The organism is Streptomyces sp. NPDC058307, assembly GCF_042880295.1.
Lineage (GTDB): Bacteria > Actinomycetota > Actinomycetes > Streptomycetales > Streptomycetaceae > Streptomyces.
This window is the reverse complement of sequence record NZ_JBHVYZ010000021.1, coordinates 1-54,770: the sequence shown is the minus strand read 5'-3', so window position 1 is coordinate 54,770 and position 54,770 is coordinate 1. Positions and strand designations below refer to the sequence as shown.

The window sequence follows — 54,770 nt, the reverse complement described above, 5'->3', positions numbered from 1 at the left end:
GTCCACCACAGCGAGGCCGAGGAGGCGCTGAAGGCCCTGGTCGACGCCACCGGCATCCCGGTCGCCTCGACCCAGGCGGGCAAGGGCTCCCTGCGCCACGACCACCCCGCCGACGTGGGCGGCATCGGCCACACCGGCACGGCGGTCGCCGACGACCTCGCGCGCACCGCGGACCTAGTCATCGGCGTGGGCACGCGCTACTCCGACTTCACCACCGCCTCCGGCACCCTCTTCCAGAACCCGGACGTGCGCTTCCTCAACCTCAACATCACCGCCTTCGACGCCCACAAGCTGGCCGCACGGACGGTCGTATGCGATGCGCGGGCGGGTCTGGAAGCGCTCACGTCGGCACTGGAAGGCCACCGCGTGCACGCGGCCCACGAGGCCGAGTACGGCACGGGCAAGGAGCGCTGGGAGCAGGTGGTGACCCGGGCCTTCGAGGCCGCGGACGAGAACGCCGTACCGACCCAGACCCAGCTGCTGGGCGCGCTGGACGCGGTCGTCGGCGACGAGGACGTGGTGATCAACGCGGCCGGCTCGCTCCCCGGTGACCTGCACAAGCTGTGGCGGGCCCGCAGCCCGCGCCAGTACCACCTGGAGTACGGCTACTCCTGCATGGGCTACGAGATCCCGGCCGCGATCGGCGTCCAGCAGGCGACCCCGGACACCCCGGTGTGGGCGCTGGTCGGCGACGGCACGTATCTGATGATGCCGACGGAGCTGGTCACCGCGGTCCAGGAAGGCCTGCCGATCAACCTGGTCCTCATCCAGAACCACGGCTACGCATCCATCGGCGGCCTGTCGGAGTCGGTGGGCGGCGAACGGTTCGGCACCGCCTACCGTTACCGCGCCGCCGACGGCACCTTCAGCGGGGCCCCGCTCCCGGTCGACCTGGCCGCCAACGCGGCGAGCCTCGGCATGGACGTCCTGCGCGCCAAGACCGTACGCGAGCTGCGGGAGGCTCTCGCCACGGCCCGCACCTCGGACCGCCCGACCTGCGTCTACGTCGAGACGGACACCGCGACCCCGACCGCTCCCCCGGCCGAGGCCTGGTGGGACGTGCCGGTGGCGCAGACGGCCTCGCGCGAGCCCGCCGTGCGGGCGCGGACGGAGTACGACCGTCAGGTGGCCGCCCGCCGCACCCATCTGTGACAGCCCACCCCCGACCCTTTGAGGGAGGTACCCCCATGGCGAAACCCGGCGCCGCCTCACGTGCCGCGACCGCGCCCGCGCTCGACTGCCTGGACTTCGCCCTGGACCGGGGCAGTCCGGTGCCGCTCTACTACCAGCTCTCCCGGCAGCTGGAGGAGGCGATCGAGCACGGGAAGCTCGCTCCGGGGAACCTCCTGGGCAACGAGATCGACCTCTCCATCCGCCTCGGCCTGTCCCGCCCGACCGTCCGCCAGGCCATCCAGACCCTGGTGGAGAAGGGCCTGCTGGTCCGTCGGCGCGGGGTGGGCACGCAGGTGGTGCACAGCCAGGTCAAGCGGCCCCTGGAACTCAGCAGTCTCTACGACGACCTGGAGGCGGCCGGGCAGGGGCCGGCGACGCGTGTCGTGCGCCACGAGACCGTGCCGGCGCCGGCCGACGTGGCGGCCGCGCTGTCGCTTCCGGAGGGCAGCGCGGTCACGGTCCTGGAGCGCCTGCGCCTGACCCACGGCCAACCGGTGGCCCTCCTCTGCAACCACCTGCCGACCGACCTCCTCGACCTGGACGACGCCCGCCTGGAGTCCACCGGCCTCTACCGCATGCTCCGCACCGCCGGTGTCACCCTCCACAGCGCCCGCCAGACCATCGGCGCCCGCTCGGCCACCGCCGAGGAGGCCACCCGCCTCGACGAAGAGGCGGGCGCGGCCGTCCTGACCATGCAGCGCACGGCCTACGACGACACCGGCCGCCCGGTCGAGTACGGCAGCCACATCTACCGGGCGTCGCGGTACACGTTCGACTTCCAGCTGCTGGTCAGGCCCTGAGGGACGGCGGGATCAGTGGGCCGCGTCCAGCCGGGCCCGCTGCTCCCGCGTCAGTTCCAGGTCCACCGCGGCCAGGTTCTCGTCCAGTTGGGCCAGGGACGACATCCCGACCAGGGGGACGATCGGGAGCTCCGCGCCGATCTGCCAGGCCAGCACGACCTGGTTGACGGTCGCGCCGGTCTCCTTCGCCACCTCGCCCAGGACCCTCAGACGAGCCGGGGTGCCCGGGTGATCGAAGTCCGGTGGCAGCCGGTCCGGACGGGTGTAGGCGCCCTTCAGCAGCGGTGAGTAGGCGACGAGGGTCAGGCCGTGCTCGGCCCGCAGATAGCTCAGCAGGTCGGGGCCCGCGTGGCCGAGGCTGCCGTCGGGGAACAGGCCCTCGGGGACGTCGGTGCGGGGCCGCAGATGGCTGTGCGCGTACTGGAGGACCTCGTAACCGGGCAGTCCGGCCGCGGCGGCGAGCGCCCGCGCCCGTTCGACCCGCCAGATCGCGTGGTTGCTCGCGCCGAGGAGGCCCACCGTGCCCTCGGACACCAGCTCGGCGAAACCCTCCACCGTTTCCTGTAGGGGGACCTCGTGGTCCTCGATGTGCGCGTAGAGCAGATCCAGCTTGGACACGCCGAGGCGTTCCCGGCTGCGTTCCGCGGACTCGCGGATCACCTTGGCCGACAGGCCCTCCGCGTTGTCGAGGTAACTCGTGCCGGGGGCCAGGGGGCGGGCGCCGAGCTTCGTGGCGATGACGATCTCGTCGCCGACGCCACGGCTGCGCCGCCAGCGGCCGAGCAGTTCCTCGCTCTGGCCGCCCTGGCCGCCGTCCTCCCAGAAGGCGTAGTTGTCGGACGTGTCGATGAAGGTGCCGCCGGCCTCGACATAGCGGTCGAGGACGGCGAAGGACGTCTTCTCGTCGGTCCGTGAGCCGAACAGCATCGCGCCGAGCGCGAGGACGCTGACCTCGCGGCGGGTCGCCGGGTCGGTGCCGATGGTGCGGTACTTCATGGTGGATCCCTCCCGTGTGTACCCGTCCTCGGGGCACACACGGGAGTCTTCATCTTGAAGCGCGCTTCAAGTCAAGGGCCCTCGCGCTCACTCGGCGAACGGGCTCACTTCGCGAACGGCCCCTCCAGCGCCGCCCATTGGAGCAGCATGATCGTCTTGGCGTCGGCGATCTCCCCGGTACGGATCATCTCCAGGGCCCTGCGGAAGGGCAGTTCGAGGATCTCGATGTCCTCGCCCTCCTCGTGGAGGCCGCCGCCCTCGTGGGTGCGGGTCGACGGGGCGTACTCGGCGGCGTAGAAGCTGACGCGCTCGGTGACCGAGCCGGGGCTCATGTAGACGTCGAAGACGTGGCGGACCTCGCCGATGGTGTGCCCGGTCTCCTCGACGACCTCGCGGCGTACGGCGAGCTCGGGGTGCTCGTCCTCGTCGTCGAGCAGACCTCCGGGGGTCTCGATCAGCAGTCCGTCGGGGTGTCCGTTGACATACACCGGGAAGCGGAACTGACGGGTGAGCAGGACCGTTTCGCGTTCCGTGTCGTACAGCAGCATGGTGGCGCCGTTGCCGCGGTCATGGGTCTCGCGCTGCTGGGTGCTCCAGGTTCCGTCGGCGCGCTGGAGGTCGAAGGTCGTGGCCCGCTCGACGTACCAGTGGCTGGACAGCAGTTTCACCTCCCGGACCTTGACGCGCGGGTTGCGGGTCAGGGCGAGGCCGGTGCGGTCGAGTCCGGTGCGGCCGCGGCGGTCGGGGATGTCGGCGCCCTCGGTCATCGGACACCTGCCGGGCGGGAGGAGAAGCGGGGGAAGTGCGAGTTGGTCATGACCGCTTCTACCATTGCGGGCCGGGCCGCGTCCTGTGCGCCCCCCTTCCCCGGCGGGCCGCACGCTGCATAGCGTGCTGGCATGGATCATCCGCGGCAGCCGTCCCTGCGGCACTTCGACCACTGTCCCTGGCTCTTCGCCGACGAGGCGACCGAGGAACAGCGCGCCGCGCAGCGGGAGGTGCAGCGGGCGATCGGCGGCGACACCGGGATCGGTGAACGGTGTTACGTCGCCGAGTCCGCGGCGGTGTTCCCGGACCGGCTGCGGCTCGGCGACGACTCGTACATCGCCGCGCACGCCTACGTCACCGACGAGCTCACCACCGGCTCGCACTGCACGCTCAACCCGTTCACCACGGTGCGCGGGAACGTCCTTCTCGGCGACGGCGTCCGCATCGGCGCCCACACCTCGCTGCTCGGCTTCAACCACTCCATGGCCCCCGACCGGCCCGTCTTCCGTCAGCCGCTCACCAGCCGCGGCATCCGGGTCGGGGACGACGTCTGGATCGGCTCCCATGTGATCGTCGTGGACGGCGTGACCATCGGCGACCACTGTGTGATCGGAGCGGGAGCGGTGGTCACCCGAGACCTCCCGGCGTGGTCGGTGGCCGCGGGGAACCCGGCACGCGTGCTGCGGGACCGCCGGGAGGCGGCGACGGGACGGGCCGAGCTACGGTCGGCCGGTGGCCCCACGGCTACGACCGCCTCGGAGACCGGCCCCCACCCGGACCAGGGACGCCGACCGAGAGCGATCCGGCGCGGGCACCGCAGGACAGGCGGAAGGCGGAGACGGCGGGGGCGGTTCCGGCACGCGCAGAGCCACGGCCGGACGGCGGTCCCACGGCTACGCCCCGCACGGCGGCGAGGGACGTGGGGGCTGACACGGTCGGGAGCGCAGGGGCAGCGGTGGGTCCGACGGAGGCGCGGCCAGGAGGCGGCCGTACGCCTGTGTCCGGCGCCGGACCCGGACTCGGCCCCGGGCCCGGACTCGACGCTGGTGATCTGGCCGCCTTCGCCGACACCGCTCGGGCCCAGGCCGGCGAGCTCCTCGACCGTTGCTGGGACGGTGGGCGATATGTCGACCGACCCGGTGTCGCGCCCACCGTGCGGGCCCACTGCGATGCCGTGGAGATCGCCGATCTGCTGCTCGGGGCCATGCCGGAGCACCTGTCCGCCGAGGAGCACATCGAGCGGCTGAGCGGGCTCCAGGATCCCAAGAGCGGTCTCGTGCCGGAGTTCGGCGAACCGCTTAGGGTGACGGACTCCGACGGGTTCATCGGGGAGGGAGCGGCGCTCTATCACGTGCTGTGCGTGGGATACGCCCTTGATCTGCTGGGCACCGGTCTCCCTCATCTTCTGCGCGGTGTAAGTGATATGACGGTCCATCAACTTTTTGCGCGGTTGGAGGCGTTGGCCTGGAGGACCGGGGCGTGGGGCGCCGGTGCCTGGGTCGACAGCCTTGCCACCGCGGCCCATTGGAACCTGCGGCACGGCGACGCGGGCAGCGGGACGCCGGAGTCGCTGTTCGGCTGGCTGTTGACGAGGGTCGATCCATGGACCGGGATGTGGGGCAGCCCCTCCGCAGAGGAGGGCCGACTCCAGGTGGTCAACGGCTACTACCGGCTGACGCGGGGATCGTTCGCGCAGTTCGGACTCCCGGTGCCGTATCCCGAGCGGGTCGTGGACACGGTCCTGGACCATGCCCGCGACGCCCGGCATTTCGGTCCCGGGCGGGAGAACGCCTGCAATGTGCTCGACGTCGCCCACCCCCTGTGGCTGTGCACCCGGCAGCTCGGGCTCGCCGGTGGCGGCTACCGCTCCGGCGAGATCCGCGCCTGGGCCGAGCGGCAGCTGTCCACGGTCCTGCGGGCCTGGCAGGACGGCCGGGGCTTCGGCTTCGGCCCCGGCGCCGCGGGGCCCGGCCCCGAACCCGGCCTCCAGGGCACGGAGATGTGGCTGGCCATCACCTGGTACCTCGCCGACCTGCTGGGCCGCTCCGACGAACTCGGCTACCGCCCCCGCGGCATCCACCGCCCCGAACCGGCCCGACAGGGGATCGGAGGTCTTGGCTGAGCTGACCGGGGACCTCCCTCGGCTCAGGAGATCTCGAACGCACCGAGGTCCGGCGCCTGCCCCCGGTACGGCAGTCCGACGTCCACGCCCCTGTCGATCAAGGTGCTGTTGCCCGTGGGGCGGAGGCCGGGCAGCACGGGCAGGCTCCCGTCGGCCTGGCGGGGCGCGTCCCAGCCGGACGTCGCCACGCTCTGGAACTGGCCGTCCGACAGGGTGACGCCCAGGTTCCAGGAGTTGTTCGCGGCGCTCGTGCCGGTCATGTTCGATGTCAACGTGCCGGTGTAGGCGAGGTTGTTGCGCAGGTTGCCCCGGCCGACGGCGGCGCCGGTCGCGTTGACTCCCAGCATGTTGAAGTCGGGGTGGTTCCCGTAACCGGTGTTGTTGAAGTAGTCGTTGGCGACCGGGTGGTGGTTGGAGTAGAAGCCGGACGCCCGGTTGAGGAACGCCACCGACGTGCGGACGGTGTGCTTGACGGCCCCGGCGTCATAAACACCGCCGTAGCCGCCCGCCTTGAAGCCGGTGCCGTTGCCGGCCGCGGTGGTCGTGCCCGGCATGTAGCCGTTGCGCCACGCCCACGAGTTCTCGATGGTCACCGACGAGTAGGCGCTGATGAGGTCGAAGCCGTCGTCGGCGTTCCACCACGCGCGGCAGCCCCGGAACACGTTGCCGGGACGGCCCGCCGGGATGTGCGCGCCGAACCCGTCGGCGTTCTCTCCCGCCCCGTTGGAGGAGTTGGTGTCGTAGTTGTCGTGCGAGTCGGAGTTGAGGACGAGGTTGCCGCCGCCGTTCTGGATGAACAGGCCGGGGCCCATGTGGTGGTGGGTGTCGATCTGCTCGAAGGTGTTGTCGCTGCCCGAGATCCAGATTCCCCAGGACTCGTGGTTCAGCTTGTTGTTCTGTCGTACGCCGGTGACCTCCAGGCCCTTGAGGTGGATCCAACTGCCGGTGATGTCGAAGCCCTTGATGCGGCAGTCGTCCGTCATCCCGGAGAAGTCGAAGACCGGCTTCTCCCCCGGATAGGCCCAGTAGCGGATCGGACTTCCCGAACTGCCGCTCTTGTTCAGGGTGATGGCGTCGACTCTGGCCGTCTGGCTCGCACAGTCGCTGTTGGCGCGGGTGTAGCGGTAGGTGCCGCCCCGGAAGTACACGGTGTCGCCCGGCTGGGCGGCCGTCTGCGCATGGGCGATCGTCGCCCAGGGGGCGGCCTGTGTGCCCGCGGCGCTGTCGCTGCCGTTCGGGGAGACGTAGTAGGTGGTCGCGGCCGCCGCGTTGCTCACGGCCCCCGACCCGGTGGGGATCGCCAGGGGGCTGAGGGCGACCGCCGAGACCAGCAGGGCACGCCCGAGCAGCTTGGCAGAACTCATCGTCGACTCCTGGTGCTGGTTCATCCGTTGAGGAATCCGTCCATGGCCGCCGTGGGCCGCCGCGTGCTCTCGTCCCAGGCCGAGCTGTTGTAGCCGTTGAACGACGGATAGCCCTCGGGCTCCCAGAAGAAGGTGCCGAGGCCTCCGAAGCCCTGGAGCCCGGTGACGAACGCCTTCAGCGAGTCGCGCACCTGGGTGGGCTTGCCGACCGGCCCGCCGTACTCGACCTGCATGACCGGCTTGCCGTAAGTGGACTGGACGGTCCGCATGTTGGCCAGCACAGCGGGCACGTTGCCGCCCTGCGCGTACGAGGACAGGCCGGTGATGTCCCACCGTCCGCCGTTGCCCCGGTAGGCGTCGAGGAAGGTCTGGAGGCTCGCCAGGTTCTGCGGCTGGGCCAGGTGCACCAGCACCGGTGTGCTCGGGAAGACCTGCTTGGACATGTCGTACGCCGCGTTCAGCAGACCCGTCATCTGGGCGGGGCGGCTGATGCTGCCGACCGGCTTGCAGATACCGGAGTTGGTCTCGTTGCCGATCTTCACCCAGGCCGGGGTGACGCCGTGGGATTTGATGACGTTGCACGAGTGGTACACGTAGTCGTACATGGCGTCGAGCATCTGGTTGTAGGTCATGCCCGCCCAGGCCGCCGGCGGGTTCTGCACCCCGACCGAGTTCCAGGTGTCGCCGAAGTGGAAGCCGATGAGGACCTGCATGCCGGCGTCCTTGGCCCGCTTCGCGAGTTGGGCGGTCTCCTCGATGGAGCAGTGTCCGTTCGCCGGATCGCTGGAGGGGTTGACCCAGGTGCGCAGGCTCACCGCGGTGATGCCGTACCCCTTGAGGATCGTGAACAGGTCCTGGCGCACTCCGGCGCTGTTGTTCCAGTAGTAGCCCTGCGCCTCCATCTGCGGCAGCCAGCTGACGTCGGCGCCCTTGACGAAGGTCGCGGCCTGCGCGGGGGTAGCGAGGGGGCCCGCGCCCAGGGCGAGCGCGCCGGCGCCGGCGGCCGCGCCGAGCAGGACACTGCGCCGCCGTAAGCCGAAGGGCTCGGATCGTTCGGTGTCGGTCATGTGGGGGTCCTCGGTTCATCGGATCCGGACCGCGGGGCGGCCCGGGTGGGGGTGAGGCGGTACGGGGGTGAGGCGGTATGGAACGCCTCCCGCCGACGGGCCGAGCCGCTTGCTGACCGGTACCGGGGCGGGAGCCGTGCGGAACTTCGCCTGTAGGTGGCCGCCGGTCCCGGCGAGGTTGCCGCCCGCCGTGAGGGAAAGCCGTCCGGAGTCGCCGGAACACACGAAAGCTCCCGCAGGCACCCGCCTCGCGCCGCCGGCCGATCCTCACGGCGGCCGCCGTGACCGCCCGCCCTGACGCTCATGCGGCCTGTTGGCCCCCGGCGCCCCTCGACGGCGCCCACCGCGCCTTTGCCGTCCGGGACTCCCCGTCACCCTCGAACGCCCTGCTCAGTGCACCGGAATGATGTCGGGGGCGCCGAGCCTGGCCGCGTCGGCGGTCCGGTCGTCCGGCTGCCGCTGGGCCTCTCGTTCGGCGGCCACCCGCTTCAGGTACTGGTCGACCTCACGTTGCCGGTGCGTCTGGTCCCACCCCAGGTGAGGCGCCATCAGTTCCGCGACGGTCCGCGCCGCGTCCACACCACGGTCCCAGGACTCGATGGAGATCCGGGTACGGCGGGCGAGCACGTCCTCCAGGTGACGGGCACCCTCGTGGGTCACCCCGTACACGGCCTCGACCCGCAGGTAGTCGTCGGAGCTCGGCAACGGCTCGCCGAGCGAGGGGTCGGCCGCGACCATGGCGAGCAGCTCGTGCACCAGGGAGCCGTAGCGGTTCAACAGGTGCTCGACGCGGGCGACATGCAGCCCGGAGGACCGGGCGAGGTTGTGGCGGGAGTTCCAGAGGGCCGGATAGCCGTCGGCGCCGAGCAGCGGAACGCGGTGCGTGACGCAGTCGGGCACTTTCTCGTCCAGGCCGCGGGCCGCCTCGTCGACCGCGTCCTTGGCCATCACCCGGTAGGTCGTGTACTTGCCGCCCGCCACCACGACGAGACCGGGTACCGGGTGGGCGACCAGGTGTTCCCGTGACAGCTTGCTGGTCTCCGCGGCCTCGCCGGACAGGAGGGGACGCAGACCGGCGTAGACGCCCTCGACGTCCTCCGGAACCAACGGCGTGGCCAGGACGCTGTTGACGTGGTCGAGCAGGTAGGTGACGTCCTGGGAGCTGAGGGCGGGATGGGCCTTGTCCAGTGTCCAGTCGGTGTCGGTGGTCCCGATGATCCAGTGTCGCCCCCAGGGGATGACGAACAGCACGCTCTTCTCGGTGCGCAGGATCAGCCCGGTCCGGGAGTTGATCCGGTCACGGGGGACCAGCAGGTGTACGCCCTTGGAGGCGCGGACGTGGAACTGGCCGCGCGTGCCGGCGAGGGCCTGGGTGTCGTCGGTCCACACGCCGGTCGCGTTGATGACCTGCTTGGCTCGCACCTCTGTCTCGTCGCCGGTCTCCAGATCCGTGACAGCGGCTCCCACCACCCGCTCGCCCTGCCGCAGGAACCGGCTGACCCTGGTGCGGTTGGCGGCCAGCGCTCCGTAGGCGACGGCCGTGCGGACGAGGAACATGGTGTGCCGGGCGTCGTCGACCTGGGCGTCCCAGTACTGGATCGCGCCGACCAGGGCGTCGGAGCGCAGCGCGGGCGCCTCGTGCAGGGCTCGGCGCTTGAGCAGGTGACGGTGGCGGGGCAGACCTCTGGAGGTACCGGAGGCCGCGGCCATGGTGTCGTACAGCAGCACGCCGGCGCCGACGTACGGACGCTCCCGGATCCGGTGCCGCAGGGGGTAGAGGAACGGCACCGGACGCACCAGATGAGGGGCCAGGACCTGAAGCAGGAGTCCGCGTTCCTTCAGGGCTTCGGCGACGAGCCGGAAGTCCAGCATCTCCAGGTAGCGCAGGCCGCCGTGGATGAGCTTGCTGGAGCGGCTGGACGTGCCCGAGGCCCAGTCCCGGGCTTCGACCAGCCCGACCCTCAGGCCCCGGGTGGCGGCGTCCAGGGCCGCGCCCGCGCCGACCACGCCGCCCCCGACGACGAGGACGTCGAGCTCACCCTCTCCCAGTCGGACGAGGGCCTCCGCGCGGGCCTCGGGCGAGAGAGCCACCGGGTTCGCCATGGCGTCCTCCTCGTGCGGCGGGTGCGGGTGTGGCCGGCTGTGGGCGGCGCACGCGGCTCGGGCGGGCCCGTTCGGTCGCTCCCGGCCGGGGCCTAGTCGACCTTGGCCCAGTCGAGCGTGCGCTCCACCGCCTTCTTCCAGCCCGCGTATCCTTCCTCGCGCTGATCTTCGGACCACTGGGGCTCCCAGCGCTTGGACTCCTGCCAGTGGGTGCGCAGTTCGTCCGTGTCCCGCCAGAATCCGGTGGCCAGACCGGCGGCGTAGGCGGCGCCGAGCGCGGTGGTCTCGGCGACGACCGGGCGGCTGACCGGGACACCGAGGACGTCGGCCTGGATCTGCATGCACAGGTCGTTGGCCGTCACGCCGCCGTCGACCTTGAGCACGTCGAGGTGGACGCCGGAGTCCTGCTCCATGGCTTCCACCACGTCGCGGCTCTGGTAGCAGATGGATTCCAGGGTGGCCCGCGCCAGGTGGCCGTTGTCGTTGTACCGGGCGAGGCCGACGATCGCGCCGCGGGCGTCGGAACGCCAGTACGGGGCGAACAGGCCGGAGAAGGCGGGGACGAAGTAGATCCCGCCGTTGTCCTCGACGGTACGCGCCAGGCGTTCGCTCTCGGCGGCGTCACTGATGATCTTCAGCTGGTCGCGCAGCCATTGCACCGCGGAGCCGGTGACGGCGATGGAGCCTTCGAGTGCGTAGATCGCCGGGCTGTCGCCGAACTGGTACGCCACGGTGGTCAGGAGGCCGTGCTGGGACCGCACCAGTTCCGTGCCGGTGTTGAGCACCAGGAAGTTGCCGGTGCCGTAGGTGTTCTTGGCTTCGCCCGGCGCGTAGCAGACCTGCCCGACGGTGGCTGCCTGCTGGTCGCCGAGCACACCGGTGATGGGGATGGCGGCCCGCAGCGGCCGGGACGTACGGGTCTGTCCGAAGGCCTCCCGGTGGGAGGACGGGCTGATGGTCGGCAACATCGCCCGGGGAATGTTGAAGAAGCCCAGCAGCTCGTCGTCCCAGTCGAGGGTCTCCAAGTCCATCAGCATGGTGCGGCTGGCATTGGTCACGTCGGTGGCGTGGACGCCGCCGTCGGGGCCGCCGGTGAGGTTCCACAGCACCCAGGCGTCGGTGTTTCCGAAGAGGGCATGGCCCTGCTCGGCCGCCTCGCGGACTCCGTCGACGTTCTCCAGGATCCACTGGATCTTGCCGCCGGAGAAGTACGTGGCCGGCGGCAGCCCTGCCTTGCGGCGGATGACGTCGCCCTGGCCCGAGCGGTCCAGCGCCGCCGCGATGGAGTCGGTACGGGTGTCCTGCCAGACGATGGCGTTGTAGTAGGGGCGGCCGTTGCGCGGGTCCCAGACGACGGTCGTCTCCCGCTGGTTGGTGATACCGATGGCCGCCAGGTCCTCCGGTGCGAGGTTTCCGTGCCGGAGCGCGTTCTGGATCACCGAGTTGGTGCGCTCCCAGATCTCCACCGGGTCGTGTTCGACCCACCCCGAGCGCGGGAGGATCTGTGAGTGCTCCAGCTGGTGCCTCGCCACCTCGTTGCCGGCATGGTCGAAGATCATGAAACGGGTGCTGGTGGTCCCTTGGTCCACCGCGCCGACGAAGTCCGCCATGGGATGCCGCCTCTCCTTGGGCCTCTCCTTGGGCTCTCCCGGGGCAGCCGGATGCACGGCGACCCCGGAAGCCGGTCAGCTCTCGGTCAGTTCTCCTCTGGGGCCGGTACCCGTCCGGGGGGCTCCGGCTCGGCGGTCGGCAGGAACCGGCCGATGAAGAGCTTGTACAGGGCCCCTCCCAGCAGACCTCCGATCAGCGGGCCGACGATCGGCACCCAGAAGTACAGGTGCCCGTACTGATCTCGCCACGCTCCGCCGTACCCGGTGAAGAAGCTGGCCAGCCGGGGACCGAAGTCACGGGCCGGGTTGATCGCGTACCCCGCGTTGGTGCCCCAGGCCATACCGATGGCCACGACGATCAGGCCGACGATGAACGGCGCCAGGTTGGCGCCGGGGGGCGTGTTGAGCAGGTCCGTGACCGCGAGGATCAGCAGCAGCAGGATCGCGGTGCCGATGATCTGGTCGCGGAATGCGCCCCAGTCACTGACCGGGAGGTTCGTGTTGCCGTTGGCAGGGAGCGTGGAGAACACGCCCTGCGTCTTGATCGTGTGGGTGGGATCCGCCTTCGCCAGCGCCTCGGTGTAGTTCCACCGGACGAGCAGGGCTGCCACGAAGGCGCCGGCCGTCTGGGCCAGCGCGTAGGGAGCCACTTTGCTCCACGGGAAACCCTTGAACGCCGCCAGCGCGACGGTCACCGCGGGATTGAGGTGAGCACCGCTCAGCCTCGCCGCGACGTACACACCCAGGGTGACGCCGAGGCCCCAGGCCCAGGCGATGCTGTCGTGGTTTCCCAGGCCGCCCGCAGGGGTCGTGAGGGCCCCGCCGGCCACGACTTGAGCCACCACACCACAACCGAAGAGGATGAGGATCATCGTGCCGGCGAATTCCGCTGAAAGCTCGCCGACCAGTCCTGATCTCTTGAGTCGCTCAGCCATGGGTGCCCGCTTCCCGCCGGCCCGAGGACCGGCCGTCGACTGCCCCGAGTACTCCACAAATCAGTGTAAGACGGGCCAGAGTCATGTGCACGAGGCGATACCGGGCTGTCGTTCATGCTCCGCTGCGGCTGCGACCGCCGCCCTCTCCACCGCGCTCACGAGCACCGGCCGACCGATGGTCCGGCCGACCTCGGGCCCGCAGTCCCGCAGCCGACGGCTTCGCACACACGTCGCCGCGCCGTGCGCGGGACGCTGGACGGCACCTGCCTTCGCGGTCCACGAGGCCGGCGTGGCGGTCGTCGTCATCACCGCCGTGCTGGGAGGCGGCGGCAGCGAGCACCCATGGCGGATGTTCGCGGGGAGACGGCACACCGTTCGTGTGGTGTGCGATCGCGGATGTGCCCGCCCGTCACCGGCGATGCCCGAGCGCGGTGAGGACACTAGGCAGAGGCTCCGCCGCCGGTTCCACCCGGACGCACACGAGGCCGCCCTCTCGTGGATGAGAGGACGGCCTCCGACCTGCGTTTCCGCACAGTCGGGACGACAGGATTTGAACCTGCGACCCCTTGACCCCCAGTCAAGTGCGCTACCAAGCTGCGCCACGTCCCGGTGCGCTGCCCCGCGGTGGATCGCGGGAACGCGCCGACAGAACTTTACCCCACGCCGCGGGCCGGACCGAAGCGGGCGCCGGGCGCGGGACAATCGACGTATGGCCAGTACATCCTCAGGACGGCAGACGGACGCGCGGGACCGGGACAGCGACGGGCGGGCGCGCAACGCCCGGCCGCGGGACGGGCTCGGACGGCCACTTCCGTACGGCGCCGACGGCGTCGCCCGCCAGCCGGAGGGCGTGGTGCGCACCCCGCAGCAGACCGTGGCCGAGGCCCAGGAACTGCTGGACGCGGGGCGCCCGTTCCATGCGCACGAGGTCTTCGAGGACGCCTGGAAGTCGGGCCCCGACGAGGAACGGGCCCTGTGGCGGGGGCTGGCCCAGCTCGCGGTGGGACTGACCCACGCGGCCCGGGGGAACGTCACGGGCGGGGCGAGGCTGCTGCGGCGCGGCGCCGGGGCCGTGGAGGAGTGGGCCGCGTCGGTTGCCGGGAGAGGGCGGCCGTACGGAATGGATCTCGCGGGGCTGGCGGACTGGGCCCGGCGGCTCGCGGACCTGGTGGAGGAGACCGGCACGAAGGTCGACGCGGGGGAGCGGGCACCCCGGCTGCGCGGATAACCGGGGTGCTGGGTCGGCTTGTCGGGCGACTGCGGGTCAGTGGGGGCCGGTCGCGCAGTTCCCCGCACCCGAAGCCACGCGGACAGCCCTGGTGGACGCGGTGTACGGGCTGTCAGTGGGGTGGGGCAGACTCGGGGTGTGCGAAAGATTCATGTCATCGGTATCGGCGCGGGCGACCCCGAGCAGCTCACCCTCCAGGCGGTCAGAGTGCTGCGGAGCACGGACGTGTTCTTCGTCCTGGACAAGGGCGAGGTGAAGGGCGACCTCACGCGGTTGCGCCGGGACATGCTGGACGCGCACATACCGGAGGGGTCGTACCGGGTGGTGGAGGCCCGGGACCCGGAGCGGGACCGTGCCGCGGGCGGTTCCGCCTACTCCCCCGCCGTCGGTGACTGGCGCAGCGCCCGTGCCGACATCTGCGAGCGGCTGATCTCCGAGGAGCTGGGCGAGGAGGAGAGCGGCGCGTTCCTCGTGTGGGGGGACCCGGCGCTGTACGACAGCACGCTCGGCATCCTGGAGGAGATCCTGGAGCGGGGCTCGGTGGCGTTCGAGTACGACGTCGTGCCCGGCATCAGCAGTGTGTCGGCGCTGGTGGCACGGCATCGCACCGGGCTGAACCGGGTCGCCCGGCCCGTCCAGATCACCACCGGGCGGCGTCTCGCCGAGGGGTTCCCGGAGGGTGTGGACGACGTGGTCGTGATGCTCGACGCGCACCAGGCCTTCCGCGCCTACGCCGACCAGGACATCGACATCTACTGGGGCGCTTACATCGGCACGCCGGACGAGATCCTCGCCTCCGGTCCGATCGCCGAGGCCGCGCCCCGGATCGAGCGGCTGCGCGCCGAGGCCAGGGAGCGCAAGGGCTGGATCATGGACACCTATCTGCTGCGCCGGAATCCGAAGCAGCGGTAGGCGCCGGAAGCACGGTGGGCACCCGGCGGACCGCCCCGCATGCGGGGCTGATCCTCACGGTGAGCCGAGCTGGTCCAGCCACTTCTGCACGCCCGCCACGTCGGGCACCGTCCTCACCCCGTCCGGGAGGGGCGGCCGGCGTACGACCACCACGGGCAGGGCCAGTTCGCGGGCGGCCGTGAGTTTGGCGGAGGTGGCCGTTCCCCCGCTGTCCTTGGTGACCAGGACGTCGATGCAGTGGTCGTGGAGGAGCTTCGACTCGTCGGCCACCGTGAACGGGCCGCGGGCCAGGAGCACTTCGGTGTGCGGGGGCATCGGCGGCTCGGGCAGCTCCACCGACCGTACGACGAAGTGCAGTTCGGTGAGGCGGGCGAAGGCGGCGAGCTCCGTGCGGCCGGTGGTCAGGAACACCCGTCGCCCGAGGCTCGGCAGCAGCTGTGTGGCCTCGTCGAGGGAGTCGACCGGGTGCCAGCGGTCCTCCGGTCCCGGTCGCCAGCCCGGGCGGCACAGCACCACGGAGGGCACGCCGGTCGTCGCGGCCGCCCGGGCCGCATGGGCGGTGATCGCGCGGGCGAAGGGATGTGTGGCGTCGACCAGTGCGTCGACCTGCTCCATCCGCAGCCAGTCGGCCAGCCCCTCCGCCCCGCCGAATCCCCCGATCCGCAGCTCCCCCGCGACCGTGCCCGGCCGGGTCACCCGACCCGCGAGCGAGGTGGTGACGCGGACTTGCGGCCGCGACGCGAGCGCGGCGGCCAGTTCGCGGGCCTCGGTGGTGCCGCCGAGGATCAGGATGTGCGGGGACATGGCGGGTAGCGTACGAGGTCAGGGTCGGAGCGCGGCAGGCCGGGTGATGAGCGCCGGGGAGCGCTGGGCCAGGAGACCTGCCGGCGCTGCTCGCCGCGTCAGCGGAGCAGCAGCTGTACGCCGCCCACCACCGTCGCCGCGATCACCAGCTGTTCGAAGAGCCGCTGGTTGATCCGGTTCACCGCCCATTTGCCGAGGAACGCGCCGGGCACGACGAACGCCACGAGGGCGAGGTCGAGCAGCAGCGAGTGGCCGTCGATCAGGCCGAGGCCGACGCTGAAGGGCACTTTGGAGACGTTGACGATCAGGAAGAAGAACGCCGAGGTGCCGAGGAAGCCGAGTTTGCGGAAGCCCGCCGACAGCAGGTACATCGACATCACCGGGCCGCCGGCGTTGGCGACCATGGTGGTGAAGCCGCCGAGGACGCCGTAGGAGCGGGCCTTGATGCGGCCTGTCCGGGTGGCGACCGCGTCGGGGTCCTGCGCCGCGTCGGCCGTGCGGCGCCGCCAGACCGTCACGGCGGCCATGAACAGCAGGATCGCGCCGATCGACGTCCGTACCATCCCGTCGTCCGCCCATTGCAGGAAGAGCGTGCCGGCGACCACGCCGACCGCGACCGCCGGGAACAGCCGCCACAGGGTGGGCCAGTGGGCGTGCCGCCGGTAGGTGAGCACCGCGAGCACGTCCCCGGCGATCAGGATCGGCAGCAGCGCGCCGGTGGAGGCGCGGGCGGGGAGCACCGCGGCGAAGATCGCGAGGCTGACCGTGTTGGCCCCGCTCACGGCCGTCTTCGAGAAGCCGACGAGCAGGGCCGCGGCGGCGAGCGCGGCGAACTCCCAGACGGAAATGTTCCAGAGCGTCATCGTGTCCATGCGGAGACCGATGCTAAGTGCAGGTAACCGGTGTTGTAAGTGCCGTCTCGCCGAGTGGTCCTGTTGGTGCCCTCGGCCCGAGGGTGCTGTTGGTGCCCTCGGCCCGAGGGTGCTGTTGGCGCCCTCGGGTCAGTGCCGTTCCACCAGGACCGCGCTGCCCTGTCCGACTCCCACGCACATCGTCGCCAGTCCACGTGCCGCCCCCGTCCGGCGCATCCGGTGCAGCAGGGTCGTGAGGATGCGGGCGCCCGAGCAGCCGAGCGGGTGGCCCAGCGCGATCGCGCCGCCAGTCGGGTTGACCCGCTCGGGGTCGATGCCGAGCTCGTCGACGCAGGCGAGGGCCTGGGCGGCGAAGGCCTCGTTGAACTCGGCCTCCTCGATGTCGCCGATGCTCCAGTCCACGCGGGCGAGCGCCTTGCGGGTGGCGGGGACCGGGCCGATGCCCATCACGTCGGGGTGGACGCCGGCCGAGGCACCGGCGGCGTAGCGGCCCAGGGACTCGAGACCCAGGTCGTTCAAGGCCTCCTCACTGACCAGGAGGAGTCCTGCCGCGCCGTCGTTCATGGGTGAGGCGTTGCCCGCGGTGACCGTGCCGCCGGCCCGGAAGACGGGCTTCAGGCGGGCCAGCTTGTCGTAGGAGGTGTCCTCGCGGATGCACTCGTCGCTGTCGACGAGCACGCCGTCGGGGCGCTCCACCGGGAGGAGTTCGTCGTCGAAGTGGCCGTTCTTGCGGGCCTCGGCGGCGAGGCGGTGGCTGCGCAGCGCGAACTCGTCCTGGCGTTCGCGCGGGATGCCGTAGCGCTGGGCGACCTCCTCGGCGGTCTCGCCCATGGGCAGCAGGCCGTGGAGTTCCTTCATGGCCGGGTTGACCAGGCGCCAGCCGAGGCGGGTGTCGTGGGTCTCGATCCGGTGCGGCAGGGCCTCGTCGGGGCGGGGCAGCACGAAGGGGGCACGGCTCATAGACTCGGAGCCGCCCGCGAGCACGATGTCGGCCTCGCCGGCGGCGATGGTACGGGCCGCGGTCGTCACGGCCTCAAGACCGGAGGCGCACAGCCGGTTGACCGTCGCGCCGGGCACGGTCTCGGGCAGTCCGGCGAGCAGCGCGGCCATGCGGGCCACATTGCGGTTGTCCTCGCCGGCCTGGTTGGCGGCGCCCCAGTAGACGTCGTCGATGCGCGCCGGGTCGAGCGCGGGCACGTCGGCGACCAGGGCGCGGATCACCGTCGCGGCGAGGTCGTCGGGGCGTACGGCGGACAGGGCGCCGCGGAGTCTGCCGATGGGGGTGCGGCGGGCGGCCGCGAAGTGGACGGGGCGCACGACTTGACTCCTGACCGTCAGGATCCCGGGGATCGAGAGGATTTCAATGAGCAGGATTTTAATTAGCACTGCTAGTTTAAGACTATAGCCGGAGGAGACGGGCCGAGCACGGCGCCGCCTGCCAGGGCACAGGTCTTCGCAGATGTGACGGGTTTCCTCGACGGTGTGCTCACACCCTGAGACACCGCTGTTTGCACGATTGCGGCCGGGGCACCCGCGCCCCCATGGAGTGGTTGCGTCGAGCGGCCTGTGTGGGAGAAGACCCCGAGTTGTTCTTCCCCGTGGGCACGCAGGGACCCGCGCTGCGGGACATAGCAGCGGCGAAACGCGTCTGTGCCCGTTGCCCGGTCGCCCCCGAGTGCCTGGATACGGCGCTCAGCAGTGGTCAGACCTCGGGCGTGTGGGGCGGGACCTGCGAGCAGGAGCGCGACGAACTGCTCCGCACCGGCATTGACCATGCCAGAAGGAGGAGCACGGTATGACTGTGGTCAGGAGCACCCTGTCCGACTCGGCCCGCGAGACGGCCGGGGAGGCCCTGCAGAGCACCCTGGTGGATCTGATCGGCCTGTCGCTGATCGGGAAGCAGGCGCACTGGAACATCGTGGGCCCGCGTTTCCGGTCCATCCACCTCCAGTTGGACGAGGTGGTGACGACGGCCCGTTCGTTCTCCGACACGGTGGCGGAGCGCGCCTCGGCCCTGGGTGTGCCGCCCGACGGCCGCCCCGAGACGATCGCCGCCGCCTACACGCTGCCCGGCTCGAAGAGCGGCTGGATCAAGGATGACGAGGTCGTCCGGCTGATCGTGGAGACGCTGGAGGCGGCCATCGGCCGGCTGCGCGAGCGCATCGAGGCCACCGAGAAGGCCGATCCGGTCACCCAGGACCTGCTGATCGGCATCACCGCCGAGCTGGAGAAGCAGCGCTGGATGTTCGAGGCCGAGAACTGGCCCCGGGACTGACCGGCTCGAATCCCCCCACGGAAAGGCGCAGGCGATGACCGACGCTCTCGAACTCGACGCGCTGTGGGAGGACTTCCACCGCGTGGTGAACATGACCTCACAGGAACTGGCCGCCTGGCTGCGGGTCAGCGACGCCGCCGAGTCCACGGAGCCGCTGCCGGAGCACGCGGGTGAGCCGACCGGGCAGCATGTCCTCGCGATCCTCCAGAAGCGGCGCACGGACCTGACCGACGACGACATCGAGGTGATGTACGAGGTCGTGGACACCGTCACCTCGGATGCCGACGTGGAGGACGAACCCCGGGCCGAGGACAGTGTCCGCAGGCAGCGTCTGATGTCCGTCGGCCACGACCCGCTCAGGCGATGACGGGTGACGAGGCGTCGTAGGGAAACCCGTCGGCGCGCACGGACCGACGTACACGTCGTCGGCGGGCGTCACGCCGAAGGACACCCCGCAGCCCCTGTACCGGCGGCTGCGGGGTGTCCTCCTGTTCGGTGTTCAGTGCTCGGTGCTGGGTGCTCGGTGCTGGGTGCTCGGTGCCCGTGTCCGCTGCTCCGTCGCGCGAGCCGCGCAAGCCGCGCAGGACGCGACCGGTGCGGAGGTGGCCGAAGACCGACTCCCCCGAACCGGGTGACATGGCACACTGCTCGCACATCTTGTCGAGCAGAGGAGCCTTGCGTGACCGGGACCGAGTCGGCCGGCCGGCGGATCGACACGAGCAGGCCCCATCCGGCCCGGGTGTACGACTGGTTTCTCGGCGGCAAGGACAACTACCCCGTCGACGAGGAGCTCGGACGGCAGATCACCGCGCAGGGTGACGCTCCCCGGCAGGCCCGCGCCAACCGCCGGTTCATGGAGCGGGCCACGCGGGTCGTCGTACGCGAGGCGGGAATCCGCCAGTTCCTCGACATCGGCTCCGGCATCCCCACCGAGCCCAATCTCCACCAGATCGCCCAGTCCGCCGTACCGGACGCGCGGGTCGTGTACGTCGACAACGACCCGATCGTCCTGGCCCACGCGGCGGCCCTGCTGCACGGCACCCCGGAGGGGGCGACACACTACCTCCAGGCCGACGCCCGAGAGCCGCGGCGGATCCTCCAAGGGGCCTCCGCCGTCCTCGACTTCGACCAGCCCGTCGCGCTGTCGCTGGTCGCGCTGCTGCACTTCATCTCCGACGAGGACGGCGCCCAGGAGCTGGTGCACACGTTGGTCGACGCGTTGCCGCCGGGCAGTTGCCTGGTGCTGTCGGCGATGACCGCGGACTTCGACCCGGAGAAGGTGAACGCGGGCATCGCGGCCTACACGGCGAGCGGAGTGACCCTCGTGGCCCGCTCGCACGACGAAGTGAGCCGTCTCTTCAAGGGACTTGAGGTGCTGGAGCCCGGGATCGTGTCCCTGTCGCGGTGGCGTCCGGACGAACGCGAGGACGGCGAGCTCGTGTCGCTCTACGGGGCGGTCGGCGTCAAGCGCTGAGCCCTGCCAGAGGGTGGTCGGAGTCAGCGCCTAACCCGCGAACCGGACCTCACCCCAGCAGCCATCCCCCGTCCACGCTCAACTCCACCGCGTTGACAGAGCCGTTGCGCAGCAGGAAGTCCACGGCGTCCACCACGTCCGCCATCGTCGCGAGCCGTCCGGTCGGCGTCCTGGCCCGCAGACCCGCCAGGATCTCCTCCGGTTTGGCCCGCCAGTGGGGGCTGTCGCCGACGACCCCGGGATGGATCGCGTTGACCCGGACGGGAGCGAGTTCCACGGCCAGGGTGCGCATCAGCCCGGTCACCCCGGCATTGACGGTCGCCACCGTCGTCGCCCCCGGGTACGGCCGCTCCTTGGCCTGTCCGCCGAACAGCACGACGGCGCTGTCGTCGTGCAGCCGGGACCGCAGTGCGTGCACGACGGCGGTGTAGCCGACGAGTTTGAGGGTGATGAGGTGGACGGCGGCGTCGATGTCGTACTCGGCCACCCGGTTCTCGTCGCGGGAGATGGCGGCGATCACCAGATGATCGACGGCTCCCACCTCGCTCAGCGCGTCGCCGATCTCTTTCGGCCGCGCGAGGTCCAGGGCAAGGCCCCTGGCGCCGATCTCCTTGGCCGCCGTGTCGGTGCGGTGCGGGTCCCGCCCGGTGATCACCACGTCGTCGCCGCGACGCGCCCGCGTCCGGGCGAACTCCCGCCCGATCCCCGAGGTCCCGCCGACCACCACCACTCCGCTCATCGGGAGACCTCCCTCAGGTACTCCCAGTCCCGCGTGAACCGGTACGAGTGCCGCGCCGGCGGCTGTGGCGCCTGGGTCTCCAGCCAACGCAGCGGCCCGTCACCGGCGTTGGAGAAGCCGTGTACACAACCGGCGCCCGCCCAGGCGCAGTCGCCCGGACCGAGCCGGTACGGCGAACCGTCGAACACCGCGTCCGCCTCGCCCTCGAGGAACAGGTACGTCTCCTCGAAGGGGTGATCGTGGGTGCCCGCGACGCCGTCGGGCGCGTACTGCACCATGAACATCGTCGAGGCCACCGCGCCGAGGTCGCTGTCGACCATCGTCTTCACGGTGATCCCGCTGTAGACGAGGAGCGCGGTCCGCATGCTCGCGGACACCGCGAGCAGGTCCTGGGACTGCTTTCCCGGATCCATCTGGGCGGGTTCGAAGTGCCCGAAGGACCGGGTGCGCGGGTCGCGGACGTCGATGCGGACGGGCGGGCGCTCAGGCCACGGAGGGACCGCCTGGGTGTCGTAGCCGTAGCGGGCCCGCGGTACCGGCGCGAGCATGTCGGCCCAGCGGGCGCCCCCGTCCCCGGCGCCGCGCCAGGCGTGCGGGACGCCGGTCGGGAGGAGCCCGTAGTCGCCCTCCTCCAGCAGATACGACCCCTCGGGCACATCGAGGATCACGGTCCCGTCGAGGATGTGGAAGCTCTCCTCGTACGAGTGCACATGGGCCGCGACCGCGCCGCCGGGGCGCAGCTCGCACACCCCGAAACCGGTGTGCGAGCTGCCGTCGACCTCGCCGACCAACTCCCGTCGCCGGTAGCCGCGTTCGTCGTACGACGGCTCCGCGAGGTCGACGGCCCGGCGCACCAGGTGTCGCGTCACGCCCGGGCCTCCTTGGCGGCCAGCAGCCGGTCGCGGGACTCCTCGACCAAGCGGCGGGCCCGTGCCGCGTCGGCCGTGAGCCTGCCCTCGCGCTTGCGGACGACGCCGTCGACGATGACCGTCTCCACGTTGGACACGTCGGCGCTGAGGGCCACCGCGGCGGCCGCGTCGTGAACCGGGGCCACGTTCAGGGCTGTTGCGTCGATCGCGACGACGTCGGCCCGCTTGCCGGGGGTGAGGGAGCCGGTGCGGTCCTCCAGGCCCGCGACGTGGGCGCCGTTGCGGGTGGCGATCTCCAGCATCTGACGTGCCGTCAACATCGTGTCGGGGACTGGGACGTCCGCCTGCCAGCTCTCCGCGTTGACGCGAGCGCGCTCGGCGCCGAAGGCCGCGCGGATCTGGGTGAACATGTCGCCGGGCACGGTGGTGACGACGTCGATGCTGAGCGAGGGGCGCAGACCGTGCTCGATCGCCTTCATCACCGGCGGCCAGCCGTGCCCCATCTGCGTCTCCACCTGCGGCGCGACGGAGACCGTACCGCCGCTGTCGGCGACCAGCCGCCACTCGTCCTCGCTGAGGTAGCAGCAGTGGACGTAGGTGGTGTCGGGGCCGAGCAGTCCGAGGTCGTGGAGCTGCTTGACCATGCCGAAGCGGCCGGCGAGCCGTCCCATGGCCACGTGCACGGTGATCGGGATGTCCAGCTCGCGGGCGAGGGCCCACTCCGAGGTGACGACGTCGTTGACGCAGAAGCCGGGGCCGCGGGTGGCGAGGGCGAGGGTGAGCAGGCCGTCGTCGGACGAGAAGTACTCGCCGCGGATCCGGCGTACGTCGTCTCCGGGGATCGCGATCTTGCTCTCGAACCAGTAGTCGGCGAGGGAGGTGTTGGCGCTGCCGTACGCGTATTGGGCGCGGATGCCGGTCTCCGTGAGGGCCCGGATCGCCGCGTCCGGGTGCTCGGGCGTGTTGTTGATGTGGGACCAGTCGACGAGTGTGGTGATGCCCGCGTTGAGGCACTCCAGGGCGCCCGCGAGGTTGGCCGCGTACACGTCCTCGGGGGTGTAGAGGGGTGCGAAGGTGTCGAGGATGTCGACGAAGTAGTCGTCGAGGGTGGCGTCGGGCGCCACGTTCCGGATCGAGGCCTCCCACGTGTGGCGGTGGGTGTCGACGAAGCCGGGGATCACGATGCGGCCGGTCATGTCGAGGACTTCGGCGTCCGCGCCGATCTCGCGGTCCACGGCCGCGATCCTGCCGTCCTCGATGAGGACGTCCCCCCTCGGCAGGTCCCCGATGTCGGGGTCCATGGAGAGCACGTGTCCGGCTCGAAGGAGTGTCCGATGGGTCATCGCGCTTCCTCCTAGGGGGTGTTCAGTACGCGGCCAGGCTCCTGACGGCCGCCACGACCTTGTCGACGGTGGGGATGACCTGTTCCTCCAGCGCGTCCGCGAACGGCAGGGGCACGCACTCCCCCGCCACCCGGCGCACCGGCGCGTCCAGCAGCCCGAACCCCTCGTCGGCCACGACGGAGACCAGGGTGGCCCCCCAGCCGCCCTGGTACGGGTTCTCCTCGACGGTCACCAGCCGGGAGGTCCGCCCGAGCGACGCGAGGACGGTGGCCATGTCGAGCGGCACGAGGGAGCGCAGGTCGACGACCTCGACGTCGATGTCCTCCCGGGCGAGCCTCTCGGAGGCCGTGAGCGCGACCGGCACCATCGAGGCGAGCGCCACCAGCGTCACGTCGGCGCCCTCGCGCACGACGGCGGCACGCCCCAGCTCCACCACGTGGTCCGGCGGAGCGGGCGGCCCCTTCGTGGCCAGCAGCCCCTTGTGCTCGAAGAACACGACCGGGTCGTCACTGCGGATCGCCGCCGCCATCATCCCGATCACGTCGGCGGGCGTCGAAGGGGCGGCGATCTTCAGCCCGGGGACGGTCAGCGCCCAGTTCTCGGTGGCCTGGGAGTGCTGGGCGCCGAAACCGAGCCCGCCGCCGTTGGCGGTGCGCACGACGAGGGGCACGGTGACCTGACCGCCCGTCATGTAACGCACCTTGGGTATCTCGTTGGCGAGGTAGTCCCAACAACAGGCCAGGAAGTCGGAGAACATGACCTCCGCGACGGGCCGCATCCCGGTCATCGCGGCCCCCATCGCCGCGCCCACGATGGCCTGTTCGGAGATCGGCGTGTCCCACACCCGCTCGGACCCGAACTCCTTGAACAGCCCCGCGGTGGTCTTGAACACCCCTCCGGCCTCGCCGATGTCCTCCCCCAGGCAGACGACGGACGGATCGCGCCGCATCTCCCGCGCGATGCCCTCGGCGACCGCCCCCCGATACGTGATCACGTCCGCCATGCCGCACCCCCGTCCGCCCATACGTCGGTGAACGCCTCGCGCGGATCCGGCGGCGGCGCGTTCTTCGCCGCCTCGACCGCCTCCCGTACGACCGTCCGGGCGCGCTCGTCGGCCGCGGTGACCGTCTCCTCGGGCACCCCGGCCTCGATCAACTGCCCGCGTGCGATGTCGAGCGGGTCGTGCTTGAGCCAGCGTTCGACCTCCTCGGCCGGCCGGTAGGTCGCCGGGTCGGCCCTGCTGTGCCCGAAGTGGCGGTAGGTCTCGGCCTCCAGCACGGCGGGCCCGTCTCCGGCCCGGGCCCGCCGCGCCAGCCGTGCCACCGTCTCCTGGACGGCGACGACGTCGTTGCCGTCGACGACCTCGCCGGGGATGCCGTACGCGGGCGCCCGGTCGGCGGCCGGCCGGGGCACCGCCGTGACGTCGGCGATCGGCGTGTACTCCATGTACAGGTTGTTCTCGCAGACGAACAGCACGGGCAGCTTCCATACGGCGGCCAGGTTCAGCGCCTCGTGGAAGGCGCCGATGTTGGTGGCGCCGTCCCCGAAGAAGGCGACCGCGAGCTGTCCGGTGCCGCGCAGCTTCGCCGACCAGGCGGCGCCGACCGCCATGGGGAGGTGGGCGCCGACGATGGCGTAGGAGCCGAGCATGTTGGTGGCCGCCTTGGTGAGGTGCATGGAGCCGCCCTTGGCCTTGCACAACCCCGTTGCCCTGCTCATGAGTTCGGCCAGGCATTCCTCGGGGGTGGCGCCCCGGGCCATCGCGTGGTGGTGGCCGCGGTAGGTGGCGAAGACGTAGTCGTCGTCGCGCAGGGCGGCGCTCGCGCCGACGGCGATCGCCTCGTGGCCGGCCGCGAGGTGGGTGGTGCCCTTGACGAGGCCCTGGAGGAACAGGTCGTGGGCGGCTTGCTCCGTACGGCGGATGAGGGCCATCTGCTCGTAGAGGAGGAGGAGTTCAGCGGTGTCCATCGCCGGTCCCCGGGTGTCCGTCGCCTGTCCCCTGGTGTCCGTGGGCGGTCCCGGTGCCCGTGTTCAGGTGGGACTGGGCCTCGCGGGCGGTGTTGAGTTCGCCGCCGACCGTCCAGTACTTGCGGCCGGCCACCAGGAGCTCCTCGGCCGGGAACCTGGTGATGACCTCGCAGCCGTCGGCGGTGACGACCAGTTCCTCCTCGATCCGGGCGGCGGACCAGCCGTCGGCGGCGGGCCAGTAGGTCTCCAGGGCGAACACCATGCCCTCTTCGAGGACTTCGGGGTGGTCGAGCGAGACCAGGCGGCTGAAGATGGGCTTCTCCCAGATGGACAGGCCGACGCCGTGGCCGTACTGAAGGGCGAAGGCGGCGGTCTCGTCAGGGAAGCCGAACTCCTCTGCGCGCGGCCACACCTGGACGATGTCGGCGGTGGTGGCGCCCGGCCGCACGAGCGCGATCGCCTGGTCCATGTACGCGCGGCACCTGGTGTACGCGTCGCGCTGCGCTCGGGAGGCGCTGCCGACGGCGAAGGTGCGGTAGTAGCAGGTGCGGTAGCCCAGGTGGCTGTGCAGGATGTCGAAGAAGGCGGGGTCGCCGGGTCGGATCAGCCGGTCGCTGTAGACGTGCGGGTGAGGTGAACAGCGTTCCCCCGAGATGGCGTTGACGCCTTCGACGTACTCGCTGCCCAGGTCGTACAGGACCTTGCTGACCAGTCCGACGCACTCGTTCTCGCGCACCCCTGGGCGCAGGTGGGCGTAGAGCTCCTCGTAGGCCGCGTCGACCATCGCGCAGGCCTGGGCGAGCAGGGAGATCTCGTCGCCGGTCTTGATGCGGCGGGCCTCCAGGAAGACCTGCTGGCCGTCGACGACGTCGATGCCCTCGGCGCGCAACGCGGCGAGGACGGGCATTTCGGCGACGTCGATGCCGAGCGGTTCGGCGGCGAGGCCGTGGGCGCGGAGTTCGGCGGCGATCTTCCCGGCGACGTCCTCGGCGATCCCGGCGTCCGGGTGGAAGGCCCCGCGGAGCGTGGAGATGCCGGCGCGGGCGCCGGTGGGCGGGCCGGTGGGCGGGCCGTCCTTGCCGTCGCTGTAGTCGAGCCACGGGTTGTAGAGCTGGTGGTGGCGGGCGGCGGAGCCGAAGTCCCAGACGACCGGTTCGCCGCCGCGGACCAGCAGGGCGAAGCGGATCAGCTTGTCCATCGCCCAGGTGCCGATGTGCGTGGCAGTCATGTAGCGGATGTTGGCGAAGTCGAAGCTGAGCACGGCGCCCAGTTCGGAGCGGTTCAGCGTGTCGTGGAGTCGGGCCAGGCGCTGTCTGCGCAGCCGGTCCAGGTCGACGCGCTCCTCCCAGTCGACGGCATTGGGGCCGTATGTACGGATCGCCATCGCGACCACCCCCACCATCGAGTCAACGACCGTCCACGAGGGGTGTCAAGTGTTACTGAACGCTTTGGCTCGCCACGAACCAGACGCCCACGGCCGGTACGTCGCCGTCGTTGCGGTAGCGGTGGGGGGTGGTGGACTCGAAGCAGACGGCGTCGCCGGGGCGCAGGACCTGCTCGTCGAAGCCGAGGGTGAGGACGAGTTCGCCGGAGGTCAGATAGCCGTACTCGGTGCCGGTGTGCCGCATCAGGCCGCCCGAGCCGGAGGAGGAGCCGCCGGGCCGGTAGGTGACGAGCAGGAAGTCCACGTCCGTGCCGGGGACGTGCCCGAGCCGCTCCCACACGACGCCGGAGTCCAACTCCAGCGCCTCCCGCTCACCGGGGCCGACCAGCGGGCCGATGCGTCGGCCGGGGTCGGCCGCGAAGGCCGCCAGGGCGTGTACGACCGTGTCCGCACCCACCGCGGCGGCGGTCTCCCGCCCGTCGAAGAGAGCCTCGACGGAGATTCCGAGAGCCGTGGTGATCGCGTACAGGGTGCTGACCGACGGCTGGCTCTTCCCGGTCTCTATCTGGGAGACCAGACTCGCCGAGACGCCGACCTCACGGGCCAGGGCGCGCAACCCCACACCGCGCTCCAGCCGCGCCTGCCGAATGCGCGCCCCGACGGCCGGCACGGGAACAGGGGACACGGGCGGGCTCCTCTCATGTGCAGCACCATTGAACATCCCGGTCCTACGGCCGGGGAAGACCGCCCGCGTCATCGGGGGACGAGCATGGCGCAGGCCAGGGCAGACGGCCTGTACTCCAGGGACGGCCTCCCCCGCCGTCCGGGGAAGACCTGGCACAGGCCAAGGCAGACGGCCCGTACTCCAGGGACGGCCTCCCCCGCCGTCCGGGGAAGACCTGGCACAGGCCAAGGCAGACGGCCCGTACGCCGGGGACGGGCTCCTCCCCTATCTTCCTGGGAAGACCACTCGAGTCTCCACGGACCACATTCCCGCACCCTCGGCAGGAGCCCCCGCGTCATCCGGCAAAGATCACACCACCCCCGACACCATCCCTGCGTCATCCGGGAAGCAGCGCCCGCACCTCCCACCCGTGCTCCGCCCGCGGTCCCGCCTGCAGTTCGCCGCCGAGGGCCGTCACCCGTTCCTTCAGTCCGACGAGGCCGAAGCCGCCCCCGTGTGCCGCCGGCGGCAACAGGCTGCCGCCGCGCCCGTCGTCGGACACGGTCACCTCGAGGCGGGCCCGCTCGTAGCTCAGTCCGACGGTGACCTGCGTGGCGTCGGCCGCGTGTCTTCGTACGTTGGTCAGGGCCTCCTGCACCACCCGGAAGGCGGCCGCCTGGACTTCGTGCGGAAGGTCGTCGGGGACCGCGGGGGCGCGGTGCAGGGTGACCTTCTGGATGGGGCTCGCGAAGCCTTCGACGAGACCCGCGACACCCGCGAGGTCGCCCACCGGGCGCCGGTCGGCCGGGTCCTCCGTGTCGCGCAGCACGCCGACCGTGCGGCGCATCGACGCCAGCGCCTCGGTCGCGGCCCGCTCGATGCCCGCGAGGACGGGGTCGAGTTCGTCGTCCCCGCCGTCCGCCATCATGCGCGCCATCTGGGTCTGGACCAGGATGCCGGTGACATGGTGGGCGACGAAGTCGTGCAGGTCGGAGGCGATGGCCAGGCGCTCCGTCCGCCGGGTCTCGCTGACGGCGACGGTCCGCCGGTAGTCCTGCGAGCGCAGATACGCCGCGAACGTCACAGTGATGCCGATCAGGACGAACCCGATCAGCATGAACCCCAGCATGTCGGCCTCGTCGCCGAGGTACGGACGCGCGGGAAGCACGAGGACGGCCGCGCCGTCGAGCGACGCGCACGCCATCACGTAGGTGCGTGGACAGTGCCGTACCGCGACGAACAACAGGCACAGCAGGATCGCCACCTCGCCCGGCCCGAACAGGGCACCGGAGCGCAGCACGGAGTCGACCGTGCACAGGAGGGAGGCCACGGCCGGTACAACTGCACGCAGTTGGGGGGTGAGCCAGGACGGGCGGCGGTGGGCCGGCCACACTACGGCGACGGTGCCGAGCAGCAGCACGGCCGCCTGTGGCCAGACGACGCCCCAGCCGGTGCCCAAGGCGAAGAGGTCGACAACGGCCGCTGCGACGAGGCCGCCGATGCATGCGGCCCACACGCAACCCCGGGCGGAAACGGACTTCATGCCGCTCACGGTATGCGCAGCCGCCGCACACGGGATCGGCCGAACGGTCGAGACGCGGCCGTGGCGGGCCCGAAGACCTTGGCCGTTCGGCCGAGGCGGGCGCCCGGCCCCGCGGGCGAGAGTGGAGCCACTTCCGAGGAGACGCCTCTTCCCCGGAGCCCCTCCTCCCCCCGCCTGTCCTCAGGAGTACGTGATGCAGAGCAAGTACCTCGTCGGCGCGGTCGGCGCAGTGGCCGGTGCGGCCGCCGTCTTCGGACTCGGCAGCCACTTCCTGGCCGGCACCGAGTCGACCACCTCCCTCGACACGCAGAGCACGGCATCCGTCGGCGGCCACAAGGCACTGGCCGCGAACATCGTCGAGGGCCGCACCCAGAGCAAGTACCACCCGCTGCCCTGGGTCGGCGTGAAGGTCACCGACGTCTCCTGTCCGAGCGGGCTCAAGGCCGTCACCGGCGCCACCCTCACCTGCACCGGCACCAGGAGCGGCGGCGGGACCGTGGACATACCAGTGACCGTGGTCAAGGCCTCGGACACGTCCGTCACCTGGAAATTCGACCGCTGACAAGGGGACCGGCTCACCTCATGAACACCGTCCTGGCCGGTCACGGCCTCGTCAAGAAGTACGGCTCCACCACCGCGCTCGCCGGGGTGGACGTCGACGTCCACGAGCGCGACTCGCTGGCGATCATGGGCCCGTCCGGCTCCGGCAAGTCCACTCTGCTGCACACCCTCGCCGGTATCGTCCGCCCGGACGGCGGCGAGGTGCTGTTGCGCGGCGAGCGCATCGACCGGCTCGGCGAGAACAGACTGAGCGCGCTGCGCCGCAAGCGGTTCGGGTTCGTCTTCCAGTCGGGCCAGCTGCTCCCGGAGCTGCCCGCCGAGGAGAACGTCGCGCTGCCGCTGATGCTGGAGGGCATGCCCCGCAGACAGGCCGTCGAGCGGGCCCGCCGCTGGTTCGCCCCGCTGGGCCTCGACGGCCTCGCGCACCGCAGGCCCGGTCAGCTCTCCGGCGGCCAGGCCCAGCGCGTGGCGATCGCCCGGGCCCTGGCCGTCGAACCGGACGTGGTCTTCGCCGACGAGCCGACCGGCGCCCTGGACCAGGCCACCAGCACGGAGGTGGTCCGGCTGCTGACGTCCGTCACGCGGGAACAGGGCGCCGCCCTGGTGATGGTCACCCACGACGCGGAGGTCGCCGGCCACTGCCTGCGCGTCCTCCAGGTCCGCGACGGCCGCGTCAGCGGCCACAGCCAATACACGGTCGCCTGAGCGGCAGGAGATGTCATGCGTTCCCCCGTCCTGCCCCTGACCTGGCACCTTGTCCGGTCCTCCGGCCGCCGCGGCCTGCAGAGCCGGCTGCTGGCGGCCGGTGCGGCCGCCGTCGGCACCTTCGTCCTGCTGGTCATGGTCGCCGCCGCCCTCGGCTCCGGCGCCCGCGCCGACCGCACCGCCTGGCGCACGCCCGAACCCGCGAAGCACGGCACCGCGGTCCAGGCGCTCGCGACGACGTACATACGCCACGAACCTGTCACCGTCGTCTCCCTCGCCCAACTCCCCGGGCGCCGCGGAACCCCCGCACCGCCCGGTCTGACCACCTTCCCGGGGAAGGGCGAGGTGTACGTCTCCCCCGCCCTGGCCGCACTGCTGCACAAGCTGCCCGCGAACCAACTGGCCGACCGCCTCCCCAAGGTGTCCTCGTACGGCACGATCGGCGCCGCCGGTCTGGCCTCGCCGGACGAGCTGGTGGCCGTCGTCGGGCGTGCCCCGACCGGTCCCGCGGTGTCCGAAGAGGCCGGGGGATCCACGGCGTACGACATCGATCAGGCTGCGCGTGCCGAGATCAACGGTTTCTCGGGCACCCACGCGAGCGTGTTCACCGCCTACGACCAACAGACGGCCCTGGTGGGTGTGGCGCTGCTGGTGATGCCGGTGGTGGTCCTCGCGGCGGCCTCCGGGCGGCTCGGCGCGGCCCGGCGCGAGCAGCAACTGGCCGCGCTGCGACTGGCCGGGGCGACCCCGCGGCAGATCATCGGCATGACCGCGCTGGAGACCGCGACGCTCGGCGCGGCCGGTGCCCTGACCGGTGCGGCGCTGTACGCGGGACTGCTGCCCCTGCTCGCCGACATCCCGTACGGCATCGGCGGCTGGTACGTGAGGCAGCTGTGGGTGGGGCTGCCGTGGCTGGCGACGGTCGTGGTGGCGGTCACCGGGCTCATCACCCTCAGCGCGGTGTCGATGCTGCGTCAGGTCGCGACCTCGCCGCTCGGCGTCGCCCAGCAGGCCGACCCGCGGCGGACCCGGATCATCCGGCTCGTACTGTTCGTCGCGGTCCTGCTCTACCTGTGGAGTTCCACGGGCGGCGGGCAGTTGTCGACCCGGCAGGTGATCGGTCTGCTGCTGCTGTTCTACGGGGCGTTCTGGCTGTTCGGGCCGTGGGTGGTGGACCGGCTCGGCCGACTGGTCGGCCGCTTCGCCCGGAGGCCTGCGACCCTGCTGGCGGGCCGTCGTCTGAGCGACGACCCGCGTGGTGCCTGGCGCACGGTCAGCGGTCTGGTGCTGGCCGGGTTCGCGGCGGGGTTCTTCGCCGTGAGCACGGTCGGCATGGACGGCCCGGACCACCGGGACCAGGTCGCGGTGGCCGGTGGGCACGCTGCCGAGGTCCGCACACTGCTCCGTGACGCCGGTGTCACCGCCACCGTCGACACAGTGGGCGAGGACGACGACTGGGACGGGCTGCTGAACGGCACGCCGGGTGTGATCGCCCACATATCCGGCGGCGGCCCGGCCCGACTCGACACCGCCGTCACCGCGTTGACGGCCGGGAACCCGGCGCGGCCGCCCCTCACCCAGGACTACGCGACGGCGGGCGACCGCACCGCCATCGGCCGCTTCGCCGAGGTCAGCACAGCGACACTGGCCCTGAGCTTCCTCGTCGCCACGGCCTCGGCCGGCCTCACCGCCGCCGCGGGTGTCCTGGACCGACGCCGGATCTACGGCCTTCTCCGCCTCGCCGGCACTCCCCTCAAGGTGCTGGACCGGGCTCGCGTCCGCGAGACGGTCATCCCCCTGGTCGCCCTGGCCGGCGGCACCACCGCCGTCGGCGTCTACCTCTCCTACCGCCTCAACAAGGCCTTCGGCGCCTCGATCAATGTGACGGGCGCCCTGGAACTGGCCATGTGCGTGGCTGTGGGCGCGCTGGCGATGTTCGCGGCGATCGGCGGCAGCAGGCCGTTGCTGCGGAGGGTGACGCAGGACGCGGCGCGGAGCGCGGACTGAGACACCGGCCGGAAGCGGCTCCGCCGGTCGGAACGGTGCCGAGGCCACGAGCCGGCCTTCCGCCCGAGCCGGCCCGTAGCCGGCACTGTCTCCGCCGGGGGTCCACGCCAGGGGCGCCCGCCCGAGAGGTGGAGCGGACTGGCCCACCGACCGATCGTCGGGGCCGGGCTCCACGTGGGCCCGGCGAAGCCCTCGCGCCGGGACGGGAACCGGTGCGAAGGACCGGCCATGACCAGGACACAGCCCGCCCTCAGACCGGCACCGGTCCCGACCGTCACCCTCCGGCCGGGACCGGTGCCCCCGCCCCGCCCCGCCCCGTCCACAGCACCCCCGCGCCCGTCCCTCCCTGAGGCATGATCGACCCATGACGAGCCCCACCCCGCCGACCGCGCCCATCCGTGTGCTGATCGCCGACGACCAGGACATGGTGCGTACCGGCTTCCGTTTCTTCCTGGACGCGCAGCCCGACATCACCGTGGTCGCCGAGGCCGCCGACGGGGAGACGGCGGTGCGGCTGGCACGGGAGGTCCGGCCCGATGTGTGTCTGCTGGACATCCGGATGCCGAAGCTGGACGGGCTGGAGGCGACCCGGCTGCTGGCGGGGCCCGAGGTCGCCGATCCCCTGCGGGTGGTCGTGGTCACCACCTTCGACCTCGACGAGTACGTCTACGGCGCGCTGCGCGGCGGTGCATGCGGGTTCTTGCTGAAGGACTCGGGGCCCACCCTCCTCGCCGAGGCGGTCCGTGCCGCCGCGGCCGGGGACTCGCTGGTCTCCCCGTCGGTCACCGTGCGCCTGCTCCGGCACCTCACGGAGGACCCGACGCCCGCGCCGGTTGTCGTGGCCCGCCCCGCACCGACCACCGACCCCCTGACCGACCGTGAGCTCGACGTGGTCCGCCTGGTCGCCCTCGGCCGTACGAACGCCGAGATCGCCGCCGAGCTGTTCGTCTCCCTCTCCACGGTCAAGACCCACCTCTCCAGCGTCCAGCTGAAACTGGCCGCACGGAACCGCGTGGAGATCGCCGCCTGGGCCTGGCAGCACGGCCACGCGCGACCGGAGAGCTGAGTCACCCGTTCTTCTTCGCCTCCAGGAGTTCTTCCAGCCGGTCGAACCGCTCGTGCAGGGCATGCAGTGTCCCAGCGCCCGCAGGGTGCAGTCGCTTCTGCTCCCGCCCCACGAACCAGGTGGCGAGCGCCGCCGTGACCATGCCGTACGTCGTGATCCCGACGACCATGACCACCGTGCCGACGGCCCGGCCCCACCAGGTGACGGGGTAGAAGTCGCCGTACCCGACGGTCGTCGCCGTCTCGACCGACCACCACAGGGCCTTCGGGTAGGACGTCAGATTGGCGCCGCGCGCCTCCTCCTCGGCGACGACCACCGCCCAGGAACCGGTCAGCATCACCACGAGGAGCACGAGGGCCGCACCGCCCGCCGCCTTCAGATGGAGCGAGCGTCCTTGCCTGCCGAGCATCAACCCGACCACCCTGCCGAGGAATCCGGGCAGCATGCTCACTCCTCGAAGTCCTGGGGCAGGCGCGGGGCGTACGGGGCCCAGTGTCACCGCCGGGAGGGCGTCCGGCACCTCCGGCAGGGCGTTCGAGTCGCGGTTTGCGGGACAAGCTGATCATCGGACGGCACAATGGCGGCAACGGCCGCAGGCGCGAGAAGGAGCACAGTCGTGAGCGAGAGCCACACCTCGTCGGGTGCGTCGTCGAGGCTGAACACAGGTGTGGCGCACAACGCGCGCGTGTGGAACTACTGGATCGGCGGCAAGGACAACTACGAGGTCGACCAGCGGGTCGGCGACCACGTCGCCGGGATGTTCCCGATCATCCGGGAGATCGCCCGCGCGGACCGCTGGTTCCTGGGCCGCTCGGTGCGCTTCCTCGCCGAGGAGCAGGGCATCCGGCAGTTCCTCGACGTCGGCACCGGGCTGCCCACGGTGGACAACACCCACGAGATCGCCCAGCGCATCGCGCCCGACTCACGGATCGTCTACGTCGACAACGACCCGATCGTCCTCGTCCACGCCCGCACCCTGCTGACCAGCACCCACGAGGGCGTGACCGACTACATCGACGCCGACGTCCACGACCCGGCCGCCATCCTCGAACGGGCCGCGGCCACCCTTGACTTCAGCAAGCCCGTCGCGGTGATGATGCTCGGCATCCTCAACTTCGTCCTCGACACCGACGAGGCGCGCAGGATCGCGCGCGAGATCATGGCCGAGATGCCCGCCGGCAGCCATCTGGCCCTGACACACCCCACGTTCGACGCCGACCTCGGCGGCGAGGGCCAGATCCCGGCCATGAAGTTCTGGAACGAGAACGCCACTCCGCCGATCACGGCCCGCAGCGGCGAGGACATCGCCACGTTCTTCGAGGGACTCGACCTCCTCGAACCGGGTCTGGTCTCCTGCTCGCAGTGGCGTGCCGAGTCCGACTCCCCGGCCGTGGTACCGCAGTACGGCGCGGTGGCCGTGAAACCCTGACGCGGGATCCGATCGGCCGAGCCCGTCGTGGAGGACGTATGACCACCCTTGCCGACCCCGTCCCCGGAGGCCGTCCCGGGGACGTGGACCGGGCCACCGCACTGAGCGATGAGCTGTCCTCGAAGGGCGTGCACGGTGTGGTCCTGGCCTATGTCGACACCGCGGGCATCTGCCGGGTGAAGACCATCCCCACGGCGAAGCTGCCCTCCGCCGCGGCCTGGGGCGTGGGCATGTCGCCGGTGTTCGACACCTTCCTGGCCAACGACTCCATCGTCACCACCAAGACCCTGGGCTCCCCCGACGGCGACCTGCGCCTCTACCCCGACCTGGACCGGCTCGTCGCACTGGCCGGGCAGCCCGGCTGGGCGTGGGCGCCGGTCGACCGGATCACACAGGAGGGCGAACGCCACCCGGGCTGCTCCCGCACGGCCCTCAGGCGGATCGTCACCGAGGCGGCCGAGCGGCACGGGATCACCTTCAAGGCGGGCATCGAGATCGAGTGGGCGGTGGGCCGGGGCCCGGCGGCGGACGGTGACTTCGTGCCCGCGGTGTCAGGACCGGCGTACGGCGCCACCCGGCAGGTGGAGCTCGGCGACTACGCGGCCGACCTGCTGGCGGCCTGCGCCGAGCAGGGCATCGAGGTGGAGCAGCTCCACCCCGAGTACGCGGCCGGGCAGTTCGAGATCTCCACGGGCGCGCTGGACCCGGTGGCGGCGGCCGACGTCAGCGTGCTCGTACGGCAGACGATCCGGGCGGTGGCCCAGCGACACGGGCTCGTCGTCTCCTTCGCCCCGGCGGTCTTCGCGGAGGGCGTCGGCAACGGCGGCCACCTCCACCTCTCCGCCTGGCGCGACGGCGAGAACCTGCACTCGGGCGGCAAGGGCCGGTACGGCATGACGCCCGAGGCCGAGTCGTTCGTCGCGGGTGTCCTCGCCCACCTGCACGCGCTCGCGGCGCTGACCGCTCCGAGCCCGGCGAGCTATCTGCGCCTCAAACCGTCGCAGTGGGCCGGGGTGTTCACCGCCTGGGGCCGTGAGGCCCGGGAGGCGGCCGTCCGGATCGTGACCGGCACGGCGGGCCTGACCGACCGGGCCGCGAACCTGGAGCTGAAGCCGGTCGACCTGGCCGCGAACCCGTATCTCGCGTTCACCGGTCTGATCGCCGCCGGGCTGGACGGGCTGACCTCGGCTCTGCCGCTGCCCGGCGAGATCACCGGCGATCCGGCGCTGCTCGCCGCCGACCAGGCTGCCGCCCTGGGCGTACGCCGACTGCCGACCTCCCTCTCCCAGGCGGTGCGGGCCTTCCGCGCCGACGAGCAGCTGCGGGCCGCGCTGGGTCCGGTCCTCGCCGACGCCGTGGTCGCCGTGCGCTTCGGGGAGAGCGATTCCGTGGCCGATCTGGACGACGAGCAGATCGCGGCGGCGTACCGCTGGAAGTACTGACCATGAGCGGAGCTGTCCACGAGGCCCTCGCCGCCGCCCGGCTGGTGGACCACCACTGCCACGGGGTCGTCACCGACGCACTCGACCGGGCGGGCTTCGAGTCACTGCTCACCGAGGGCACGGTGTGGCCCGGGATCTCCCCGTTCGACAGCCCCGTCGGTGTGGCGGTCCGCCGCCACTGCGCACCCCTGCTGGACCTCCCCCGCCACGCGCCGCCGGACGCCTACCTGGCCCGCCGCGCCGAACTCGGCCCGCACGAGGTCAACCGCCGCTTCCTGACCGCCGCGGGCACGGAGGTGTTCTGCGTCGACACCGGGTACGCGCCGGACCGCATCACCTCGCCCGGGGAGCTGGCCCGGATCGCGGGCGGGACGGCCTATGAGGTCGTACGGCTGGAGAGCGTCGCGGAGGCGGTGGCGGCGCGGGGCGTGGAGCCGGGCGCGTACGCCGAGGCGTTCCGGGCGGCCGCTCTGGAGGCCGTGGGCCGGCCGGGTGTGGTGGCCGTGAAGTCGGTCGCCGCCTACCGCACCGGCTTCGACCTGGACCCGGCGCGCCCCTCGGACGGGGAGGTCACCGGTGCCGCCGCCGACTGGCTCGCCCGCGGCGGCCGACTGGCCGATCCGGTTCTCGTACGGCATCTGCTGTGGACCGCGGTGGACCTGGGGCTGCCGCTCCAACTGCACACCGGGTTCGGCGACAGCGACATCCGGATGCACCGGGTGGACCCGACCCACCTCACGGACTGGCTGCACCTGACCGCGGGCACCATCCCGGTCCTGCTGCTGCACTGCTGGCCGTACCAGCGGCAGGCCGCCTATCTGGCCGCGGTGTTCGAGCAGGTGTACCTGGACGTGGGCCTGACCCTGCACTACGTCGGGCCCGCGCGGTCCCGGGCGATCCTGGCCGAAGCGCTGGAGATCACGCCGTTCCGCAAGCTGCTGTACAGCTCCGACGCGTACGGGGTGGCCGAATTCCATCTGCTCGGCGCGCTGTCCTTCCGGCAGGGCCTTGCCGCTCTGCTCCAGGAGCGGGTGGACGCCGACGAGCTGAGCCTGCCGGACGCGCTGCGCGTCGCGGCCTGGACGAGCGGCGACAACGCCCGCCGTCTCTACGGACTTCCCGCCCCGGCCCCCGCCACGTCCCCGTCCCACCAGGCGAGCGCGACTGAGCAGCCGCCGTCACCGGAAAGTATGATCTAGCAATGTCTGACTTGACCGAAACCACGCCCGGCTGGCTGAGCGCCGACGATCTCGAGCACGCGCGCGCCCGGATGCCCATCCTGTACGTCGAGGCCGTGCCCGTGCGCGTCGACGACAGCGGCGAAGTCACCAGCGTCGGCCTGCTGCTGCGCATCGGACCCGACGGAACGGTCAGCCGGACTCTGGTCTCCGGCCGCGTTCTGCACCACGAGCGGGTCCGGGACGCCCTGCTGCGCCATCTGGAGAAGGACCTGGGCCCCGTGGCGCTGCCCCGGATCCCGTCCTCGCTCCAGCCGTTCACGGTGGCCGAGTACTTCCCCACTCAGGGGGTCACGCCGTTCCACGACCCGCGTCAGCACGCGGTGTCCCTCGCCTACGTCGTCCCGGTGACCGGCGACTGCCGGCCCCGGCAGGACGCCCTGGACCTGGTGTGGTTCAGCCCGCAGGAGGCACTGTCACCGGCGGTGGCGAGCGAGATGCCCGGCGGTCACGGCGTGCTGCTCAAGCAGGCGCTGGCCCACGTGGGCTGCTCGATCTGAGGCCCCCGGTCAGTCGGTCTCCTTGCGCTGCGTCGTGCCGGGCTCGCCGCCGTCCCGCGTCCACTCGACGACCAGTTCGTCCTTGCTGCCGAAGCGGACCAAGTGGCTGCCGACGACGTTCTCCAGGAGATCGAGGTGCTCGGACTCCGTCTCCAGCGTCAGCAGCAGCGCGTCCTCGGTGGCGGTGAGGGAGCCCTTGCCCCCGTTCTGGAAGAACAGGCTGCCCTCACCGCTCTCCTCGTCCCACGTGGTCCGGCTGCGTCGCCCGAGGTGTGAGGCGAGCTGCTTGGCGTAGCGGTGCGGCCGGTCGGTGGCGACGCGGGCTTCGGAGCGGGGCATGGGAACTCCCAGGAGTGCGGTGGGCGCGGTACGGGCTCGATGCTGCCGCAACACCGGCCGCCGCACGCCCATTCCGCGCCCCTCGCGCCGCGCAGGGCAGGGGTGGTGCGGCCTATGCGCGGGTCTCGCTCGTCATGGAGAACTCGTCGGCCTCCGCCAGGTCGAAGTCGCCGTGGTCGCTGCCCAGGCCCTGCGCCACCAGTGCCGCCGCGGCACTGCCCAGGATCGCCGCCTCGCGCGGCGTGCGGTCCAGGCTCATCCCGCGCAGGAAGCCCGCCGAGAAGGCGTCGCCGCAGCCGGTGGTGTCGACGACCTCGACCTCGAAGGCCGGGATGGTCTCCGTGCCCTCGGCGGTGACCAGGAGGGCGCCGTCGCCGCCGCGGGTGACCGCGACCAGGCCCACTCCCCCGGCCAGGAACTTCTTCGCGCCGGTGACGACGTCCTGTTCCTCGCTGAATCCGAGGACCTGGTCCTCGTTGGGGAGCAGGAAGTCGATGTACGGGAGCAGCGGTTCGATCTGGTCGAAGGTGCCGAGCGCGCCCGGGGCGAGGAGGTCCACCGAGGTGACCACACCGTGCTCCTTGGCGTGCGCCAGGATGCGGGCGGCGACGTCGGCGCCGATCAGTTCGGGGCCGCCGAGGTGCAGGTGGCTCGCCTCGGCGACCGCGTCCCAGGGCACGTCGTCGAGGCCGTAGGTGATGTTGGCGCCGAGGAGGTGGAGGGTGGGGCGGTCGCCGTTGGGGCGGATGGGCAGGACCGTCGCGGAGGTGGAGGTGTCGATGCGGCGGACGAGCAACCCGGTGTCGATCCCGGCCTTGTCGAGGAGCTGGGTGAGCAGGTCGCCCGTCGGGTCGGTGCCGATCGCCCCGGCGGTGCGCACCGAGGCGCCCAGCTTGGCCAGTGTGAGGGCGGTGCCCGCGGCCGTGCCCGCGGCGGTCATGCGGATGTCCTCGACCAGGGTCGCGCCCTGGCCCTCGGGTATCTCCTCGACCGGCCGGACCAGGACGTCCAGCACGTGCACGCCCATGGTGACGACGTTCATCGGTTCCCCTCCTGCGCGGATGGTGCGGAATCTGCGGAATCTGCGGATTGCGTGGTGCCGTAGTTTCGGGCGAGGGCGGCCTCGATCACCGCGATCTGCTGCTGTTCGTCGAGGACGCGGGGCTGTCCCAGGGCCGCCGCGCGCTGGTAGACACCGCAGGCCCACTCCAGGAGCAGCGCGTGCTCGACCGCCTTGGCGAGGGTCGGGGCGTGGGTGACGGCCCCGTGGTTGGCCATCAGGGCGGCGCTCCGGCCCTCCAGCGCGGTGAGGACCGACTCGGCGAGGTCCGGGGTGCCGAAGGTGGCGTAGGGCGCGACCCGGACGGTGCCGCCGAGGGCCAGCAACTGGTAGTGGATACAAGGGAGTTCGTCGAGGACGAGGGAGAGAGCGGTGGCCATCGGGGCGTGGGTGTGCACGACGGCGGCGGTGCCGTAGCGGCGGTAGACGCCCAGGTGGAGGTCGAGCTCCGAGGTCGGCAGCAGACCTCCGGCGACGATCTCGCCGTCGAGGTCGACGACGGTCACCTGGTCCGGGGTGAGCTCGGCCAGGACCGCGCCGGTCGCGGTGATCGCCACGCGGTCCTCGACACGGACGCTGACGTTCCCCGCCGTACCGATGAGCAGCCCCTCGGCCCCCAGACGGCGGCAGGCGTCCGCCACGGCGGCCCGCTCCTCGCCCAGCACCGGGCTTGAGTCGGTCATGCGCGCGACGCTAACCTAAACCTGAAACAAAGTCACGTTCACGTTCGGAGGTTGTCCCGTGAGGTGGTCACGTGAGTGAGCGGAGGTCGTGCCGTGGCTGAGTCAGCCCCGGACGCCGTCCCGGACGCCGTCCCGGACTCCGACCCGGCCGCATGGATCGCCTCCCTGCGCCGCACTCCCCAACAGGCCCGCAGCCGGGCCCGGTTGGCCAGGGTGCTCGAAGCTGCGGAGCACATCCTGGTCGAGGAGGGCGTCGAGTCGCTCACCACGACCCGGATCGCGTCCGAGGCGCGGGTGTCGGTCGGCTCGCTGTACCAGTACCTGCCCGACCGCGGCGCGATCATCGAGGCGCTCGCGGCGGGGTACTTCGCCAAGCTGGAAGCGGCGATGGACGCGCTCGTGGAGGCCGCGGCCGCCGAGCGCTGGGAGGACCCGGTCGGTGTCCTCGTCGACGCGTACGCCGAGATCTACCGCAGCGAACACGGCTTCCGTGCCCTGTGGTTCGGCAGCGGACTGACCGAGCGGACCCGGGCCGCGGACCGCGAGCACAAGCTCCGGATGGCCGACGGGATCCGCCGCATCCTGCTCGCCCTGAAGCTCGCCGAGGACGACGAGGCCCTCGCCCGGGTCTGCCACGCCGCGATCCTCACCGCCGACGCCCTCGCCCAGGAGGCCTTCCGCCGGGACACGAAGGGGGACACCGCACTGCTGGAGGAGGCGAAGATCCTGCTGCGCGGATATCTCACGGACATCGCGGCGCGGTACAGACTGTCCTGACGTCGTCGGGACAGCGGGGGTCTCATGCAGCTCACCTTCACCGGCCGGGTGATCGAATGGCGGGGCCCGGCCCCCTACTACTTCGTCCCCGTGCCCGACCAGGAGTCCGCCGACATCGGTGAGGTGGCCCGCATGGCCACGTACGGCTGGGGCGTGATCCCGGTCGAGGCCCGGATCGGCGAGGTCACCTTCACGACCTCGCTGTTCCCGAAGGACGGCGGCTATCTGCTGCCCCTGAAGAACGCGGTGCGACTGCCGGAAGGGCTCGCCGCGGGGGACGACGTGAGCGTGGAGATGACGGTCCGCTTGTAGTTCTCGCGGCCGCGTCGGGGCCGTTTGCGGTTCGGCCAGGGCGGACGCCAGGCTCGTGAGGACCGCGAAGGTCACGGCGGTCAGCCGTGTCAAGGCGAGCGGTTCCCAGGCGTACAGCACTCCCGAACCGGGTACCGCGATCGCGAGCGCCGGTCCCTCAAGGCGCGGAAAGCGCGCGTTCCACGCGGGAGTTGCGCAGAATGTACGCGCCCCCATGAACCCCGGTGCCGAGCGCGAAGCCGACACCCGCGACCTTCGGGGCGCCACAGTCACCCCGGCCCAGCCGGACCCGGTGGCGCCGACGCACGACGACCTCGCGGCCGACCGATCACGGCCTCCACGTATCGTGCCCCCGTGACCCGCACCGAGCCCCTGCACCTGCCCGACATGCCGTTGCACGACCCCTTCGTCGTCGCCGACGAGAAGACGCTGACGTACTGGCTCTACACCTCCAACGAGCCGTCCGCGTCCGGGGTGGAGGGCGTCGGGACGATGGTCTACCGCAGTCAGGATCTGCGGGACTGGACGCGGCCCGTCGTGGTGTTCCGGACGGACGAGCAGGAGGGGATCTGGGCGCGGGAGGGCGGTTGGGCGCCGGAGGTGCATGCGTGGGGCGGCAGGTACTACCTGTTCACCACCCTGCACGACGAGAGCCGGCTGCTGCCGGTGCCGCCCGCCGGGCGCTGGGGCACGCCCTTCCAGCTGCCCAACCACGCGCGCGGCACGGTCACCGCCGTGTCCGACTCACTGCTCGGGCCCTTCACCGTCGTCGACCCGTCCCGGCCCACACCGCCCGCGCACCTGATGACCCTCGACGGCACGCTCTACGTCGATCCGGCCGGGCAGCCCTGGATGGTGTACGCGCACGAGTGGCTGCAGACCGTCGACGGGACGATGGAAGCCGTCCGGCTGGCCCCCGATCTGACCGGGACGGTCGGTGAGCCCGTCTTCCTGTTCAAGGGCTCGGACGCGTTCTGGCTCGGTGAGCAGATCCCCGCGGGCGTACCGCACCAGCTCGCGCCCTACGTCACCGACGGCCCGCAGCTCCACCGCACCCCTGACGGTGCCCTCCTCATGCTCTGGTCGACGTACGAGAAGGACACGGCCGGTGCGGACGGCACCGTCAGCGGCGGATACGTACAGACCTACGCCGTCTCCACGTCCGGTGAGCTGACCGGGCCCTGGGAGCAGCGCCGGCCGCTGGTCCGGGACGACAGCGGGCACGGGATGCTGTTCCGGGCCTTCGACGGCCGGCTGATGATGATCCTCCACCGGCCCTTCGAGAACGCGCGCGGAAAGCTGTACGAGATGGCAATCGACGGTGACGAGCTGCGGGTGCTGCGGCAGTGCACCGACCTCGACGGCGACGGGATCGGCGCCTGAGATCCGTATGCGAAGGTGCTCAACCGGGCGGGATGGTTGCCACTCCGTCGGCCCGGGAGGGCGCCGCACGCCGACTCACGACCCGCCGGCCTCAGATCGCCTCGCGGATCGCCTGTTCGAAGCCCTCGACATGGCTGCGGGCGAGCCGCGCCGCCGTGTCCGGGTCGCCGGAGACGATCGCCTCGATCAGCGGTCCGTGCTCCCCGACATGGCCGGCCATGTCGGCGAGCCGGTCCACGAACAGGCACCAGATGCGGGTCGCGAGGTTGTCGTGGCGGACGAGGGTGTCCTCCAGGAACGGGTTGTGCGTGGCCGTGTAGATGGCGCGGTGGACCTGGAGGTCCAGGTGCATCAGCTCGGCGGAGTCCCGCCCGGGAGCCCCGGCGGTGTCGAGTTCCCGCCGTAGGGCCGTCAGGTTCGCCCGGTCGGTGGCCGTGGCGCGGCGGGCGGCCTGCGCCGCGGCCAGGGGTTCCAGTTCCTGGCGCACCTCGGAGATGTGGGCGAGGTCGGTGATGTTGACCTCGGTGGCGAAGGTGCCGCGCCGGGGGTAGGTGGTGATCAGGCGCTCGTACTGGAGCCGCTTGAGCGCCTCGCGCACCGGTGTGCGTCCGACGCCGAGGGACTGCCCCAGCTGCTCCTCGTTGATCGGCGCTCCGGGCCGGATCTCCAGCATGACGAGCCGGTCCCGGATGGCGCGGTACGCGCGCTCGGCGAGCGACAGCTCCTCGATCTCGGTCGCGACCTGCTCCATGGATGCCCCCTTGACCTGTGCGGCGAGCTCCCATACCTTACCGCACAGGCTGATATATCAGTTGCTCATTAGCTGGCTCTCAGGATGGTGCACAGATGGCAACGAGTACGTCGCTCACCACGCCCGCCTCGCCGCTCTCCCTCCCCCTCAGCGAACTCGACCCGGACGTCGCCGACGCGGTGGCCGCCGAGCTGCACCGCCAGCAGTCCACCCTTGAGATGATCGCCTCGGAGAACTTCGCCCCGGCCGCTGTGATGGAGGCCCAGGGCTCGGTCCTGACCAACAAGTACGCCGAGGGCTACCCGGGCCGCCGCTACTACGGCGGCTGCGAACACGTCGACGTCATCGAGCAGTTGGCCATCACCCGGGTGAAGGAGCTCTTCGGCGCCGAGGCCGCGAACGTCCAGCCGCACTCGGGCGCCCAGGCCAACGCGGCCGCGATGTCCGCCCTGCTGAAGCCCGGTGACACGATCCTCGGCCTGGACCTGGCACACGGCGGGCACCTGACCCACGGCATGCGCCTCAACTTCTCGGGCAAGCTGTACAACGTCGTGCCGTACCACGTGCGCGCGTCCGACCTGCGCATCGACATGGACGAGGTCGAGCAGCTCGCCCTCGCGCACCGGCCGAAGATGATCGTCGCGGGCTGGTCGGCCTACCCCCGACAGCTGGACTTCGCCGGGTTCCGCCGGATCGCCGACGCGGTGGGCGCATATCTGCTGGTGGACATGGCGCACTTCGCCGGTCTGGTGGCCGCGGGCCTGCACCCGAACCCGGTGCCGTACGCCGACGTCGTCACGACCACCACCCACAAGACCCTCGGCGGCCCGCGCGGCGGTGTCATCCTCAGCCGCGCCGACCTGGCCAAGAAGATCAACTCGGCGGTCTTCCCCGGCCAGCAGGGCGGCCCGCTGGAGCACGTGATCGCGGCGAAGGCGGTGGCCTTCAAGGTGGCTTCCTCGGACGAGTTCAAGGAGCGCCAGCGGCGCACGCTGCGGGGAGCGAAGATCCTCGCCGGACGGCTGCTGGCCGACGATGTCGCCGAGGCCGGGATCACCGTGCTGACCGGCGGCACCGAAGTCCACCTGGTCCTCGTCGACCTGCGGAACTCCGAGCTCGACGGGAAGCAGGCCGAGGACCTGCTGCACCGCGTCGGCATCACCGTCAACCGCAACGCGGTCCCGTTCGACCCGCGCCCGCCGATGGTCTCGTCGGGCCTGCGGATCGGTACGCCGGCCCTGGCCACCCGCGGCTTCGGCGAGACGGAGTTCCGCGAGGTCGCCGACATCATCGCCGAGACCCTGAAGGGCGAACGCTCCGAGGACGAACTGCGCGCCCGGGTCGAGAAGCTCGCCGCCGCCTTCCCGCTCTACCCCCACCTCGACGGAGGCCCGGCATGACCGCCGAACCGCTGCCGGAACACCCGGACTTCCTCTGGCGCAACCCCGAGCCGCGCTCCTCGTACGACGTCGTCATCGTCGGCGCGGGCGGCCACGGCCTCGCCACCGCGTACTACCTCGCCAAGAACCACGGCGTCACCAATGTGGCCGTCCTGGAGAAGGGCTGGCTCGCGGGCGGCAACATGGCCCGCAACACCACGATCATCCGGTCCAACTACCTGTGGGACGAGAGCGCGGCGATCTACGAACACGCGCTGAAGCTGTGGGAACAGCTCCCGGAGGAGCTGGACTACGACTTCCTGTTCAGCCAGCGCGGTGTCCTCAACCTCGCACACACCTTGCAGGACGTCCGCGAGGGCGTGCGCCGCGTCAACGCCAACCGCCTCAACGGGGTCGACGCCGAATGGCTGGAGCCCAAGGAGGTCGCCAAGGTCTGCCCCATCCTCAACGTCTCGTCCCGCACCCGGTATCCGGTGCTCGGCGCCACCTTCCAGCCCCGGGCCGGCATCGCCAAGCACGACCACGTCGCCTGGGCGCTGGCCCGCCGCGCCGACGAACTGGGCGTGGACCTGATCCAGGGCTGCGAGGTCACCGGCTTCCTGAAGGACGGCGACCGGGTCGTGGGCGTCGACACCAACCGCGGCCGCATCCACGCCGGCCGGGTCGGTCTCGCGGCCGCCGGACACAGCAGCGTGCTGGCCGAGCGGGCGGGCATCCGGCTGCCGGTGCAGTCCCACCCGTTGCAGGCCCTGGTCTCCGAGCTGCACGAGCCGGTGCATCCGACGGTCGTCATGTCGAACCACGTGCACGTCTACGTCTCGCAGGCCCACAAGGGCGAGCTGGTGATGGGCGCGGGCGTCGACTCCTACAACGGCTACGGCCAGCGCGGCTCGTTCCATGTGATCGAGCAGCAGATGGCGGCCGCCGTCGAACTGTTCCCGGTCTTCGCGCGGGCGCATGTGCTGCGCACCTGGGGCGGCATCGTCGACGTCACCCCGGACGCCTCACCGATCATCGGCAGCACACCGGTCGAGAACCTCTACGTCAACTGCGGCTGGGGAACCGGCGGTTTCAAGGCGACCCCGGCGGCCGGCTGGACCTTCGCGCACACCATCGCCACGGGCGAACCGCATCCGCTGAACGCCCCGTTCGCCCTGGACCGTTTCACGAGCGGCGCGTTGATCGACGAGCACGGCGCCGCGGCCGTGGCCCATTAAGGCATTGAGGCATCGAGGCATCGAGGCATTGAGGAGAACACCGTGCTGCTGATCACCTGCCCATGGTGCGGACCGCGGAACGAGACCGAGTACCACTACGGCGGTCAGGCCCACGTCCCCCACCCCGAGTCCCCCGCCGACCTCACCGACGAGCAGTGGGCCGAGTACGTCTTCTACCGCGACAACCCCAAGGGCCCCTTCGCGGAGCGGTGGATGCACGGCATCGGCTGCCGCCGCTGGTTCAACGTCCTGCGGGACACCGCCACCCACGAGGTGCTGACCTCGTACCGGCCCGACGAGCCACGCCCCGGAGGGAACCGATGACCGACCAGAGCTTCCGGCTGCCGCGAGGCGGCCGTGTCGACCGCGGCACCCTGCTGCGATTCACCGTCGACGGACGGGAGCTGACCGGCCACCCCGGCGACACCCTCGCTTCGGCGATGCTGGCGAACGGGCTCGTCGAGGTCGCCCCCTCGCTCTACCGCGACCGCCCGCGCGGCGTCCTCACCGCGGGCGTCGAGGAGCCCAACGCCCTGGTGCAGCTGGGCGGTTCGTGCTCGGAGGGCATGCTCCCGGCCACGACCGTCGAGCTGTACGACGGCCTGTCCGCCACCACGCTCTCCGGGATGGGCCGCCTCGACCCCACTCCGGATCCCGCCGTCTACGACAAGAAGTACGTCCACACCGACGTCCTGGTCGTCGGCGCCGGACCGGCCGGCCTCACGGCGGCTGCCGCTGCCGCCGCCTCCGGCGCCCGCGTGATCCTCGTCGACGAGCAGCCCGCGTCCGGTGTCGGCGAGTGGGCCGACGAGTTGCGCGCGACGCTCGACGCGGCCCCCGAGGCCGTCGTACTGCATCGGACGACGGCTTTCGGGTCGTACGACGACAACTACGTGCTGGCGCTGGAGCGACGCACCGATCACCTCGGCGCGGCCGCTCCCGAGGGCGTCTCACGGCAGCGGCTGTGGCACATCCGGGCCGGGCAAGTGGTCCTGGCGACCGGCGCACACGAGCGTCCGCTGGTCTTCGCCGGCAACGACCGGCCCGGCGTGATGCTCGCCGGGGCCGTGCGCACCTACCTCGACCGGTATGCCGTGGCGCCGGGTTCCCGGGCCGTGGTGAGCACGACCAACGACAGCGCCTACGACACGGTCGCCGACCTGTGCGCGGCCGGGATCCCCGTCGCCGTCGTCGTGGACGCGCGCCCCGAACTGTCCGACCGGGCAGCGGAGGTGGCCGCGGCGACCGGGGTCCGGGTGCTGACGGGCAGTGCGGTGGTCGACACGGCGGGCGAGCACCGGCTCACCGGCGTCACCGTGCAGGCCCTCGACGGCGAGGACCAACTCACCGGTGAGCCCGAGTCATTCACCTGTGATCTGCTCGCCGTGTCGGGCGGCTGGAGTCCGGTGGTGCATCTGCACAGCCAGCGTCAGGGCACACTGCGCTGGGACTCCGGGCTCGCCGCCTTCGTGCCGGACGGGGCCGTACGGAATCAGCAGGTGGTGGGGGCGGCCCGGGGGACGTACGACCTGGAGGGCTGTCTGGCCGAGGGGGCACGGGCCGGAGCACTGGCGGCGACGGCGGCGGGGTTCCCGGTGGCCGTACCGGTCGAGGTCGCGCGGCCCGCGTCCGCCCCGACGCGCGCCCTGTGGTTGGTGCCCGCCCCCGAGGGCGAACCCGGCACCTGGGACAGCCACTTCGTCGATCTCCAGCGCGATGTCACGGTCGCCGACGTCTGGCGCTCCACCGGCGCCGGCATGCGCGGGGTCGAGCACGTCAAGCGGTACACCTCGCTCGGCACGGCGAACGACCAGGGCAAGACGTCCGGCGTCAACGCCATCGGGGTGATCGCCGAGGCCCTGGGCGGTTCGCTCGGCGAGATCGGCACGACGGCCTACCGGGCGCCGTACACGCCGATCGCCTTCGCCGCCCTGGCCGGGCGTGAGCGCGGCGAGCTGTTCGACCCGGAGCGGACCACGTCGATCCACAGCTGGCATGTGGCGCACGGCGCGGAGTTCGAGGACGTCGGGCAGTGGAAGCGCCCCCGGTACTACCCGCGGGCCGGTGAGGACATGGACGCGGCCGTGGCGCGCGAGTGCCGGGCGGCCCGGGAGGGGGTGGCGTTCATGGACGCCTCCACCCTCGGCAAGATCGAGATCTGGGGCGCGGACGCGGGCGAGTTCCTCAACCGGATCTACACGAACGCCTTCAAGAAGCTCAAGCCGGGCACGGGACGCTACGGCGTGATGTGCAAGCCCGACGGCATGATCTTCGACGACGGTGTGACCCTGCGCCTCGACGACAACCGCTACTTCATGACCACCACGACCGGCGGTGCCGCGAACGTCCTGGACTGGCTGGAGGAGTGGCTGCAGACCGAGTGGCCCGAGCTCGACGTGCACTGCACCTCGGTGACCGAGCAGTGGGCGACGATCGCTGTCGTCGGTCCGCAGTCGCGCGAGGTCGTCGCACGTCTGGCCCCCGACGTCGATCTGTCCGTCGAGGCCTTCCCCTTCATGGCCTTCCGCGAGACGACCCTGGCCTCCGGCACTCCGGCCCGGATCTGCCGGATCTCCTTCTCCGGCGAACTCGCCTTCGAGATCAACGTCTCCGCCTGGTACGGCTTGGCGGTCTGGGAGGAGGTCGACGCGGCCGGCCGGCCGTACGGCATCACCCCGTACGGCACCGAGACGATGCACGTCCTGCGGGCCGAGAAGGGCTACATCATCGTCGGCCAGGACACCGACGGGACGGTCACCCCGCAGGACGCGGGCATGGGCTGGGTGGTCTCCAAGCAGAAGGACTTCATCGGCAAGCGGTCCTTCGCCCGCGCCGACACCGCCCGCAGCGACCGCAAGCAACTGGTCGGCCTGCTCCCGGCCGACCGCACGACCCGGCTGCCGGAGGGCACCCAACTCGTCGCGCCGGACGTGGACTTGGCGAACGTGCCCGTGCCGATGCTCGGCCATGTCACCTCCAGCTACCACAGCCCGGCGCTCGGCCGCCCCTTCGCCCTCGCCCTCGTCGCCGACGGACAGGCGAGGAAGGGCCAGATCCTGCTCGCCCCGGTGGGCGAGGCGCTGGTGCCGGTCGAGGTGACCGACTTCGTCCTCTACGACCCCGAAGGGACCCGGCGAGATGGCTGAACCGATCATGACGGGACCGGTGGCCCTGCGCACCAGTCCCCTGTCCCACCTCCAGGAGCGGATGCGCGCCGCCGCCGTCGCCGGTGCCCAGAGCGTCACGCTGACCGAGGTGCCGTTCCTCACGATGGTGAACGTGCGGGTCGACCCCACGTCCGCGGCGGCCCACCGGATCGGCAGGACGCTCGGGGCGCCGCTCCCCCGCCGGTGCGGCGACACCGCCGCCTCGGGCCTCCATACGCTCATGTGGCTCGGCCCCGACGAGTGGCTCGTGCTGTCGTCCCGTGCCGACGCGGGCACCGTCACCGCCCAGGTACGGCAGGCCCTCGACGGCGCCCCCGGCTCGGTCGTGGACGTCTCGGCGAACCGCACCACGCTGGAGCTGAGCGGCCCGTCCGCCCGGCAGGTGCTGGAGAAGGGCTGCCCGCTGGACCTGCACCCCCGCGCCTTCGGCCCCGGCCACGCGGTGTCGACGACGGTCGGCCCGATCCCGGTACTGCTCTGGCAGACCGACGACGCTCCGGCATTCCGCCTGCTGCCGCGGTCGTCGTTCGCCGACTACCTGGCCCGCTGGCTCATCGACGCGATGAGCGAGTACGGCGGGCCCCGGGTCGCCTGACGGGCACCGCACGGAATACGGACACGGAATACGGAAAGGGCCGTTTTCTCATCCCTGAGAAAACGGCCTCCGACCTGCGTGAAGCTGGTCGGGACGACAGGATTTGAACCTGCGACCCCTTGACCCCCAGTCAAGTGCGCTACCAAGCTGCGCCACGTCCCGGTGCCCGTCTGACCTGGGGTTTCCCCCGGCCGAACGTGCAAAGAAACCATACCGCACTCGCGTCGGTGATCGCGCACCCCTTTCGCCCTCGTCCTCGATCGCGGCCAGACGGGCACGCACCCACGCGAACTGCGGCTCGTGGTCGGAGTGTCCGGAACTTCCCCGGCTCGGCCAGCACCGGCTTCTCGCGCTCGTCCTTGGGGCAGCGCACGGCGACGGACGTCTCGTCCTCGGGCAGCGTGGCGAACATCTTCCCCGCGACCCGGAACGTGGGCATGCTCCAGGCGATCCGCCTAAGGCGGGTGACAGCTTGGGGGCTGAAATCTTCTGGCGTGTCCGGGGTCTCGCCGATGCCGTGTACGAACCCCTCGGGGGCCGTTGAGGACCCTGGAGAAGGTCGCGCAGCTCAGGTGAAGGACAGCAGCATGTTCGTCTCGCCGATGGCCAGGGCGGTGCCGACGACGCAGAACAGGCATTGAACGGCGCTGGTGATCGGCATGCGCAGTCGTGTGTGCACGTAGCACGACACGGCGAGCGCACACGGGATGAACCAGACCACGATCAGCTGAAGCGGTGACACCTCCTCGCTCTTGGCGGTACCCCCCGGCGGCCCCGAGTGCGACATCCCGACGATGAACATCAACAGAGCCACTCCCGCCAGGGCCGCGGCATCGGCCACCGCCAGCAGCAGCGCGACCGCGGTATCGGTCAGCCGAGAGGGCCGCGGCCTCCCCGCCCCGGTGCCCTCGTCCTCATCCGTGCCGGACCGCCCGCCGACGCGTCGGCGCAGTCCGCCGATGCCGTTCCGGGTTCTCTCCCACCAGACCACTGCTCGACTGCACCATGGAGGCGGCGATTCCGCCCCGTCCGGTAGATAACGACTCGGCTTCTGGAGAGCGTCGGCGCATGGCGCCCCGCCTCGGACACCGCGGCCTGTCGCTACCGTGCCGTCTCCTCCTCGATGTCGCGGACCAGGTCGATGGCCCGGCCCAGGGTGGCGAGTCGGGCGTCGAGGGTTTCGCCGGCGGGATAGAAGCGGACGGTGTCGACCCCTACGTCGCGCCACACGCGCAACCGCTCGCGCACCATGTCCTCGGTTCCGATGAGCGTGGTCGCCAGCACCATCTCGTCGGTGACCAGGTCGGCCGCGCCGTCCCGGTCTCCGGCCTGCCAGCGGGTCCGGACCTCGGCCGCCACCTCGGCCCATCCCTGGCGGCTGTACGCGTTGTTGTAGAAGTTGGTGGTCGCGGAGCCCATGCCGCCGAGGCTGAAGGCCAGCTCCTTCTTGCGCCCGGCCACCATCGCGCGCAGCGCGTCCTCGTCGTCCGCGAAGGCGACCTCGGCACCCTGGCAGATGTCGAGGTCGGAGCGGGTGCGGCCGGCAGCGGCCAAGCCCTGGTCCAGGTGGTCGTAGTACGCCTCCTTGGCGCCCTCGGGTACGAAGCTGGTGCCCAGCCAGCCGTCGGCGATCTCGCCGGTCAGGTGCAGCATCTTCGGCGAGAGAGTGGCCAGGTAGACGGGGATGTCGTACTCGGCACGCATCGACAGACGCATGGGCTTGGTGTTCCCGCCGGGCAGCGGGATCTGGAATTCCCGCCCGAGGTAGGAGACCTTCTCCCCAGCGGCGGCCTGTCGCACGATGTCGACGGTCTCGGACATCCGTGACAGCGGCCGGTCGAACGGGACGCCGTGCAGACCTTCGATCACCTGTGGTCCGGAGGGGCCGAGCCCCAGGAGAAAACGCCCCTCGGAGATCTGCGACAGCGTGATCGCGGCGCGGGCGATGGCCATCGGAGTCCGGGTGCCGAGCTGGATGATTCCGGAGCCGAGCAGCATGCGCTCGGTCCTTGCGGCGAGGTAGCCCAGGGGCGAGGGCGCCTCGGAGCCCCAGGCCTCCGCGACCCAGCAGATGTCCAAGCCGAGCTTCTCCGATTCGGCGACGTAGTCGACGATCTCGCGCCAGTCGCCTCCGGAGGCTTCGATCGTGGTCGACGTCCGCATCACAGACCCGCCTCTCCTGAGCCCTGGGTACCCTCGGCCAGTTTCTTGACCATTTCGAGGGTGGCGGCCATGTTGGTCTCGAACTCCCGCATACGGACGAAGACGATCTTCTGCTCCTTCTCCGGCATGCGATCAATGGCGATGGAGAGGCCCGAACGGCCCGGCCCCATCTGCATCCACTGCGTGAGGAGAGTGCCGCCGTCCTGCGGTTTCAGGGTGAACCGCCACACAGCCGTGGGGTGTTGTGGGTCCTCGACCGCCCAGGCGAGCACGCTCGGCGGCTTGTGTTCAACGATGTGGGACGTGGTGGCCCACTCCCCAAGCGCTTCGTGCCGGCTTCGCCCGACGAAGCGGGCGCCGAGTGCGGGGCTGCTCCTCCCGTCCAGCCATTCCACCGACTGCAGCTCAGGGCTCATGCGCGGCATCAGCTCGATGTCGGACACCAGCGCCCACACCTGTGCTGGCGCTGCGGCGATCCAGGTGTGTACCTCTGCTGTCGGCTTGTCCGCATAGCGCGCGCCCGTCCACTCCATGATCCCGCAGCCTCCTTGCCACCAGGAACGCCCACTTGAGCGCTTGACCAGTAAAGTTGCGTAGAAAGACTTACTTGTCAAGGGGTGGCACGACTACCACGGGGCCGCCGGTCAGCCCTCGAATCGCTCCCGCACATCCGGCCGTTCGGCCAGATGCGGTGGATAACCCGGACCCATCACGGAACGGGTGTTGTCCGCGGTCATGGGCTCCCCGCAGCCGGCGCACACCACCTCGGCATGGGTTTCCTGCCCGCACACCTCGTGACGTGTGACCACCGGCGGCCCCGCCTCACCGGCGAGCCAGCGATCTCCCCACCGGTTCATCACCAGGAGCACGCCGTAGAAGTCGCGCCCCTTCTCGGTGAGCACGTAGTCGTAGCGGACCGGCTCCGTCTGGTACGGCCGTTTCTCGAGCAGACCTTCCCCCACCAGTCGGCGCAGCCGGTCGGTGAGGGTGTTGCGGGCGATCCCCAGCGACTCCTGGAACGAGTCGAAGCGCCTGATCCCGTAGAACGCCTCACGCAGCACCAACGGGGTCCACCAGTCGCCGAGCAGGTCCATGGTCCGCGCGATCGAGCAGGGCCACTGCGCAAAGGATGTCCGCCTCATGACCGCCAGCATAGGTTAGTCCAGTCGTGAGACCCAGCAGGTGGACGGAGCCAGCGACCGGTGCCCGGCGTCTTGTCGGCGACCCGTCGGTGCTCGAGCCCGCCGTGATCGGCGTACCCGACGAGAAGTGGGGCGAGGTGGGCGTCGCGTACGTCCAGCCCCGACCGGGAGCGACCGTCGAACCGTCGGCGCTGGAAGCCCTCTGCGCGCGCAGCCTTGCCGGCCACAAGCGCCCGACGGCGTTCCTCGTGGTGGACGCCATGCCGCCATGCCGAAGAACGCGGTCGGCAAGATCGACAAAGCCCCGTTGCATGCGCGACATACCGCCCTCTCTGCCTGGTCCTGATCAACGCGCGTGGCTCTGTCGGGTGTCTCGGTGGACAGCCCAATGGGGTCGTCACACCCAAGGGCGTGGACCGCGCGCTCTTGTGAAGCTGCTGATACCTCGACGGCGCAGGGCCGGCGGTCCCGGCTACCGGCCTTGCAGCGGAAGACGCTCGGCCGGCGTCACGGTCGCGGCCTGAAGCCGGATCTGACGGCCGGCCCATCCGGTGACGGCGGGGCCGGCCTTCGAGCTGTCCAGCCGTTCAGGCTCATTCGCCGTGCGGAGGCGTCACAGCGTGGTCGAAACCCCCTCGGGCTGCTGACCCGTCCGACCGACGCTCACCCGGTCGACGCTCACCCGGCCGAGGTGACACCGGCTCAGTCATGGGGCGGAGTCACCGGTTCAGTCCACTGGCCAGGAAAGGCCTCAGATGCGCCAGCAGCGCCTCTGGTCGCTCCTCCGGGATGAAGTGCCCGCACTCCGGGATCTCGGCACCGGTGACGTCGTCCGCGTAGGCACGCCAGATCTCCAGGGTCGGCAGGCGGGAAGGCAGCCCCACGGAACCCCACAGCGCCAGCAGCGGCATGGTGAGGCGGCGGCCCTCGGCGGCGTCGATGTCGTCGAGCGCGGTGTCCTCCTCCATGGCGCGGTAGTCGTCAAGGCTCGCCCGTAGGGCGCCCGGGCGCGAGAACGCACGGACGTAGCCGTCGACCGCGTCGGCCGTGAGTCCGTGGCGGTTGTAGGTCCACCGCTCGAAGAAGTACTCCAGATACCCGCGAATGTCCTGCCCCACCAGGCGCTCGGGCAGATCGGGCTGCATGTGGAACAGCCAGTGCCAGTACCCGCCGGCGAGCGAGGCGTCCAGGCGGCGGAACATCTCCCGGGTGGGAACGATATCGAGTACGGCCAACCGCTCCACCTGGTCCGGGCGGTCCAGCGCCCAGCGATGCCCCACGCGAGCGCCGCGGTCGTGGCCCACGACCATGGCCCGCTCGAAACCGAGCCGCTCGACGAGACCTGCCATGTCGGCAGCCATACGGCGCTTGCCGTAACCAGTGGTGGGCTTGTCGCTCAGGCCGTATCCGCGCAGGTCCGGCGCCACGACCGTGAACTCGGCGGCGAGATCCGCCAGGACCGGCCGCCAGCAGTCGGAGGTCTGCGGCCAGCCGTGGAGCAGGACGAGCAGAGGTCCGGCCCCGGCTCGGAGGTAGTGCAGGCGGACCCCGTCCACCTGCGTCACCCCGTTCGTGACGGTCGGCTGTCCCATGGATGCACCTTCCTGACACGAGCCGGCGTGAGCTAACCGCCTGAGACGGTTAAGCTAGCGTGCAGAATGAAGGCGTGGCAACGGACGACACATGGATCTGGGACGGCGGACGGGTCTGCCTGGACTTCGCCAACACCCTCCGAAGCCGGTGGAGAACGACTCCGGTGGAAACCCTCCGGGAACCGGACGACCTGACGGGCTGGCTCCGGGACGCCCTTCTCCTCGCAC

Annotated in this window: 54 protein-coding genes, 2 tRNA genes and 2 pseudogenes (1 of these 58 running past the window's edge); 27 read left to right on the top strand and 31 right to left on the bottom strand. The window is 71.3% G+C overall.

The features are described from left to right. Together iolD and ACFVYN_RS17570 are read left to right on the top strand one after the other, a co-directional pair. Positions 1-1,152: the 3' portion of a 3D-(3,5/4)-trihydroxycyclohexane-1,2-dione acylhydrolase (decyclizing) gene (gene iolD / locus ACFVYN_RS17575; RefSeq protein WP_389998983.1), read on the top strand. 723 nt of this gene lie to the left of the window's left edge; only the last 1,152 of its 1,875 coding nucleotides appear in the window; its start codon lies off the left edge, out of view; it ends in the stop codon at positions 1,150-1,152. A 35-nt stretch (positions 1,153-1,187) separates the two neighbouring features. Then, positions 1,188-1,973 (top strand): GntR family transcriptional regulator, encoded by a 786-nt coding sequence (locus ACFVYN_RS17570; RefSeq protein ID WP_389998980.1) that lies wholly within the window; start codon positions 1,188-1,190, stop codon positions 1,971-1,973. 12 nt (positions 1,974-1,985) lie between these two features. Here the strand turns inward: ACFVYN_RS17570 and ACFVYN_RS17565 are convergent, their stop codons facing one another. Continuing rightward, positions 1,986-2,969: an aldo/keto reductase gene (locus ACFVYN_RS17565; RefSeq protein WP_389998977.1), complete on the bottom strand. Its 984-nt coding sequence runs from the start codon at positions 2,967-2,969 to the stop codon at positions 1,986-1,988. A 104-nt stretch (positions 2,970-3,073) separates the two neighbouring features. Further along, positions 3,074-3,736 (bottom strand): NUDIX domain-containing protein, encoded by a 663-nt coding sequence (locus ACFVYN_RS17560; RefSeq protein WP_389998975.1) that lies wholly within the window; start codon positions 3,734-3,736, stop codon positions 3,074-3,076. Between the two features lie 132 nt (positions 3,737-3,868). Here ACFVYN_RS17560 and ACFVYN_RS17555 point away from each other — a divergent pair. Further along, positions 3,869-5,859: pseudogene (locus ACFVYN_RS17555) on the top strand (acyltransferase). 23 nt (positions 5,860-5,882) lie between these two features. Here the strand turns inward: ACFVYN_RS17555 and ACFVYN_RS17550 are convergent. The 6 genes from ACFVYN_RS17550 to ACFVYN_RS17525 form a co-directional block, all read right to left on the bottom strand. Beyond that, positions 5,883-7,223, bottom strand: coding sequence for a right-handed parallel beta-helix repeat-containing protein (locus ACFVYN_RS17550; protein WP_389998972.1), 1,341 nt, complete (start codon positions 7,221-7,223; stop codon positions 5,883-5,885). A 20-nt stretch (positions 7,224-7,243) separates the two neighbouring features. Beyond that, entirely contained in the window at positions 7,244-8,290 is a 1,047-nt protein-coding gene (locus ACFVYN_RS17545; protein WP_389998970.1) for a glycosyl hydrolase 53 family protein, read from the bottom strand. Between the two features lie 390 nt (positions 8,291-8,680). Beyond that, positions 8,681-10,393 carry a glycerol-3-phosphate dehydrogenase/oxidase gene (locus ACFVYN_RS17540; RefSeq protein ID WP_389998967.1) on the bottom strand — a complete coding sequence of 571 codons (1,713 nt, stop codon included), beginning with the start codon at positions 10,391-10,393 and terminating at the stop codon, positions 8,681-8,683. Between the two features lie 92 nt (positions 10,394-10,485). Further along, complete coding sequence (glpK, locus tag ACFVYN_RS17535; RefSeq protein ID WP_389998965.1) at positions 10,486-12,003, bottom strand: glycerol kinase GlpK; 1,518 nt, start codon at positions 12,001-12,003, stop codon at positions 10,486-10,488. An 86-nt stretch (positions 12,004-12,089) separates the two neighbouring features. Further along, positions 12,090-12,938: an MIP/aquaporin family protein gene (locus tag ACFVYN_RS17530; RefSeq protein ID WP_389998962.1), complete on the bottom strand. Its 849-nt coding sequence runs from the start codon at positions 12,936-12,938 to the stop codon at positions 12,090-12,092. Positions 12,939-13,473: 535 nt separating this feature from the next. Continuing rightward, positions 13,474-13,547 (bottom strand) — tRNA-Pro (locus ACFVYN_RS17525). 100 nt (positions 13,548-13,647) lie between these two features. Between ACFVYN_RS17525 and ACFVYN_RS17520 the strand changes: the two genes are divergently transcribed. Both ACFVYN_RS17520 and cobF read left to right on the top strand, forming a co-directional pair. Further along, a complete protein-coding gene (locus ACFVYN_RS17520; protein WP_389998960.1) occupies positions 13,648-14,166 on the top strand; it encodes a DUF309 domain-containing protein in 519 nt (172 codons plus the stop codon). Positions 14,167-14,304: 138 nt separating this feature from the next. Then, positions 14,305-15,078, top strand: a complete 774-nt coding sequence (cobF, locus tag ACFVYN_RS17515; RefSeq protein ID WP_389998958.1) for a precorrin-6A synthase (deacetylating) — start codon at positions 14,305-14,307, stop codon at positions 15,076-15,078. A 54-nt stretch (positions 15,079-15,132) separates the two neighbouring features. Here cobF and ACFVYN_RS17510 read toward each other — a convergent pair whose 3' ends face one another. From ACFVYN_RS17510 to ACFVYN_RS17500, 3 genes are all read right to left on the bottom strand, one after another. Further along, positions 15,133-15,882, bottom strand: a complete 750-nt coding sequence (locus ACFVYN_RS17510; protein ID WP_389998955.1) for a cobalt-precorrin-6A reductase — start codon at positions 15,880-15,882, stop codon at positions 15,133-15,135. Positions 15,883-15,980: 98 nt separating this feature from the next. Beyond that, positions 15,981-16,754: a sulfite exporter TauE/SafE family protein gene (locus ACFVYN_RS17505; protein ID WP_389998952.1), complete on the bottom strand. Its 774-nt coding sequence runs from the start codon at positions 16,752-16,754 to the stop codon at positions 15,981-15,983. Between the two features lie 129 nt (positions 16,755-16,883). Further along, entirely contained in the window at positions 16,884-18,071 is a 1,188-nt protein-coding gene (locus tag ACFVYN_RS17500; protein ID WP_389998949.1) for a thiolase family protein, read from the bottom strand. A gap of 224 nt (positions 18,072-18,295) precedes the next feature. Here ACFVYN_RS17500 and ACFVYN_RS17495 point away from each other — a divergent pair, with 224 nt between their 5' ends. From ACFVYN_RS17495 to ACFVYN_RS17480, 4 genes are all read left to right on the top strand, one after another. Beyond that, complete coding sequence (locus tag ACFVYN_RS17495; protein WP_389998946.1) at positions 18,296-18,553, top strand: WhiB family transcriptional regulator; 258 nt, start codon at positions 18,296-18,298, stop codon at positions 18,551-18,553. After that, entirely contained in the window at positions 18,550-19,029 is a 480-nt protein-coding gene (locus ACFVYN_RS17490; RefSeq protein WP_389998943.1) for a Dps family protein, read from the top strand. Before ACFVYN_RS17495 ends, ACFVYN_RS17490 begins: the two co-directional genes overlap by 4 nt. Positions 19,030-19,063: 34 nt before the next feature. Next, positions 19,064-19,396 carry a DUF3140 domain-containing protein gene (locus ACFVYN_RS17485; protein WP_389998941.1) on the top strand — a complete coding sequence of 111 codons (333 nt, stop codon included), beginning with the start codon at positions 19,064-19,066 and terminating at the stop codon, positions 19,394-19,396. A 312-nt stretch (positions 19,397-19,708) separates the two neighbouring features. Next, positions 19,709-20,503 (top strand): SAM-dependent methyltransferase, encoded by a 795-nt coding sequence (locus ACFVYN_RS17480; protein ID WP_389998938.1) that lies wholly within the window; start codon positions 19,709-19,711, stop codon positions 20,501-20,503. Between the two features lie 49 nt (positions 20,504-20,552). Here the strand turns inward: ACFVYN_RS17480 and ACFVYN_RS17475 are convergent, their stop codons facing one another. The 8 genes from ACFVYN_RS17475 to ACFVYN_RS17440 form a co-directional block, all read right to left on the bottom strand. Beyond that, the gene (locus ACFVYN_RS17475) at positions 20,553-21,242 is read right to left on the bottom strand and encodes an SDR family oxidoreductase (RefSeq protein ID WP_389998935.1); all 690 of its coding nucleotides are present in this window, start codon (positions 21,240-21,242) and stop codon (positions 20,553-20,555) included. Further along, a complete protein-coding gene (locus ACFVYN_RS17470) occupies positions 21,239-22,111 on the bottom strand; it encodes a cupin domain-containing protein (protein WP_389998932.1) in 873 nt (290 codons plus the stop codon). Before ACFVYN_RS17470 ends, ACFVYN_RS17475 begins: the two co-directional genes overlap by 4 nt. Next, entirely contained in the window at positions 22,108-23,454 is a 1,347-nt protein-coding gene (locus tag ACFVYN_RS17465; protein WP_389998929.1) for an amidohydrolase family protein, read from the bottom strand. Before ACFVYN_RS17465 ends, ACFVYN_RS17470 begins: the two co-directional genes overlap by 4 nt. A gap of 22 nt (positions 23,455-23,476) precedes the next feature. Then, entirely contained in the window at positions 23,477-24,457 is a 981-nt protein-coding gene (locus ACFVYN_RS17460; protein ID WP_389998927.1) for an alpha-ketoacid dehydrogenase subunit beta, read from the bottom strand. Beyond that, the gene (locus ACFVYN_RS17455; protein WP_389998925.1) at positions 24,445-25,422 is read right to left on the bottom strand and encodes a thiamine pyrophosphate-dependent dehydrogenase E1 component subunit alpha; all 978 of its coding nucleotides are present in this window, start codon (positions 25,420-25,422) and stop codon (positions 24,445-24,447) included. Before ACFVYN_RS17455 ends, ACFVYN_RS17460 begins: the two co-directional genes overlap by 13 nt. Next, on the bottom strand, positions 25,409-26,806 hold the full coding sequence (locus tag ACFVYN_RS17450; protein WP_389998922.1) for a M24 family metallopeptidase: 1,398 nt from the start codon (positions 26,804-26,806) through the stop codon (positions 25,409-25,411). The genes ACFVYN_RS17455 and ACFVYN_RS17450 overlap by 14 nt, the downstream gene beginning before the upstream one ends. Before the next feature lie 52 nt (positions 26,807-26,858). After that, positions 26,859-27,491 carry a helix-turn-helix domain-containing protein gene (locus ACFVYN_RS17445; RefSeq protein ID WP_389998919.1) on the bottom strand — a complete coding sequence of 211 codons (633 nt, stop codon included), beginning with the start codon at positions 27,489-27,491 and terminating at the stop codon, positions 26,859-26,861. Positions 27,492-27,867: 376 nt separating this feature from the next. After that, positions 27,868-29,013, bottom strand: a complete 1,146-nt coding sequence (locus ACFVYN_RS17440; protein WP_389998916.1) for a sensor histidine kinase — start codon at positions 29,011-29,013, stop codon at positions 27,868-27,870. Between the two features lie 193 nt (positions 29,014-29,206). Between ACFVYN_RS17440 and ACFVYN_RS17435 the strand changes: the two genes are divergently transcribed. The 4 genes from ACFVYN_RS17435 to ACFVYN_RS17420 all read left to right on the top strand — a co-directional run bounded on the left by ACFVYN_RS17435 (position 29,207) and on the right by ACFVYN_RS17420 (position 33,352). Further along, entirely contained in the window at positions 29,207-29,575 is a 369-nt protein-coding gene (locus tag ACFVYN_RS17435; protein WP_389998913.1) for a DUF4333 domain-containing protein, read from the top strand. 20 nt (positions 29,576-29,595) lie between these two features. Then, positions 29,596-30,279, top strand: a complete 684-nt coding sequence (locus ACFVYN_RS17430) for an ABC transporter ATP-binding protein (RefSeq protein ID WP_389998910.1) — start codon at positions 29,596-29,598, stop codon at positions 30,277-30,279. Positions 30,280-30,294: 15 nt separating this feature from the next. Further along, positions 30,295-32,286, top strand: coding sequence for an FtsX-like permease family protein (locus tag ACFVYN_RS17425; protein ID WP_389998907.1), 1,992 nt, complete (start codon positions 30,295-30,297; stop codon positions 32,284-32,286). Between the two features lie 364 nt (positions 32,287-32,650). Continuing rightward, positions 32,651-33,352 carry a response regulator gene (locus ACFVYN_RS17420; protein ID WP_389998904.1) on the top strand — a complete coding sequence of 234 codons (702 nt, stop codon included), beginning with the start codon at positions 32,651-32,653 and terminating at the stop codon, positions 33,350-33,352. A 1-nt stretch (position 33,353) separates the two neighbouring features. On the opposite strand, the gene ACFVYN_RS17415 is transcribed toward ACFVYN_RS17420, so the two are convergent. Then, the gene (locus ACFVYN_RS17415; RefSeq protein ID WP_389998901.1) at positions 33,354-33,797 is read right to left on the bottom strand and encodes a potassium channel family protein; all 444 of its coding nucleotides are present in this window, start codon (positions 33,795-33,797) and stop codon (positions 33,354-33,356) included. A gap of 171 nt (positions 33,798-33,968) precedes the next feature. Here ACFVYN_RS17415 and ACFVYN_RS17410 point away from each other — a divergent pair, with 171 nt between their 5' ends. From ACFVYN_RS17410 to ACFVYN_RS17395, 4 genes are read left to right on the top strand one after another with little or no spacing between them, the layout of a single operon-like run. Continuing rightward, positions 33,969-34,781, top strand: coding sequence for an SAM-dependent methyltransferase (locus tag ACFVYN_RS17410; RefSeq protein ID WP_389998898.1), 813 nt, complete (start codon positions 33,969-33,971; stop codon positions 34,779-34,781). Between the two features lie 38 nt (positions 34,782-34,819). Then, positions 34,820-36,223 (top strand): glutamine synthetase, encoded by a 1,404-nt coding sequence (locus ACFVYN_RS17405; RefSeq protein ID WP_389998895.1) that lies wholly within the window; start codon positions 34,820-34,822, stop codon positions 36,221-36,223. A 2-nt stretch (positions 36,224-36,225) separates the two neighbouring features. Next, positions 36,226-37,422 (top strand): amidohydrolase family protein, encoded by a 1,197-nt coding sequence (locus tag ACFVYN_RS17400; protein ID WP_389998892.1) that lies wholly within the window; start codon positions 36,226-36,228, stop codon positions 37,420-37,422. Between the two features lie 2 nt (positions 37,423-37,424). Continuing rightward, complete coding sequence (locus ACFVYN_RS17395) at positions 37,425-37,961, top strand: NUDIX hydrolase family protein (RefSeq protein WP_389998889.1); 537 nt, start codon at positions 37,425-37,427, stop codon at positions 37,959-37,961. Between the two features lie 9 nt (positions 37,962-37,970). On the opposite strand, the gene ACFVYN_RS17390 is transcribed toward ACFVYN_RS17395, so the two are convergent. From ACFVYN_RS17390 to ACFVYN_RS17380, 3 genes are all read right to left on the bottom strand, one after another. Then, complete coding sequence (locus ACFVYN_RS17390) at positions 37,971-38,300, bottom strand: DUF2218 domain-containing protein (RefSeq protein WP_389998887.1); 330 nt, start codon at positions 38,298-38,300, stop codon at positions 37,971-37,973. A gap of 112 nt (positions 38,301-38,412) precedes the next feature. Next, a complete protein-coding gene (locus tag ACFVYN_RS17385; protein WP_389998884.1) occupies positions 38,413-39,342 on the bottom strand; it encodes a carbohydrate kinase family protein in 930 nt (309 codons plus the stop codon). After that, the gene (locus ACFVYN_RS17380) at positions 39,339-40,043 is read right to left on the bottom strand and encodes a class II aldolase/adducin family protein (protein WP_389998881.1); all 705 of its coding nucleotides are present in this window, start codon (positions 40,041-40,043) and stop codon (positions 39,339-39,341) included. The genes ACFVYN_RS17385 and ACFVYN_RS17380 overlap by 4 nt, the downstream gene beginning before the upstream one ends. 93 nt (positions 40,044-40,136) lie before the next feature. On the opposite strand from ACFVYN_RS17380, the gene ACFVYN_RS17375 reads away from it, so the two are divergent. The 3 genes from ACFVYN_RS17375 (at position 40,137) to ACFVYN_RS17365 (ending at position 42,515) form a co-directional block, all read left to right on the top strand. Next, a complete protein-coding gene (locus tag ACFVYN_RS17375) occupies positions 40,137-40,820 on the top strand; it encodes a TetR family transcriptional regulator (protein WP_389998879.1) in 684 nt (227 codons plus the stop codon). A 24-nt stretch (positions 40,821-40,844) separates the two neighbouring features. Then, a complete protein-coding gene (locus ACFVYN_RS17370) occupies positions 40,845-41,132 on the top strand; it encodes a DUF1905 domain-containing protein (protein ID WP_389998876.1) in 288 nt (95 codons plus the stop codon). Between the two features lie 387 nt (positions 41,133-41,519). Then, positions 41,520-42,515 carry a glycoside hydrolase family 43 protein gene (locus ACFVYN_RS17365; protein WP_389999123.1) on the top strand — a complete coding sequence of 332 codons (996 nt, stop codon included), beginning with the start codon at positions 41,520-41,522 and terminating at the stop codon, positions 42,513-42,515. A 91-nt stretch (positions 42,516-42,606) separates the two neighbouring features. Here ACFVYN_RS17365 and ACFVYN_RS17360 read toward each other — a convergent pair whose 3' ends face one another. Beyond that, on the bottom strand, positions 42,607-43,266 hold the full coding sequence (locus tag ACFVYN_RS17360) for a GntR family transcriptional regulator (protein ID WP_389998873.1): 660 nt from the start codon (positions 43,264-43,266) through the stop codon (positions 42,607-42,609). Positions 43,267-43,361: 95 nt separating this feature from the next. Between ACFVYN_RS17360 and glyA the strand changes: the two genes are divergently transcribed. From glyA to ACFVYN_RS17335, 5 genes are read left to right on the top strand one after another with little or no spacing between them, the layout of a single operon-like run. Further along, positions 43,362-44,666 (top strand): serine hydroxymethyltransferase, encoded by a 1,305-nt coding sequence (gene glyA / locus ACFVYN_RS17355; RefSeq protein WP_389998870.1) that lies wholly within the window; start codon positions 43,362-43,364, stop codon positions 44,664-44,666. Further along, positions 44,663-45,883, top strand: coding sequence for a sarcosine oxidase subunit beta family protein (locus tag ACFVYN_RS17350; protein WP_389998867.1), 1,221 nt, complete (start codon positions 44,663-44,665; stop codon positions 45,881-45,883). The genes glyA and ACFVYN_RS17350 overlap by 4 nt, the downstream gene beginning before the upstream one ends. 42 nt (positions 45,884-45,925) lie before the next feature. After that, positions 45,926-46,207 carry a sarcosine oxidase subunit delta gene (locus tag ACFVYN_RS17345; protein ID WP_389998864.1) on the top strand — a complete coding sequence of 94 codons (282 nt, stop codon included), beginning with the start codon at positions 45,926-45,928 and terminating at the stop codon, positions 46,205-46,207. Continuing rightward, entirely contained in the window at positions 46,204-49,029 is a 2,826-nt protein-coding gene (locus ACFVYN_RS17340; protein ID WP_389998861.1) for a sarcosine oxidase subunit alpha family protein, read from the top strand. The genes ACFVYN_RS17345 and ACFVYN_RS17340 overlap by 4 nt, the downstream gene beginning before the upstream one ends. Continuing rightward, entirely contained in the window at positions 49,022-49,645 is a 624-nt protein-coding gene (locus ACFVYN_RS17335; protein WP_389998858.1) for a sarcosine oxidase subunit gamma, read from the top strand. Before ACFVYN_RS17340 ends, ACFVYN_RS17335 begins: the two co-directional genes overlap by 8 nt. A gap of 85 nt (positions 49,646-49,730) precedes the next feature. Here the strand turns inward: ACFVYN_RS17335 and ACFVYN_RS17330 are convergent. The 6 genes and pseudogenes from ACFVYN_RS17330 to ACFVYN_RS17305 all read right to left on the bottom strand — a co-directional run bounded on the left by ACFVYN_RS17330 (position 49,731) and on the right by ACFVYN_RS17305 (position 52,950). Further along, a tRNA-Pro gene (locus tag ACFVYN_RS17330) sits at positions 49,731-49,807 on the bottom strand. An 81-nt stretch (positions 49,808-49,888) separates the two neighbouring features. Next, a pseudogene (locus ACFVYN_RS17325) lies at positions 49,889-50,159 on the bottom strand (MmcQ/YjbR family DNA-binding protein); the annotation flags it as partial. Between the two features lie 54 nt (positions 50,160-50,213). Beyond that, the gene (locus tag ACFVYN_RS17320) at positions 50,214-50,636 is read right to left on the bottom strand and encodes a hypothetical protein (RefSeq protein ID WP_389998855.1); all 423 of its coding nucleotides are present in this window, start codon (positions 50,634-50,636) and stop codon (positions 50,214-50,216) included. 110 nt (positions 50,637-50,746) lie between these two features. Further along, a complete protein-coding gene (locus tag ACFVYN_RS17315; protein ID WP_389998852.1) occupies positions 50,747-51,808 on the bottom strand; it encodes an LLM class flavin-dependent oxidoreductase in 1,062 nt (353 codons plus the stop codon). After that, complete coding sequence (locus tag ACFVYN_RS17310; protein WP_389998849.1) at positions 51,808-52,341, bottom strand: SRPBCC family protein; 534 nt, start codon at positions 52,339-52,341, stop codon at positions 51,808-51,810. Before ACFVYN_RS17310 ends, ACFVYN_RS17315 begins: the two co-directional genes overlap by 1 nt. 111 nt (positions 52,342-52,452) lie before the next feature. After that, positions 52,453-52,950 carry a winged helix-turn-helix transcriptional regulator gene (locus tag ACFVYN_RS17305; RefSeq protein ID WP_389998846.1) on the bottom strand — a complete coding sequence of 166 codons (498 nt, stop codon included), beginning with the start codon at positions 52,948-52,950 and terminating at the stop codon, positions 52,453-52,455. 26 nt (positions 52,951-52,976) lie between these two features. Here ACFVYN_RS17305 and ACFVYN_RS17300 point away from each other — a divergent pair, with 26 nt between their 5' ends. After that, entirely contained in the window at positions 52,977-53,474 is a 498-nt protein-coding gene (locus tag ACFVYN_RS17300) for a hypothetical protein (protein WP_389998844.1), read from the top strand. 195 nt (positions 53,475-53,669) lie between these two features. On the opposite strand, the gene ACFVYN_RS17295 is transcribed toward ACFVYN_RS17300, so the two are convergent. After that, positions 53,670-54,542 carry an alpha/beta fold hydrolase gene (locus ACFVYN_RS17295; RefSeq protein WP_389998841.1) on the bottom strand — a complete coding sequence of 291 codons (873 nt, stop codon included), beginning with the start codon at positions 54,540-54,542 and terminating at the stop codon, positions 53,670-53,672. Between the two features lie 59 nt (positions 54,543-54,601). On the opposite strand from ACFVYN_RS17295, the gene ACFVYN_RS17290 reads away from it, so the two are divergent. Continuing rightward, a partial coding sequence (locus ACFVYN_RS17290; RefSeq protein ID WP_389999120.1) for an ABATE domain-containing protein occupies positions 54,602-54,770 on the top strand: 169 nt, incomplete at its 3' end.

Coding starts and splice junctions, on each gene's coding strand:
- ACFVYN_RS17570 (WP_389998980.1), top strand. CDS start 1,188: ATGGCGAAACCCGGCGCCGCCTCACGTGCCGCGACCGCGCCCGCGCTC.
- ACFVYN_RS17565 (WP_389998977.1), bottom strand. CDS start 2,969: ATGAAGTACCGCACCATCGGCACCGACCCGGCGACCCGCCGCGAGGTC.
- ACFVYN_RS17560 (WP_389998975.1), bottom strand. CDS start 3,736: ATGACCGAGGGCGCCGACATCCCCGACCGCCGCGGCCGCACCGGACTC.
- ACFVYN_RS17550 (WP_389998972.1), bottom strand. CDS start 7,223: ATGAGTTCTGCCAAGCTGCTCGGGCGTGCCCTGCTGGTCTCGGCGGTC.
- ACFVYN_RS17545 (WP_389998970.1), bottom strand. CDS start 8,290: ATGACCGACACCGAACGATCCGAGCCCTTCGGCTTACGGCGGCGCAGT.
- ACFVYN_RS17540 (WP_389998967.1), bottom strand. CDS start 10,393: ATGGCGAACCCGGTGGCTCTCTCGCCCGAGGCCCGCGCGGAGGCCCTC.
- glpK (WP_389998965.1), bottom strand. CDS start 12,003: ATGGCGGACTTCGTCGGCGCGGTGGACCAAGGGACCACCAGCACCCGT.
- ACFVYN_RS17530 (WP_389998962.1), bottom strand. CDS start 12,938: ATGGCTGAGCGACTCAAGAGATCAGGACTGGTCGGCGAGCTTTCAGCG.
- ACFVYN_RS17520 (WP_389998960.1), top strand. CDS start 13,648: ATGGCCAGTACATCCTCAGGACGGCAGACGGACGCGCGGGACCGGGAC.
- ACFVYN_RS17510 (WP_389998955.1), bottom strand. CDS start 15,882: ATGTCCCCGCACATCCTGATCCTCGGCGGCACCACCGAGGCCCGCGAA.
- ACFVYN_RS17505 (WP_389998952.1), bottom strand. CDS start 16,754: ATGGACACGATGACGCTCTGGAACATTTCCGTCTGGGAGTTCGCCGCG.
- ACFVYN_RS17495 (WP_389998946.1), top strand. CDS start 18,296: ATGGAGTGGTTGCGTCGAGCGGCCTGTGTGGGAGAAGACCCCGAGTTG.
- ACFVYN_RS17490 (WP_389998943.1), top strand. CDS start 18,550: ATGACTGTGGTCAGGAGCACCCTGTCCGACTCGGCCCGCGAGACGGCC.
- ACFVYN_RS17485 (WP_389998941.1), top strand. CDS start 19,064: ATGACCGACGCTCTCGAACTCGACGCGCTGTGGGAGGACTTCCACCGC.
- ACFVYN_RS17475 (WP_389998935.1), bottom strand. CDS start 21,242: ATGAGCGGAGTGGTGGTGGTCGGCGGGACCTCGGGGATCGGGCGGGAG.
- ACFVYN_RS17465 (WP_389998929.1), bottom strand. CDS start 23,454: ATGACCCATCGGACACTCCTTCGAGCCGGACACGTGCTCTCCATGGAC.
- ACFVYN_RS17460 (WP_389998927.1), bottom strand. CDS start 24,457: ATGGCGGACGTGATCACGTATCGGGGGGCGGTCGCCGAGGGCATCGCG.
- ACFVYN_RS17455 (WP_389998925.1), bottom strand. CDS start 25,422: ATGGACACCGCTGAACTCCTCCTCCTCTACGAGCAGATGGCCCTCATC.
- ACFVYN_RS17450 (WP_389998922.1), bottom strand. CDS start 26,806: ATGGCGATCCGTACATACGGCCCCAATGCCGTCGACTGGGAGGAGCGC.
- ACFVYN_RS17440 (WP_389998916.1), bottom strand. CDS start 29,013: ATGAAGTCCGTTTCCGCCCGGGGTTGCGTGTGGGCCGCATGCATCGGC.
- ACFVYN_RS17435 (WP_389998913.1), top strand. CDS start 29,207: ATGCAGAGCAAGTACCTCGTCGGCGCGGTCGGCGCAGTGGCCGGTGCG.
- ACFVYN_RS17430 (WP_389998910.1), top strand. CDS start 29,596: ATGAACACCGTCCTGGCCGGTCACGGCCTCGTCAAGAAGTACGGCTCC.
- ACFVYN_RS17425 (WP_389998907.1), top strand. CDS start 30,295: ATGCGTTCCCCCGTCCTGCCCCTGACCTGGCACCTTGTCCGGTCCTCC.
- ACFVYN_RS17420 (WP_389998904.1), top strand. CDS start 32,651: ATGACGAGCCCCACCCCGCCGACCGCGCCCATCCGTGTGCTGATCGCC.
- ACFVYN_RS17415 (WP_389998901.1), bottom strand. CDS start 33,797: ATGCTGCCCGGATTCCTCGGCAGGGTGGTCGGGTTGATGCTCGGCAGG.
- ACFVYN_RS17405 (WP_389998895.1), top strand. CDS start 34,820: ATGACCACCCTTGCCGACCCCGTCCCCGGAGGCCGTCCCGGGGACGTG.
- ACFVYN_RS17400 (WP_389998892.1), top strand. CDS start 36,226: ATGAGCGGAGCTGTCCACGAGGCCCTCGCCGCCGCCCGGCTGGTGGAC.
- ACFVYN_RS17395 (WP_389998889.1), top strand. CDS start 37,425: ATGTCTGACTTGACCGAAACCACGCCCGGCTGGCTGAGCGCCGACGAT.
- ACFVYN_RS17390 (WP_389998887.1), bottom strand. CDS start 38,300: ATGCCCCGCTCCGAAGCCCGCGTCGCCACCGACCGGCCGCACCGCTAC.
- ACFVYN_RS17385 (WP_389998884.1), bottom strand. CDS start 39,342: ATGAACGTCGTCACCATGGGCGTGCACGTGCTGGACGTCCTGGTCCGG.
- ACFVYN_RS17380 (WP_389998881.1), bottom strand. CDS start 40,043: ATGACCGACTCAAGCCCGGTGCTGGGCGAGGAGCGGGCCGCCGTGGCG.
- ACFVYN_RS17370 (WP_389998876.1), top strand. CDS start 40,845: ATGCAGCTCACCTTCACCGGCCGGGTGATCGAATGGCGGGGCCCGGCC.
- ACFVYN_RS17365 (WP_389999123.1), top strand. CDS start 41,520: ATGCCGTTGCACGACCCCTTCGTCGTCGCCGACGAGAAGACGCTGACG.
- ACFVYN_RS17360 (WP_389998873.1), bottom strand. CDS start 43,266: ATGGAGCAGGTCGCGACCGAGATCGAGGAGCTGTCGCTCGCCGAGCGC.
- glyA (WP_389998870.1), top strand. CDS start 43,362: ATGGCAACGAGTACGTCGCTCACCACGCCCGCCTCGCCGCTCTCCCTC.
- ACFVYN_RS17350 (WP_389998867.1), top strand. CDS start 44,663: ATGACCGCCGAACCGCTGCCGGAACACCCGGACTTCCTCTGGCGCAAC.
- ACFVYN_RS17340 (WP_389998861.1), top strand. CDS start 46,204: ATGACCGACCAGAGCTTCCGGCTGCCGCGAGGCGGCCGTGTCGACCGC.
- ACFVYN_RS17335 (WP_389998858.1), top strand. CDS start 49,022: ATGGCTGAACCGATCATGACGGGACCGGTGGCCCTGCGCACCAGTCCC.
- ACFVYN_RS17315 (WP_389998852.1), bottom strand. CDS start 51,808: ATGCGGACGTCGACCACGATCGAAGCCTCCGGAGGCGACTGGCGCGAG.
- ACFVYN_RS17310 (WP_389998849.1), bottom strand. CDS start 52,341: ATGGAGTGGACGGGCGCGCGCTATGCGGACAAGCCGACAGCAGAGGTA.
- ACFVYN_RS17305 (WP_389998846.1), bottom strand. CDS start 52,950: ATGAGGCGGACATCCTTTGCGCAGTGGCCCTGCTCGATCGCGCGGACC.
- ACFVYN_RS17295 (WP_389998841.1), bottom strand. CDS start 54,542: ATGGGACAGCCGACCGTCACGAACGGGGTGACGCAGGTGGACGGGGTC.